A 40,682-nucleotide genomic window follows, 5' to 3' on the forward strand; every position below is an offset into this window, starting at 1 on the left:
GGGCGGTTTGCTTCGCATAAAACAGGAAACCGGCGGCCAGGCCAACAAGCACGTCGAGGGCATAACGCCGGCACGGCACCACCCTCAGCACATAGCGAGCGGACAGCCCGCCCACCGCAAGGAACACCAGTGCCGCTACCGCCGCCAGCCACACCGGCGACGCCGCCGTTGCCCGCACCTTGTCAACCCCAATCGCCAGGGCGAGACCCGTCGCGGCGATGAGGCTCCCGGTCGCCCACGGCCGCCTCGTTGTGCTTTCCATACCCATCATCCTACTTCCCCGCCTTGCCGTGACGACGGCGCCCCCGAAGCCAACCTCGGGGGCGCCGTCGTCACGGGGCCCGCTCACCCCGCGCGAAAGCTCGAGCCGGACAATCGGGCGAGTGTGCGGGCGAGACCCGGCCACACCTTTAAAGGAAGTGCGCCCGCAGCTCCTCGGCACTCAGGGGGGACAGCTCCCCAAGCGTCACGTCAAACGCGGTGATCGCCCCGGTTTGCCCGGCGCCGGCCTTGCGAGCCACGGCCCGCGCGAAAGCCGCCAGCACCGAACCCGTGAACTCGGGATTAGAGCCCAGCTCCAGACTAAACGTGACGGTTGCGGGGACGTTATCATCCGTGCGCCCCGAACGAATCACCTGACCGCCATGGGGCATGCCGGAATGCTCCGCGGCGAGTTCCTCGGCCGTCACAAAGGTCACGGTCGTGTCATAGTCGGCGAAGTAGTTCGGCATCTGAACAATGGCGCGCTCGATGGCGGCACGGTCGCTGCCCTCTTCGGCGACGACGTAGCACTCCCGCTTGTGCATCGTACGCGCGGTGAGCTCAACGGGACGATGCTCCTTGACCGCCGCCACCGTGGTCTCAATGGGAACGGTGTACTGCTTGGCGTCGACAACACCCGGAATCCGACGGATCGCATCCGAATGCCCCTGAGACACACCGGGACCCCAGAAAGTGGTGGTCGCGCCGGCGGGCAGAACAGCCTCACCGAGCACGCGCAGCATCGAAAACAGGCCGGGATCCCAGCCGGCGCTGATGAGGGCGAGGGTACCAGCGGCCTGAGCGGCATCGTCGAGGGCGGCGAAGTGGGCAGGAATATTGGCGTGCGTATCGAAAGAGTCGACCGTGTTAAACATGGCGGCGACGGCCGGGCCCTGCACGGCCAGGTCCGTTGCCGATCCGCCGCAGTTGACCACAACGTCGAGCCGACCCACGTACTCTTCCATCTGGTCCACATGCACAACCGGCAGTCCAAGCGTGGTCACAGTGGCCGGATCGCGGCGGGTGAAGACAACGACACCCTCCATATCCGGCTGGTGACCAAGCGCGAGTTCAAGGCCGCGACCCAAGTTGCCATACCCATTGATACCAATACGAATCATTCCAGCTCCCCTTTCGTCAGTTAGCTAGTGCCAAGTTTGACAAAAACACGAACGCGGGAAAAGGGAGGACCACGAAGCGAACAGGGAAGCAGGGGTTGCCAGGCCGGCGCGCCGTGAGTGCATTTCCTCATAGCCCTTGCGCGGGAGGGAAAAGTCATCTACCCTAAACCTACACCTCAGAGGTCTGAGCACAAAGGAGTGTTATGAAGAAGTACCACGAGCTAATCGAAGGCTACCCGCCCGGCGCCACCGTCACGGCGGCGGATGTGCGACGCGCCCGAGACGCCGCACACGAAACCACCATCTACGTCGTCCTCGACGACGACCCCACGGGAACCCAGTCCGTCGCCGACCTTCCCGTCCTGACGTCGTGGGAGGAAGAAGACTTCCTCTGGGCGTACGCAACCGGGAAACCCGCCGTGTACGTCATGACGAATTCCCGATCCCTGTCAGCCAACGACGCCGAACGAGTCAACCGCGAGGTCACCCGCGCGGCCCTCAAGGCGGCTACCACCGCCGGCGTCACCGTCGCGTTCGTCTCGCGCTCGGATTCCACACTCAGAGGCCACTTCCCGCTCGAACCGCAGACCATCGTCGACGAGTACGCAGCGGCAACGGGGAGGAAGGCCGACGGGATCGTCGTCGTTCCCGCATTCGGCGACGCCGGACGTATCACCGTCGGCGGTATCCACTACGCCGGCTCTGTCGAATCCGGTTTCGTTCCCGTCGGTGAGACCGAGTTCGCCAAGGACGCGACATTCGGATTCACCTCCTCGGCTCTGGCGGACTGGGTCGAGGAAAAGTCGCACGGACAGATCCCCGCATCCTCCGTCATCCACATCGACCTCACCGCCTTGCGAACCGAAGGCGAAGCGGTGCCCCTGCTACAGTCGGCGAAAAACGGCGCGATCGTCGTCGTCGATATCGTCACCGAGGAAGACCTTCGGCTCCTCTCACTTGCCCTCATTGAGGCAGAGGCGGCGGGTTCCACCTTCGTCTACCGGGTCGGTCCGCCGTTCGTTCGCGCCCGCATCGGCCAAGACGTCCGTGAACCACTCACCGTCCGCGAGGTGGAAGACTCTCGGAGAGGGACGGCGAGCGCTCGCGGCGGGTTGATCGTGGTCGGCTCGCACGTTGACCTCACCACCCGGCAGCTCAACGTGCTACGCGATAAGCAACACCCCGCCGAGTTCGAGATCGAGGTCGCCAAGGTGGTCGACGCCGACCATCGCGACCAGCACCTCGCCGCAATCGCCCAACAGGCGGCCGACGCGCTCAACGCCGGCAACGTCGTTGTCCGCACATCCCGCACGCTCGTCACCGGAAAGGACCGGGACGATTCCCTCGACATCTCGCGGCGCGTGTCCGCCGCCGTCGTGGAAGTCGTCCAACGCGTCCTCCACGCGAACCCGCCGCGCTTCGTCGTCGCAAAGGGCGGCATCACCTCCTCCGATGTCGCCTCGAAGGGACTCGGCATCCGACACGCCATGGTGATCGGCCCGATGCTACCCGGAATTGTCTCCCTCTGGTCCGGCCAAGACGGCCCCGCCGCAGGCATCCCCTACGTCGTCTTCGCTGGAAATGTGGGCAACGAGGAATCCCTCGCCGCCGTCGTCAACACGCTATCTCACTAACAACCACCCCATCATCATTCAAAGGAGAATCATGAAGATCGCAGTAATTGGCCTTGGCGCCATGGGAATCGAAATGGCCACCTGGCTGGCAACCACCTTCGACGTCGTCGGCTATGACGTGTCGGAAGAACGTATGGATCTGGCCCGCGAGCGCGGCGTGCGCTCAGCCGATTCGCCTAGTGGCGCCTGCACGGACGCGGACGTCACGCTCGTCGCGGTACGCAACCGGGCACAGCTCGACGACCTCCTGTATGGCGAGCGAGGAATTATTGACGTGTTGCGTGAAGGCTCGGCGCTCATTCTCACCTCGACGATCGGCATCGCCGCCGTCGAAGAGGTTGCCGCCCAACTCTCGCAGCACGGAATCAGGTTCGTCGACGCGCCGGTCTCGGGCGGGCCGGTGCGCGCCGGAAAGGGCGACCTGCTCGTGACCGTCGGCGCCTATGAGGCCGACTATGACTTCGCTCGCCCCGTGCTTGACGCGATGGCGTCAACCCTCGTCCTGGTTGGCAAGGCGCCCGGAAAGGGCCAGGCGATGAAGACCGTCAACCAGCTCTTGTGTGGCGTCCATATTGCCGCCGGAGCAGAGGCATTGGCCTTGGCGGGCAAGCTGGGCCTCGACCAGGAAATGGCGCTGAGCGCGCTGATGTCCGGAGCCGCCGAGTCGTTCATGCTTGGCGACCGCGGTCCACGTGCCATTCAGGCGTTCCGGGGCGAGGAGGCGGAGGTGAAGTCGCGCCTGGATATCTTCGTCAAGGACATGGGCATCGTCACCGACGCCGCGAAGGCCGCTGGCATCGCCGTGCCCGTCGCAGCGGCTGCCGAGCAGGAGTATCTGATGGGCCTCTCACGGGGGCAAGGCGCCATGGACGACTCCTCCGTCATTCGTGTCATCAGCCCCGATGCTCTGCCGTAATCGAGCGGCACGTAAGGAGTCTGTATGAGCACCGGAACGTTACTCGGCGTCGCCGTCGGCGCAATCATCCTTTTGCTGCTGCTCGTCATCAAGGTCAAGATGTCGGCCTTTGTTGCGATGCTACTCGTGGCATTCGGCACCGCACTCGCCACCAGGATCCCTTTCGAGGAGATCGTACCCGTCATGCAAACCGGCATGGGCAACACGCTCGGGTCGGTGATGATCGTGGTCGGGCTCGGAGCGATGCTGGGGCGGATCGTCGAGATCGCAGGCGGAGCGGACGCGTTGGCCCTGGCGTTCACACAACGCTTGGGTAAGGCGCGGGTCGTCGCCGCGGTGACAGCCGCGGCATTCATCCTCGGAATTCCGATCTTCTTCGACGTCGGATTCATCATCCTCGCGCCGATCGTTTTCGGCTTTGCCCGAGTGGCCAACATCAACCCCCTCCGCATCGGGCTGCCGGTTGCGGGAGCGCTGTTGACCGTGCATGTCGCACTGCCGCCGCACCCGGGGCCGGTCGCAGCGGCCGAGATCACCGGTGCAGACATTGGCGTCGTCTTGGGCATCGGGTTGCCTATCACGGCTCTAACCTGCGTCATAGGTTATTTCGCCGCGAAGGCCGTGCGAACCGAAGTCGTGACACTCCTTCATTCGCCCGCCATGCAGGCCGCCGAGGGCGAGACCTCTCAGGCCGCCGAGGGCGAGGGCACCGCCGATGCATCTCGGGGCGGCGTGACGACGACGTCCGCTCGGGTCCGTTCGATCGGAGCTGGAACGGTCATCGTGATCATTCTGCTTCCCATTCTTCAAATCATGTTGGGGACCGTCTCCAACACCGTTCTTGAGTCTGGAAGCACGGCGCAGCGGGTGCTGTCGATGGTTGGCTCGTCAGCTATCGCTTTGCTGACCGGCGTGATCGTGGCCTACCTCGTCATCGGACGAAAGATGCGGTGGAGCTTTGAGCGGCGGGGCTCGATCCTCGACTCCGCTTTGCCCGATGTGGCCGTGATCGTGTTCGTCACGGGGGCCGGCGGCGTCTTTGCCAACGTGCTCGTGCAGTCGGGCATCGGCGCCGCGCTCGCGGACGCGCTCATCGCGATGAACATGCCGATCATCCTTGCAGGTTTCCTCATCTCACTGGTGTTGCGCGCCTCCCAGGGCTCCGCGTCGGTCGCTATCTTGACCTCCGCCGGTCTCATGGCCGAGCCGATTGCCGCCGCTGGGTATAGCGGGCTACAGACCGCTCTGGTCACGCTCGCCATCGGATTCGGCGGACTTGGCCTTTCCCATATCAACGATTCGGGTTTCTGGATTGTGACGAAATACTTGGGATTGAGCGTCAAGGACGGCCTGCGAAACTGGACCGTGCTGAGCACGGTGTTCGGGCTCGTCGGCTTCGCCCTCACTGCGGCGGTGTTCGCGCTTGTGTAGCTCGCGAGCCTGCGGATAGGCCTCGGCCGTTCGGCCGTGGCGTGCCTGCCTCGCTCCGCGCGTTGAAGGTACACACATGCGATAGTGCCGTGCGATCGGTCCCCCTCCGGAGCTGGAGGGGGACCGATCGCACGCTATCCACAGCAGGCTCAAGCTGTCCGGCAATCTCTTGAGAATTCACCCGGAACTGTTATCAGACCGTTATACAAGAGATCTTGACGCCCACCGCTGGATTCCGGCAACATCGGTGTCTAACAGCTCCAATGGTGGGGCACAAAAGTGGGGAGTGCGTCTCATGAAACTAAAGCAGAGGGCATCATCCTTATCTGGCACCATAGCATTCACTCCTCCGCTTACGTTCAGGTTCGGCACGGAAGCGGCGCAGGGGCTTTCGCTGCGAGCACCCTGGATCGACAAATCGCAACTGTGTGAGGACATACGATACCGTGTCGACCCCTGCTCGTAACACGCGGCCGCCGGCCCTTTCAGCGCTACTAGGTTCTGAGGAACGCCCGATTGAGCGGGCTTACCCCGGGTTCCGTCTCGGCCCTCTTACCCTTGATCTGCCTTCGCATGGCATTGTCGCCGTGCTGGGAGATAACGGTGCAGGAAAGTCAACTCTGTTCGGGCAGATCCGCGCCCGCGTCGCAGACTCGAACCTGCGTTGCACCATGCTCCCCCAAGATTTCACCTTGCCACCCTTCGCCCGCGTGGAAGACCTCGTGCTCTTCGTGGCCCAGCAGCGGATCGACGACGCCGGCACCCGCAAGGCGGCCGCTAATTGGACGCTTGCCCTCACCAACCTTACCGACGTAGCCAGACGCTCAGTGCGCCAGCTTTCCGGCGGCATGCGACGACGGCTCGGGATTGCCCTCACCGTGCTGGGCGGTCCCGACCTTGTAATCCTCGATGAACCGAGCGCTGGCCTGGACATGACTCAACGGACGGAGTTACGTGAGCTCTTGCAAGCTCTGGGGCACGACCACCTGGTGCTCGTTTCTTCGCACATTATCGAGGACATCAAGCACACCGCCAACCACGTTGTCATGCTTGTGGCGGGAACCAAGGTTTTCGAGGGAACGAGCGAAGAATTCCTCTCCCACGGTGACCCCACCGCCCCCGATGCCTGGGAGCGCGCCTACGGCGTCCTCAACAGGTCTCCCGCCCGTGGAGGTGATTCATGAGGCGCCATTCCGCCGTCGTGCTCTTGACCTCTACGTGGGCGCCCGCCGTCGCCCTTGTAGCCATGTCGCTCTCTCAGGCAATCCTGTTCGGGCAACGAGGCATGCCTTGGCGCGGCGAATTCTTCTGGACCGCCCAGTGGATCGAGTCGAATTCCTTTCCCGCCCTTATTGCCGCCGCGGTAGCAGTTTCCTTCGACGCGGTAAGGGTCTTCACACCTGATCGGCTGAATCTCGTAGCTCTAGACGATCTTCGCCGTCCAACCCTTTCCGCGTACCTCGAGATGGTCACGCTGGGTCTTTCAGTCCCCTACTTCGCGGCGCTCGCGGTGGGTGCAACAAAGTGGCCCGATATCCTCGAAATTGCAGGCCTGTGGTCGCTGGCTCACGCCCTTGTCGCGTTCCTTTCTATCGTGGCGATTCTCGTCGTGGTCCTCGCTATCGGCGTCGCACTCGGCATGGCCGGTCTGGCTGTCGGGCCGATGGTGGGCATCGCACTGGGCTACGTGGCCATGAGCCAGGAGGGGCTGATGCTCCTCGGCGCTTCCACTGGATCTATGCTCGGCTTTGAGCCGGCGGCCCTCACGCTCGCTACGCAGTTCGTCACCGCGGTTGCCACGATCTGGGGTCTAAGCGTTCTGATCTTGAACTGGCCCGACCGGAGCGAAACAACCTCACGACGTCGTCACCTGTCGGTCGTCTTCGGCGTTGCGGCACTTCTTGGTCTCTCCGGAGGATTGAACCTGACCCCGTATATGCCGACGTTGCGAGGCGAACTGGAATGCTTGGGAACACCCGGCGGACCCGAGGTCACCGCGTGCGTCAGTTATGAACATGGGCGCTTACTTCCTGCCCTCCAGGAGCGCTTGAGGGAGGTTCGCGAGGCAGGGGAGCGTTACGGCGTCGGAAGTACCCTTCCTGACGTCGTCCTCGAGGATTTCACGCTCACCCGCGCCGGACTCGATAGCCTCATTGGTTTCCCGCAGGATCTCGGGACGGTAGCTTACTGGCGGCCCTCGGTCGAAGAGCTTGCCGCCCCCGATGCTGGCATCTCTCGCGAGTCGTTCGTAGGTGCACTAGCCACACCCCTCCTGTGTCCGCAACTGCGAGCGGAGAACCCGCCGTCTATGGGGTTCTGGGACGAGGTCGCGGCACGCTCTGATGCCCTGCTCACCATGGTCGATCAGTCCGCCACGGACGCCGACCGGCAGGCAGCGGCCAAAATATGGGCGCGCTCGGCGCAAGCATTTAGCGCCTGTGAGTTCCAGTGACCGGGTCCAGCTGGCTACTGTGCTGGCGTGTCATGGTCTCCCGTCCTACGTTGGCGGCCTTCGTTGCCGTGGCCACCACTCTCCTATTGCTCGGCGGACGTACCCTCCCCGTCGTCGGCGACGCCGGGGACGCCCGCATCCTGTGGTACGGGGGTAGCGCCCTAGGCACGCTGGCGGCTCAGGTGGTCACGCCTCGAGGACCGATATGGCAGCCGTGGCGACGGGACAACTCAGGGCTCAGGCTCCTGGTGTGGGGCGCGATGGTGCTCACCGTCTCGGTCGCCGCGTTTGCAGGGGTGCTGGCACTTCACGACGCGCCCTGGCCCAATGCTATGGGCGTGTTCCTGATCTGCTGGGGTGGTTCGGTCACCCTCTGGCGCCGGGGATTCGACCTCGCTGCGCCGACGGTACCGTTCGGGCTCGTCGTCGTTCTGCAGATCACGGCGGCATTCGTTCCAGCACTTGGCGGAATCTTCGATGAACGCGGGCGAACGCTCGTGCTCATCCTCGGAATCGCTGTGGCAAGCATAGCGCTGGCCACGCCGCCGAAACAGGCAGATCTGGGCGGACAATGAGCCGACGCCGCCGGCGTCCGCTACCGGGGCAACACCACGTTGACGTAGTCCTCCCCCGCGAGCGCCGCCTTGATCTGGCGTTCTACCAGGGCCTTCATACGCGGGTGCATGGCATCCGTGTTGCCGCCGTTGTGATGGGAGATGAAGAACGCGGCCTCCCACAATGGCGAGTCAGATGGGAGGGGTTCAGGGTCGGCGACGTCGAGCACGATACGCAGGCGGGCGGCTTCCGCCACCAGCGCCTCGTTGACTGCCAGCACGCCGCGGCCAGCGTTGACCAGCACCGCGCCGTCCTTGAGTTTGGCCAGGAAGTCGGCGTCGATCAGCCCCTTCGTATCCGGGGTTGCAGGGATAACGACGACGACGGCGTCGGCCCGCGCCCACACCTCTGCGGGCACGGTGTCAAGGGAGAAGACGTGGCCGAATTCTTCATCGCGTTCGCGGCTGGCGACGTAGGTGACCTTGGCGTTGAATGCTGCCAGCCGCTGGGCGATCTGTGAGCCGACGCCGCCCACACCCACGAGGACGATCCTCTTATCGGTAAGGCCGGGCGCATAGAAGGGCTCCCAGGTGCGGGCGGCGGTGTTGGCGACCATGCGCGGAACGTCCCGGAGCGCAATGAGGAGGTCGAGGAGCACGGTCTCCGCGGTGGCGGCCTCGTGGACGGTCTTGGCGTTGGCGACTTGCAATCCCGCGGGCAGATCGGGGTCAATCATGTCGAATCCGATGGAGCCGATCTGAAGCAGGGAAGCGCCGACCTCCTGCGCCTTTTCCACCCCATTGTGGGTGGCCCAGTGGCTCGTCACCACGATGTCGGCGTGCTCGACGGGTGGCTCGGATTCGAGGTCCCAGCGCACCACGGTGACGCCGGGGATGTCGATATCGAAGTTCCAGAACGGGTGAATGGATACGGTGACGTTGTTCATGGGATAAAGCCTACGCCGGATGGGCGCGGGCAGGGAGGGCGAGCAACGGAAAGATTAAACCAAAAACATTAGGTTCCCTCACTCGGGAGGATGGTTGCGTCCGGTAGTGTGGTGTAAACCCACGGCGAGTATTTAACGTCTGGCGGCTGAACTAGACCGAAAAACGCTCGCGACACTCATCAACAAAGGCGATTATTCCCAACGTTAGGGCCGAGTTCCAATGCCAAAAAGCCGACGCCGTCGCGACGCTCACCGCCCCAAGTTGTTTCGATGTTGTTTAAACAACTTCGAAACAACTTCCGGCCCGCGCGGCGCCCCGAAACACCCCTAAAACCGTGATATTCCGCAGAAAACAAAGTTGTTTCAGGTTGTTTTCAAGTTGTTTGAGTTGTTTGCCGGCCGCCGGAGCCGCGCCGGCCGCCTGCCAGCCGCAACCCTAGCGCAAACCGCCACTCGACGCCGTCGAATGCCCCTACCGAGCAACCCACCGAGTATTAGGGCCGCGTTGCGGGCCCTCCGGGTCAATCATGGCCACACCCTGGCTGCGCAGTCCGCGCAGAAGCTTGGTGACGTCGCGAACGTCCATTTTGAGCTGACTCGCTATCTCACGCGCCATAAGGGCCGACCCTTGCTCGAGATGTCCTCGCACCCACTTTTCAGCTTCGCCCAGCGTAGCCCCTACGTTGCTGACGTTGAACAACGCGCGGCACTGCTCCGTCAGGCGCCACTCTTCGACGTGATCTCCAATCTTGTCAATGACGCCGGCACCCGTTAGCCAATCCACGATCTCGTGAGTCTCAAGCTTGTTCGTCTGAAGCTCCTCGGTCAGGGTTTTCCACACGATCCCCGGATGATCCACAAGGTAGCGCACGACGATTAACGCATTGACCGATCCGCGCAGGTCCACACCCAGTTGGTACGCGACTGCTGCCAACCCTCGCACGAAAGCAACATCGGGCTCGCCGGAATCCAGTGTCACGGAAACGGAGAACTCAGACGGCTCCACGACCGGCGCCCTCCGGCCACTCGCCAGCATCGACACCCACATGCGGTCAAAGCCGCGCGAGGATTCCTCAGCTAACCCCAATCTCCGCGCCCCGTTCATGAGGGTCGGGTTGCGCGGCACGGAGCGTGTCGTCAGCAGGTTTTTCTCGCTCACCTCGGCTGGAAATCCGCCCGGGGAGATGACAGTCAACGTGCGCGGGGTTTGTTTGATCACGATAGGGTCAACCGCAACCCAGTCCCGGTGCAGAAGCGCGTTCGATACCACCTCGTCCACTGCTTGGCGCGGGAAGGACGGTATCGGGACTTCCTGGCCGCCCCCAAAATCCACACGCGCTACCTCCTGGCTGGCATGTGACTCGATAAGCGTCTGAATCTCGGCGAAGAGCCCGACCAGCGGGAGATCCCGTTCTTCCACCCGCGGCTCGCCACCCTGGACCGGGTAGTACAAGTGCCGAACTGCCATATTCCGGGCGGTCGAGCGCGCGAAGAAGATTTCGCCGGCCATCAGGAGCTTCCCATTCCGATCCACAAGCCCGAGCTCGCGCAGGAGTCCATGGTTTGTCTCCGGGATCACCGACGATCCCATCGCGGCCCTCTTCGTGCGCAACAACTGGCGCGCGTTCTCAAGCGCCGCCAGCTCAAGTTCCTCCTCACCAATCTCTGCCACTTTCGCGGTGACGTCGGGGTTTCGGCGCTCCCACTCGAGCCGCCGCAATCTCTCCCCCTTCAGCACCTGACACTCAGTACCCGACCTGTACCAGGCCTCGCCCTTCGATCGCGCATACACCTGCAACGGGTGGGGGATCCTGATGAGCAGAAGCCGCTTGCCTTGCACGTAGAATTCGTCGACGTCGACGGCCAGGTTCGGGTCCGTCCCGTTGAATACCTTCCGCCGTATCCAGTCCGCGTCACGGCTAGTGCCCGAGAGAGCCTCGGGGCCGCCCACGTCGTCTTTGATTCCGAGCACGACGTACGAATCCTCGTCATTTCCGTTAGCCATGCACACCGTCGCCTTAAGAATCATCGAGATCAGCTGGGCATCATCGTTCCCTCTCCCAGATCGGGCCGTCATTGGATCTTCTTTGAAATCGAGGGTCTGGCTCTCCTGCGAGTCGGCGGTCTTTCCACCTTCCATAATCGCGAGCAGGGCTGAACTGACCACATCCGGAAGGTTGAGGGAAGACAGCTGCGAGGACAGCGTTGACTCAGACATGTCACCAGCATACCCCAAGTTGTTTCGATGTTGTTTAAACAACTTCGAAACAACTTCCGGCCCGCACGACGCCCCGGAACACCCCTAAAACCGCGATATTCCGCGGAAAACAAAGTTGTTTCAGGTTGTTTTCAAGTTGTTTGAGTTGTTTGCCGGCCGCCGGCCCACGACAGCCCCGAACAGCGCGCCCCTACCTGCCAGTGCGCCGCAGCAGCACCACCGTTTCGAAGTGGTCCGTATGCGGGAACATGTCCACCACCTGCGCTTTCGCCACTTCGTAGCCGCCCATCGCCGCCACGTCCTTCGCCAGCGAACTCACGTTACACGACGAGTACAGCACCGTGCCCACCCCCGACCGCGCGATCCACGCCGCCAGCTCCGGCCCGATCCCGCGCCTTGGCGGATTCACGACGACGACGTCCGGGCGCTCGTCCTGCTCCTCCGCCCACGTCCTCGCGTCCGCGACGACGAAGCGCGCCTCGCCCAGCGCGCCGGCCGCGGCCATCTTCTTCGCCGACTCCCTTGCCGCCTCGACGGCCTGCTCCTGCGTCTCGACGCCGACCACGCTCATCCCCGCCCGCGAAAGCGCCAGCGCAAACCCGCCGACCCCGCAGTACAGGTCCCACGCCGTCGTCGGCCCGGCAGCTACCCGCCCGGGCGCATCCGCGCCAGCACCGGCCAGCTCGGTCACCCATTCCACGGCCCGCGAGTACAGCACCTGCGCGGCCTCAGTGTTGGTCTGGAAGAACGACTTTGGGCGCAGGTTCAGGCTCAGCTCCGCGCCTGCCACGTCGAGCCGCATCGGCAGTTCAGACTCCTCCGAGATGAGGATCTCCTCCTCGCCCTCGATCACGGCCTTGTGCTCGGGTTGGACGTTGAGCGAAACCACCCACGCCGCCGGCACCAACTCCCGCAGGCGCTCCAGCTTCTTGAACAGCATCCCTTGCACGCCACGACGCCGCGCGACGAAGCGGATCATCAGTTCCCCGCTCGGCGACTCGGTGACGATCACGAATTTCAAAACCCCGCGGTCGCTGGCCACATCGTAGGGCTGGAACCCGCACTCGCTCACGAACTGGGCCAGCGCTGGGGTGGCGAGTTGGATGCCGGGCGTGGGAAGGGGGCAGTCGCGCAGGTCCTGGCCGCCCTTCGGCCCCAGGATCCCGAGCCGCGGTCGCGCGGCCGTGCCCGTCACCACCAGTTTGACCTTGTTGCGGAAGGCCTCCCGCCCCGACGCCCACGGTTCCAGCCAGTCTCCGCCCATGTAGGGCGCCAGCGCTTCCTCGGCGCGTGCCTGCTTGGCCACCAGCTGCTGATCCTGCGGAACCTCGATCAGCGTGCAGGACCGACAAAGCCCCTGGTCGTGGTAGTGGCACTCGAGGGGTGTCTCGGTTACGGCGTCGCGGACGGGAAGGGGAAATCGCATGCCTCCCATCCTACCGCCCCGACCACCGGCCGCCGCCCTCAGCCAGCCTCCACAGCCGCGAGCCCGCGGCCCGACCACCGGGCGCCGCCCTCCTGACCGCCCGCCGCTGGCCTCACCGTTCGCCGCGCCGCTTGGCCCGCCGCGTCGGCGTCGCCGTCAGCGGATCCTCAGGCCACGGATGACGCGGATAGCGCCCGCGCATCTCGGCCCGCACCTGCAGGTAGGGCCCCTCCCAGAACGACGCCAGATCCTGGGTGATCGCCAGCGGCCGCTGGGCGGGGGAGAGTAGCTCGAGCGTCACCGGCACCCCGGCCAGCTTCGGCGTGGCCGTCCACCCGAAGCACTCCTGGAGCCGTAGCCGCACGGTCGGCCGGCCGCTCGAATAATCCACCTTCGCGCTCCCCGTAGGGGTGGCGATTCGTTCCGGGGCGAGCTCGTCCAGCCGTGCGGCCTGCGGCCACGGAAGCAGCGCCCGCAATCCGGCCAGCAGGTCCGGCTTCCCAGCGCCGAGCAGCGGGGTCAGCCAGTCGTCGACGCGCGCGGCCAGCGCCTCGTCGGACACGTCGGGCCAGGGTTCCCCCACGGCGTCGCGGACGAATGCCAGCCGTTCCCGAAGCGCGGTTGCCGCCGCCGGCCAGTCCAGCACCCCGACGCCGGCCCGCGCGACCTCCCGCGCCCGCGCGCTCGCCACCTGCTCTTTCGTGAGGCGAACCGGCTCGCGCCCCAGTTCGATGGCCCCCAGGCTCCGCACTCGCACGCCCTTGACGTTCATGGCGCGCACCTCGGTCTCCACCCGTTCGCTCACGCCCGGCCCGTACGTCAGGGCGTCCTCCGGCGTCACCGGCACGGCCGCCCTTATCACCGCATCCGCGCGCCCCTGCGCCTCACCCAGCTCCGCGACCGCCAGCCACTCCTGGCCCTCCAGCGGCGAGCCGTCCTCCAGCACCGCCCCCGCGCCGTTCGCCAGCACGTATCCGCGCCCGCGCCGACGCGCCACCCACTGCGGGTAGGCCAGCACGACGACGACGGCGAGCTCCTCGTCCACGCCCGCCCGGCTTGCACCCGACCCGGCTCCCGCAGGTGCGCCGCCCATCCGGCCGCCGGCCGAGCCCACGATCTCACCCGCCAGCGCGCGGAGCCGTTTTGCCTCCCGGGCCCACTCGCGGTCGCTGCCCGCTCGGCGCAGCTGCGCCGCCAGGTCCGCCCCGGGGATGCGTGGAGCCAGCGATAGCAGCGCGACCACCTCAGATGCTCGCCGGGCGCCCACGATCTCGGCGCCCTCCACCAGGGCGCGCCCGAGTTGCGGGGAGAGCGGCATGCCGGCCAGTAGCCGCCCGCGCGTCGTGATCGAACTGGAGCGGTCCACGGCGCCGATCGCCTCCAGCGTGCGGCGCGCCGCCTCGCCGGCCGCGGGCTTGGGGTAGTCGAGTAGCCGCAGGCCGGCCATCCCTGGGTTGCCCCACGCGGCGGCCTGCAGGCTCGCCCCCGTCACGTCGCCGACCAGGATCTCCGGCTGCGAAAACTCCACCGCCCGCGCGTAGCTCAGGCAGCGCCACGCCCTGCCCGGCCCCTCACGCCCGGCCCTGCCGGCGCGCTGATCTAGCCTCGCCCGCGACGCATGCACGGTCACCAGCCCCGAGATTCCCGTGCGCGGGTCGAAGCGCGGCTCGCGGGCCAGCCCGGCGTCGACGACGGCGCGCACACCCGGAACCGTGAGCGACGACTCCGCCAGGGACGTGGCCAAGATGATCCGATCCTCCCCGCCGGCAAGCACGCGGTCCTGTTCCTTGGCCGGCATCGACCCGTGCAGGGCCAGCACTGGTAGCGGCGCACCCGCGAGCAGCGCGCGCATCTTCTCGATCTCGCCCACGCCCGGCAAGAAGACCAGCACGGAGCCGGCCCGCCCCGTTCCCGCGTCGGCCCGTCCGGCGCCCGCAGCCCACTGCGCCGCCTCCCCGACCACGCGCGCCACGTGTGCGAGGAAGTCCCGGCTGACCACCACCCCGTGGCCCACGTCCGTCAGCGCTCGCGGCCCGAGTCGCTCCTCGATTTGCACCGGGTGGATCGCCCCGGGTATGTCCACGACCGTGCCACCCATCAGCTCCGCGAAGCGTCCGGCCTCCAGGGTCGCCGACATCGCCACCAGCCGAAGGTCGGGCCGCAGCGTGTCCTGCACGTCGAGGAGGAAGGCCGTGGCGAGGTCGGTATCGAGGTCACGCTCATGGATCTCGTCCACAATCACCGCGCCCACACCGGCCAGCTCCGGATCGTTCTGCAGCATTCTCAGCATGACGCCCGGCGTCACCATCTCCACCCGGCTGCCCGGCGTCGTCTGCCCGCGCACCCGGAACCCCACCTGCCGCCCCACCGGCTCGCCCAGGAGGTAGGCGATGCGTCGGGCCGCTGCCCGCGCCGCCACCCGCCTCGGCTGCACGACGACGACCTTACCCGCCGCGCCCCGACGCGCGGTGCCGGCCCCGCCCAGCTCTACCGGCACGGTCCCGGCCACGACGCTTGCCATCAGCACCGGCACCAGCATCGTCTTACCCGAACCGGGAGGGGCCGTGATCACGATGTTGCCGCGCTGGCGCGCGATGTCGGCCAGCCCGCGCGCGACGGGCAGGTCCGGCAGGTTCGCAAGCAGCCGCTCCACGCGCTCTGGCGCCCCGCCCACTAGCGCCCGGCGAGCGTGTCCAGCAGCGCCAGCGTCGTCGCCTTCACCTCGTCAGCCGAATGGCCCTGGTCGAGCAGCTTGAGGCCCGCGTCAAGGATCGAGCGGGTCATCTGGGCGTTGACAACCGCATCATCCGGCGTCACCTTGCGCCACAGCCCCACGATGCTCCGCCCGAGTTCGCGGTGGAAGTTGAGCACGGCGTCGGAGCGGGCCTGAATCTCCGTCCCCGACGGCGCCGCGTCCTTCTTTCCGCGCCCAAGCCCAGCCTTGACCACGTCAATCAGCCACTGGTGGCCGGCCTCCGCGCCGATGTCGAGGGTGATCTCCACGAGCGTGCGCAGCTGTTCGTATGGTTCCGCGTCCACCTCGAGCGCCGCGTCCAACCGGTGCTGCCAGCCAGGGATATAGCGTTCGAGCACGAGCAGGCGCAGGTCGTCGATCGACTCCACGTAGCGGTACACCGAGTTGCGCGCGATCCCCGCCCGCGAGGCCACGGCCCCCGCCGTCAGCGCCGCCGGCCCGTCCCCGCGCAGAATCTCTTCGGCACAATCCACCAGCTTGGTAAACATCATCGAGTGATGTTCCTTCACGGAGGGAGCTAGAATCTTCGGACTCATGTTCTTTCTTTCACGACGACGGTTCCCTCTAGTTTAACCCACCCGCGCCCGGCGCCGGCAGGGACCATCGCGCAGTTGGCTCACCCGCCTGGCACGCCAACTGCCGCGGCGGGCTATTCGACCTTCGCCCGCCTACGCTCTGCCACTCCCTCGACCAGCCGATACAGGATCGGCAAGAGGATCAGGGTCAGCAACGTTGACGTGATAAGCCCGCCGATCACCGTGATTGCCAGCGGCGTTGAGATGAACCCGGTCGAGGAGGACAGCCCCAGCGCCATCGGGATCATCGCCACGATCGTCGCCAGCGACGTCATCGCCACCGGCCGAACGCGCCGCATCGCGCCGTCGTGAACCGCGCTTGCCAGGTCCATGCCCTGCTCGCGGTACTGGTTGATGAGGTCCACCATCACCACCGCGTTCGTCACCACGATGCCGGCCAGCATGAGCAGGCCGATCATCGCCGACATATCCAGCGCCGTGCCCGTCATCAGGAGCGCGAGGACAGAGCCGATTGCCGCGAACGGTATCGCAACCAGCAACAACGCGGGCTGGAGCAGCGAGCGGAAGATCCACACCAGGACCACGTAGATCAGTAGCACCGCGGCCGCGAGCGCCAGGGCGAGCTGGCTGAATGATTCCGCCAGCTGCTGGGAGGCCCCGCCCATCGACGTCGTCGTCCCGTCCGGCAGGTCCAGCCCGTCCACCGTCTCCCGTACCGCGTCGGTCGCGTGCCCGAGGTTATCGGTGTCGACGGGCGTGGCCGACACCGTCGTCGTTGTTTGTCCATTCATCGTCACGATCGTCGGCAGGGAGTCCACTTCATCGACCGTCGCGAATGCCTCGAGCGGCTGGCCGAGGATCGTCATTGCGCGCAACTCGTCGATGGTGGTGACCGGGTCGTCGATCGAGATGTAGATCGAGGTGTCGACGTTATCGATGGTGATCTGCCCGATCTTCGGCTCCACCATCTGGGCCGCTATCATGCCGACCACGTCGTTCTCCGTCAGCCCCACGGCCGCGGCGGCGTCACGGTTGACGTTCACTTGCACCGCCGGGGTGATCGCGCTGGCGTTGTGCTCGGCACGTTTGATCTCGGATAGCTGGGATAGGGCGTCGTTGATCCGCTCGGTCGCCTCGGACAGCGCCTGGGGCGTGGGGGCCGTGACGTTGACGTCGATCGTGCCCGATCCCAACATCGACTGAGCCGAGCTGGAGGTGGTGCCCTCGCCGGTCACGGAGTCGCCGGCCGCCACGATCGCGTCGGTCAGGCTCGTGATGTCGGCCTCCTCGTCCACCGCGATCATGTACATGATCGAGTCGCCCGAGCGGCCCGAGCCGCCCATCGCCATCGGGCTCGAGCCGATCGTCGCCGCAGTCGACTCCACGCCCTTAACCGCCGAGATCTTTTCCTCGGTGGCATCCGCCTGTGCCACCTTCGCCTCCATCGACGCCCCCGGCGTCGTGGTCTGCGCGATTGTCACGGTGCCCTCATTTGTGCCGCCCAGCAGGTTGATCTTCAAGAGCGGGAACAGCGCCGCCGCGACGGCCAGGATCGCCACCGCCGCCACCAGCGTGATCGCCGGATGCTTCTGGGTGGTGCGCAGCGCCGGCTCGTAGGCGCGGTGCAGCCAGTAGCGCCTCTCCTTGTCCTGCGCACGACGCCGGAACTCCTCCGCCTCGCCTGCGGCCGCCGCTGCCACCGCCTCCTTCGACGGGCGCAGGAACCAGTACGCCAGCACCGGAACGATCGTCAGCGCGACCAGCAGCGACGCCGCCAACGCGATGACCACCGTGAAGGCGAAGGGCCGGAACAGTTCGCCCACCATGCCCGGCACCAGGCCCACCGGCACGAACACGATGAAGGACACCACGGTCGATGCCGTGATCGCAGAGGCCACTTCGCGCACCGCATCAAGGATCGCCTCACGCTTGGGCTTGCCGTACTCGAGGTGCCGTTTGATGTTTTCGATGACGACGATCGAATCGTCTACCACGCGCCCGATCGACAGGGTCAGCGCGGCGAGGGTGAGCATGTTGAGCGAGTAGCCGCCCACGAGCATCCCGATGAATCCGACCAGCAGCGAGAGCGGGATCGACAGCGCCGTCACCAGCGTGGAGCGGATCGAGGTCAGGAAGATGAGGATCACGACCACCGCGAACACCAGGCCAAGCAGGCCCTCCTGCGCGAGGGACTCGATCGAGCCGGTGATGAAGGGCGCCTGCGTGAAGAGGGTGGTGAAGTGGGTGTTGCTGCCGACGGAGGGCGCAAGCTCGTCGAAGACGTCGGTGACCCGGTCGGTGACCTGGACGATGTTGGCGTTCGCCGTGGGGAAGACGACGATGCCGAGCGCGGATTCGCCGTCGATCCGGCCGACCATCTGGGCGGGGGCCTGGGCGAGGCGCACCTCGGCGATGTCCGAGAGCGGGTAGACGGTTGCCGGCTGACCCGGCTGGGCCTCGCCCGCCACCACGGGGATCTGGCGCAGGGCCTCGACCGAGTCGATCTCCTGGCCCACCGTCACGTCGCGGGACTCATCTCCCTGCACGAGCGACCCCACCGGCACGGACAGCCCGTTGTCCTCGAGGGCCTGCTGGACGGCGTCGGCGGATATGCCGAGCTCGGCGATGCGGGCCTGGTCAAGCGTGATGGAAACCCGCTGCTCCGGGGCGCCAAGCAGCTGAACCGACGCAACGCCCTCCTCCTGTTCGATCGCGGGGACGACGGTGGAGCGCAGGCGCTGAGCCACCTCGAGCGGGTCACCGTCCGAGGTCACCGCCACGTAGGCGAGCGGAATGTCGGACGTTCCCCCGGAGACGACGTCGTAGGTGAGGTTGTCGGGGAAGTTCATCTTCGCTCGCGAGATCGACTGCTCCACACGGTTGGCTGCGCGGGCGATGTCCGTGCCGTAGTCGAGCTCGATAGTGACGATCGAGACGGAAGAGCGGGAGGTGGTGGAGGTGTCCGAGACCTCGGCGATCGTGGAAACCTGCTGCTCGATGGGGACGGAAACGCGGTCACGCATCTGCTCGGACGTCGCGCCCGGGGAGGTGGCCACGACGTTGATGACCGGCAGCTCCACGCGCGGGATGAGCTCCTGGCGCAGGGTGGCGAGAGCGAAGATCCCCAGCACAAAAATCACGGTCGAGACAAGGGCGACGAAAGGGCGGTTCTTCAGGGAACCTTCTGCGAGTCTAAACATTTTCCCCGGATCAGTAGGCCAACGCTACGAGCCTAGGGAAGGGTGGCGGGCGGTGCCAGCGTGTCCTCTCACAGAGAAGCGCCGCAGAGTTGCCGAGGGCGCGTTTTCGGCGGGGGACGCCGCGGCTAGGGGCTAGGGGCGCTCCGTCTCCCGCTCGAGCCGGGAGGTGGGGCCGGCGAGGATGATAAGGTCGCCCGACTCGAGGGTGTCCGCATCGCGGGCGGTGCGGAAGTTGCCCTCCCCGCGCTGGACGGCGATGATCTCCAGGCCAGTCTTCTTGGCGTTGACCTCGCCCACGGTCTTGCCCAGCAGGCGGGCGGGCGGGGTTGCCGCGGCCACGGAAAAGCCGTGGGTGAACTCGAGGTAGTCCTCCACCTCGTTGCGGATGAGGTGGGCGACCCGCTTGCCCATGTCGATCTCGGGGCGCACGATGTGGTTGACCCCGATCTGGGCGAGCAGGGTGGCGTGCGACTCCTTCGACGCCTTCGCCCACACGTCCGGCACCCCCATGGTCACCACGGCAGACGCGGCGAGCACCGAGGCCTCCACGTGTGAGCCGATGGCGATAATGACGCGGGATGCCTCGTCCACCCCGAGCTGGCGAAGCGCCTCGGGGTTGGTGGCGTCCGCGTGAACGATGTGGTCGAACTGGGTGGACAGCTCCTGGACGACATCCCTGTCGGAGTCCACGCACAGCACCTCCACGCCGCTGTTCTCCAATTCCGTGGCAAGCGCCCGGCCAAAACGGCCGAGGCCGAGGACGACGACGGCGCCATCGTCGTTGTTGCGATGAGCAAAGATGTTAGCCAATGGCAGGCCTTTCTTCGGGATACTCGTAGAGCCGGTTGGTCACCTTCCCGGCGAGGGTGGTGGCGAGGCCGAGGGGGCCCACGCGGCCGGCGAACATGAGAAAGATGAGGACGAGTTGGGCATAACGCGGCAGACTCGGCGTGATGCCCGTCGATAGGCCCACCGTACCGAAAGCGGAGGTAGTTTCAAAAAGCACCTGGTCAAGCGTGAAACCGGGCGAGAGCGCGAGGATGAGGAACGTTGCGCCCACCACGAGGCCGACGGCCGCGAACGTCACCGAAAGCGCCTGGCCGATCACGCGCCGGGAGAGGGTGCGCCCGCGCGCGGTGACGACCCGGCGTCCCCGCGCCTCCGCCCCGATCGTGGCGACGAGGACGCCAAGAGTGGTGATCTTGATGCCGCCCGCGGTGCCGCCACTGCCCGCGCCGATGAACATGAGGACGTCGGTGCCGAGCAGCGTCTGGGGGCGGGCCTGGGCGTAGTCGATCGCGTTGAAGCCGGCAGTGCGCGGGCTGACGGCGGCGAAGAAGGCGTTGAGGAGGCGACCGGGAGTGTCGAAGCCCGCCAGCACGCCGTTCCACTCGGTGAGCATGAGCGCCACGCCGCCGACGATCAGCACCACCGTGCCCATCCAGGTGAACACAGCGGTCAGCGACCAGCGCCGGCGCCGGTACTTCGGCGTGCGCAGGCGCCGGTAGGTCTCGAGCAGGACGGGAAAGCCCAGGCCGCCGACGATCAGCCCGAAGCTGAGGGGCAGGAGCACGAGGCCGTCGGCGGCGAAGCCCATGACGTTGTCCGAGTACAGGGCGAAGCCGGCGTTGTTGAAGGATGTGATCGAGTGGAAGAGGCCCTCCCACGCGGCACGCGCCCAGCTGTAGCCGTAGCCGAGGCGGAAGCGCAGGGTGAGGAAAACGAAGATGATGGCCTCGATGGCGAGCGTGAAGACGACCGTGGCGTTGACGATCCAGCGCACGTCGCCCAGGTTGCCGCGGCCCTCCGCGCCGGCACTCAGCCGCCGGCGCAACCCGAGGCGGGCGCCTAGCAGTATCGACAGCAGGCAGGCCACCGTCATGATCCCCAGGCCACCGAACTGGACGAGCATCATGATGACACCCTGGCCGAAGGGGGTCCACGCCGTCGCCGTGTCGAGGGTGATGAGGCCGGTCAGGCACACCGAGGAGGTGGCCGTGAAAAGGGCGTCAAGAATCGCCACGGGTGGCCCGGCGGAGGCCCACGGCGTGGCAAGCAGGATCGTGCCGATCACGATCAGGCTCAAGAAACTCAGTGCTACTGCGCTTGCCGGGCGCAGACGACGCAAGTGATGCACGAGGACAGCGTAAGCCCCCGCACGTCGTGACGACTAGTTCCGTGATCGGATCCTCCTTCGGCTCCCCGCGTGACCGGCCACGTCGTGCCCGGCGCAACATTTCGTTCCGCGCGGGGAGTTGATAATAATGAGGTATGGATTTCATGGAGTGGGCCCTACAGCAGACCTCCCAGCACCCCCGGCTGGCCAATTCCCTGGTCACGGCGAATGGGGACTGGCTGGATGTGCTCCTCGACGACGGGCGCACCTTCCGCTTCCGCCCCGGCGCCCTCATCCGGCGCGACGCCCCGCTTGAGCAGCGCACCGAGCTTCTCGACCGCCTCATCGGCATCGGCATCGACGGCGCCGAGGCCGCCACCGTCAGCGAGCCCGGCCGCGCCGGCGAGGACGGCGACCCCAGCCCGGACCTCTTCTCTTCCGACGATGCGGACGGCTCCTACGAGCCCTCCGGCGCCAGCCACCCGGACTACCCGACGGACTACACGGACGGCGAGGGCCCGATCGTCCCGATCGTGCGCTCTGCGGACTACTTTCTCCCAGCCACCCCGGGCGCCGACTCGATCGTCTACATCCCGCTCACGGCGTTCCTCGCCGTCGGGATCGCCCGCGACTACCCGGACACGATCCAGCCTATCTACTACGAGCAGCTAGAGGACTCCCGCGAGATCGGGGAGATCATGAGCGACGCCGTCATGGCGCTGCGTTTCATGACGAACGATACCCAGCAGTCGGTGGAGATCGGGATCACGGAAATCGCGGGCGCCGAGGTGATGACGTTCCTGCAGCCGCCGAACTACGAACTGTCCTGGTTCGCGGACCTCGACATGATCCAGCAGGTCGCCGAACGCATCAGCGAGCGCCGCCCCGACGACATCCCGCTGTTCATCCCCGCCTCGCGCACGAAGCTCTTCATCGTCTTCGCAGACGACCCGCACCTGGCCGACTTCTTCAAGCTGCTCCTCGCCCAGCGCAACTCCGAGGACGCGATCTACCCCCTGCCCCACACCGTCGCCGCGGACGGTTGGCTCGAATGGCAACCCTTCCCCGGCTCCGAGCTGGCGGAGGTGCTCGGCGCGCTGCGCAACTACTTCCGGCAGAAGATCTACACCGCCCAGGAGGACATGATGCGCCAGTGGCCGGCGTTCGGGAAGGTCAAGGCCTTCCTGCCGCGGCGGCTGGCCAGCGGCGAGCGGGTCTCCGCCGCCACGTGGGACGCCATCGACACCCACGGCTCCATCCCCCACACCGACTTCATCACTTTCACCCGCTCGCCCCACCCGTGGGAGGCGGTGCCGGCCGTCAACATCACGGTTCGCACGCACGTCGCCCGCGAGATCTGGCCCGCCGGCATCGTCGAGGACGACACGGTCTGGCCCCCACGCTACGGCGTCACGGGTTTCCCCGATGAGGAGACCCTGCGCAAGCTTCGGGATGCCGCCGACCGGCGCTTCTAGCGCCGGTCGGCGCCCCGGGATCTGATCCTTGAGGCGATGACCGCGAGCGCGGCTACTTGGCGAGCGGGCCGGCGCCGCCATAGAACCGCCCGAGCGTGTCCGCCTTGAACTCCCAGTAGGTTCCCTCCACGATCGAGGCACGAATCTGGTCGACCAGGTGTACGGTGAAGTGCTCGTTGTGGATCGTACACAGCGTGGCCGAGAGCATCTCCTTCGCCTTGAACAGGTGGTGGATGTAGGCCCGCGTGTAGTTCTGGCACGTGTAGCACGTACACCCCTCCACGAGGGGGCCGAAGTCTCGCTTGAACTCGGCGCGGGTGACGTTGAAGCGGCCAGTGGGGGCGTAGATCGCCGCGTTGCGGGCCACGCGTGAGGGGTTGACGCAGTCGAAGGTGTCCGCCCCCGACTCGATGCACGCGAAAAAGTCGTCCGGCTCGGAGATGCCGAGCATGTGGCGCGCCCGGTCCTCCGGCAGCTCCTCGCTCACCCAGGCCGTGATCGTGGACAGGTTCTCCTTCTCCAGGGCGCCCCCGATCCCAAAGCCGTCAAAGCGCTGGCCATCGACCTCCATCGACCCCAGGTCGCGGGCCGCCTTCCTGCGCAGGTCCTCGTACTGGGCGCCCTGAATCACCCCGAAGAGCTGCTGGTAGGGCTTACCCGCCCGCGCCTCGGTCAGCCGCTTGTGCTCGGCCAGACACCGCTGCGCCCACAGCCTCGTCCGCTCGAGGGCCTCCTCCTGGTACGGCCGGGTGTTCATCAGCGTCGTCAGCTCGTCGAACGCGAAGATGATGTCCGCCCCCAGCTCGTGCTGGATCCGCATCGAGATCTCCGGGGTGAAGCGGTGCTTGTCGCCGTTGAGGTGGGAGCGGAACCAGACGCCGTCGTCGTCGACGTTGGCGAGGCGCTCCTTGCCCGGCGCCACCGCGTCGTCGGCAACGGTCTTGCCCGAGAACTCGTCCGAGAGCACCTTCTTGAAACCCGACCCCAGGCTCATCACCTGGAAGCCGCCCGAGTCCGTGTAGGTGGGGCCGTCCCAGTTCATAAACGCGCCCAGGCCGCCCGCCTCGTCGACGACGTCCGAACCCGGCTGCAGGTAGAGGTGATAGGCGTTCGACAGCACCGCCTGCGCACCCAGCTCCTTCACCGACTCGGGCAGGGTTGACTTGACCGTCGCCTTCGTGCCCACGGGGATGAAGGCGGGGGTGTGGATGGTGCCGTGCGGGGTGTGGATGGTGCCCGTGCGCGCGAGCGTGCCATCCAGGCGGGATTCGAGGCTAAACATGGCTTACTTTCGGTAATTCGGTTCGTACTTCTTGATGAGGTTAATGACGACGTAGGTGATGGGCAGGAAGACGACCTCCACCGACACCTTGTACAGGAAGCCGACGACGGCGAGGTTCGCGATGGTCGCCCAGCCGGCGACGCCGGCCCACGCCACCACACAGAAGATGGCCGTGTCCGCCGCCTCGCCCACCAGGGTGGAGCCGATCAGGCGCGCCCACATATGCTCTTCGCCCCAGCGGTCCTTGATCGCGGTGAGGACCTTGGCGTTCAGCAGCTGGCCGGCCAGATAGCCGGCGAGTGAGGCGAAGACGAAGCGCCACACCACGCCCAGGACCTCCTCGAAGGCGGCTTGGCTCGTGTAGTCGGGGTGGGCGGGCAACTGGATCACGGCCCAGAACGTGAGCGAGGCGAGGAAGGAGACCACGAACCCCATGAAGATCGTGCGCCGGGCGGCCTTAAAGCCGTAGACCTCCGACAGGACGTCGCCGATGATGTAGGTCAGCGGGAAGAGGATCGCTCCGCCGTCGAAGGTGAGCGGGCCGATCTCCACCAGCTTCGTGGCGCCGATGTTCGACAGCAGCAGGAAGGCAACGAAGAAGACCGCGAAGTAGTCGTAGAAGCCGCGGCGGACGCCGGCGTATGCGCTCGCAGAGCTCGAATGGGCGGTCGCGGTGGGGTCGGGGGCAGTCATGGTGTCCTTTCGTAGGCGCGGTATCGCGCGTCGATGCCGGGCACTGCCACTACCCGAGCGCACCACGGCTCGCGGAGGCGGCCGGGTGGGACGCCGATCGCTCGTGCGTCCGCATACATGGTAGCACCCGCTGCCGGCTTCCCCGGCCGGCGCCCGGCTAGAAGTCGAGCCGGATCACCGTGGCGCCGTCCGCCTGCGACACCTCCTGCGAGATCGCGATCTGCTCCCCGTCCGAATACCCCAAGGTCTGGCTGGGCAGCAGGAAGGTGTCGCCCGTGACCACGTAGTTCGCCACGTTCATCAGCAGGTTGTAGACGTCCTCCTCCGATCGCGTCGATTCGCGCACCTGCACGTCCAGGTGCCCGAAGTCCGTCAGGCCAAGCGTGCGCCCAAAGGTGAGATCGTGGCTGTGTACCCGCGTGTTGATCCACAGCGGTAGCGGCGCCTGCCCCTTCGTCAGCATCTCGGCCAGGCTCGTCACCATCGACGGCGGCATCAGCACCCCCAGCTCGTCGCGATAGACCCCGATCGCCGCCGGCTCGCGCATCAGCCCGTCCATCACCTCGGTGAACACGACGTGCGCCTTGACCATCTTGTGACGACGCCGGAGCTCCCTTTCCAGCGCCGCCTCCGGATCCGGCTCTGCGACCGGAGCGCCGCCGGGTTCGCCGGGGGCGTCGTCGGGAACGAAGAACGAGGCCGCCACGTGGAAGCGGTGCAGGGGAAGCTGCCCGCGTTCGAGCACGAGGCCGTGGGGCACGGGGGTGAGCAGCACGTGGACGCCGTCGAGCTCGAAGTGAAGCACGCGGCCCGCGTCGCCGGCCTGCTCGTCCACGACCTCCCAGGCGGGAGTGATGGTCTCGCCCCACAGTGCGGCGAAGCGTTCGGTGGCGGCCTCGAGGTCGACGGGCGCGCGCATGATCGCCGCGGCCGAGAACATCGCGGGGGCGGTGGGGTGGATGGAGGTGATTCCGAGCTCGTGCATGGCACGAGTCTACCGGGTGGTCCCTAACTATCCGCGACCAGGGTACCCGCCTCCAGCGGGATCAGCCCGCGCACGCCCTGCCACGCCTCCGCGGTGTCTAGCAGGTCGGAGAGCGGGGTGCCGAAGCGCGCCTCGATCGCGGGGCGCTCCACGTAGTAGCTCCTGCCCGGCGTCACGTACGTCACCGAGCGGGCGTTATCGATGGCGGCCATGAACGCGATCGCCGAATACAGGACATTCTCCCGCTCGTTGGTGGTCTCCCCGTCGACGATCATGACCACCACGTCCGTGTCGTGGATCTCCACTCGGTCGATGCGCGCCCCCAGCGGGAGCGCGTACAGCGCCTGGATCGTGTTCGAGTTGTCGCCAACGTAGGGCTCACGGTGGTGGTCGATCACGCTGATGTCGTGCGTCAGGAACGACGACTGCTGTTCCAAGGATTGTGCCTGCGCCGCGGTGGCGTCGGATTGCGTCAGGCGGATCCACGTAAAGCCAATGATGACGATCATGGCCAGCCCGATGGAGATGAGCACCTGCACCATCAGGCTCTTACGCGAGGAGGAACTGTTCATGCTCCCATTATTGTTGACCTGCCCGTATGGACCAATAGCCCTCCGGGTTGAAAGGGGGGCCGGCACCACCCGGCTAGGGGATGAGGGCGGGCGGAATCACGCCGGCCTGCCTCCGCTAGCTGGGAAGGCCGCGCTGGTGACACGGGTTAGCCGCGAAGGTCGAGGAAGAAGGGGCCGCGCTGGTCGAGCTCATTCATGTAGAGGGCATCCCAGTGCTGCCAGGGTTCCTTGGACAGGGAGTCGTTGGTGAAGCGCGGGTCGGTGGTGACTTCGGTGACGCAGAAGTCGGGGATGACCAGGTCCACCACCGGGCTGAGGCGCTCGATCTCCGCCACCACCAGTCCGGCGTTCTGGCCGGCGAAGACGTCGAACTCCCAGCCGTCCTCGCCCACCCACAGCGAGTGGCGGGTCTTCGCCACGATCCGGCCCGAACGCTGGATGATCTGCACGGCGACGTCGGGGTCGAGCTCGGTCTCCATCTCGTAGCGCTCGCCCGCCACCGACGGAGACTTCACCGCGATCGTCGCCACCGGCGCGGTGGGCGCCGGGCGCGCTCGGTCCGAGGCTGACGCCGACGCCGCGGCGGGAATTGAGCTGGCGCCTGCGGCGCTGCCGGCCACGAGCTTGGCCAAGAGGCGGCGCTCGTAGGCGCCGAGTTCGTCGACGCCGGGGTCGAACGCGGGAGCGTCCAAGTCGGCCTGGATGTCCACTCCCCGGAAAGCGAGGCGGACGCGGATGGCGTAGCCGGCTTCGGCGAAGACGTAGGCCTGAATGATCACCTTCGGCGCGCCATGCTCGACCACGCCCTCGGGTAGCTCGCGCACCAGGAACTTGCGTTCGAATTCGAAGGGAAAGTCTTCCATGGCGAAAGCATACCCCGGCCCGGGGTCGGGCCGGGGGCTAGCCGGGGTCTGGCCGCAGGCTAGCTGGGGCTATCAGCCGAGCGGGCGCAGGTAGTGCAGGGCCGACCCGTCCCATTCGAAGAACATGTCGGCGCTTCGGCCCTCGCCGGCGAGCCCATCATCCGTGAGCGCCTCGCCCGTGGCCAGGTTGACGATCCTCTTCCCGACCAGCGCGAACGGGGCGTCGCGCTCCAAGAGCTCGGCGCCGGCGGGGATGTCGGTCAGCCAGCGCCCAGCCGCGAGTACGGCCGTCGCGTGATCCCCTTCGCCGGTCTCGGCGAGGGCGGAGGCCAGCTCGCCGGCGGTCACGTCGGGGTCCATGCCCTGCACGTGGTACAGGGATCCGGCGCTGCGCGCGCTCAGCGCGGTTGCGCGCCGTAGATTCCCACGCTCGTCGTATTCGACCACCTGGCCCGCATCGACGCAGACGATCCCGTCCGTCACCGACCAGCACTCATCCCCGCTAACCTCGCTGAGCTGAGGAAAGGTGATGAAGGTCGTGCCCGAGCGGGCTGGGATGCCGGTGTCGATGATGTCAGCCCCGATCGTCACCTCGCCGTCCGCCGTGAAGAGTCGCTTGTCCTTCACCGCGTCCCCGCCGGCATCGATCACCGCCGCCAGCACCGAATCGCGCCCCAGCCGCGCAATGCCCGCACCCGAGTCATATGCGCCAACCAGCCGCGGAACCTCCGTGTCGAGCACGTGCGCCCGCGACCAGCGCAGCTCCTCCGCACCCGACCTTGCGCTCAGCACGATCAGGTCGCTCGGCTCCGTGCCGGGCGCGGCACTGCTTCCCGGCGCGGCACTGCTTCCCGGCGCAGCGCCGACTGTGGGCTCTTCCCGGCTCGCGCCCGACCCGGCCCCCGCCGCGCCCGACCCGGCCCCATCCGTGCCCGACCCGACGGAGACGAACACCGACCCGCTCGAGGCGTCCATCGCGATGAGCTCCGCGCCGTCTGGGATCTCGTACGTCCAGGTGGGCAGGGTGCGCCCGGAGCTCGCCACGCTAAACGCGTGCAGCTGCGTGCCGCGCGCCGCCGCGAGCGCGGCCACCAACGTCCCCGACTGCCGGTCGTAGACCACCGACGACGGCCGGTCCGCCAGCTCCACCGACCACGCCCGCTCGGCGCCGCCCTGGTAGGGGTTGCGCACCGGCTCAGGGAGGGGCGCCGGCCTCGCCTCGGGGGTGGGCTGAGCGCTCGGCGAGGAGGAACTCGGGGTCGGCGTCGGGGAGGCCGGCTTGGTGACGTCGCTACATCCGGCAAGCATCCAGGTGCATCCGGTGAGCACCAAAGCGATCGCCGCCGCGCGCTTCGTCATGCCGATCCTCCTCCTTCTCCTCGGGCCCGAGCCACACGGCCAGCCGCCCGAGCCACCCCGTCTCTCTTCACGATACCGGCACTGCTAGACCGGCCGCGAATAGTGGTGAGGATTTGGTTTCGAGTTCTTGACGCGGAAAGATGGGCATATGACGAAAGTGACCGGTACCGACGTGGTGGTTGCGGCGCAGACCCTTGGCTCGACCGTGCGCACCACCCCGCTTGAGGAATCAGTGCGACTCTCGGCCAAGGTGGGCCACCAGGTGCTCCTTAAGCGCGAGGACATCCAGGTGGGGCGCTCCTACAAGGTGCGCGGCGCGTACAACTTCCTCGCCTCACTCACCCCGGACGAGACACCCAACGGCGTGGTGTGCGCATCGGCGGGCAACCACGCACAGGGCGTGGCCTTCGCCTGCAACAAGAAGCGCATCCACGGCACGATCTTCATCCCGTCCACCACACCGCGCCAAAAGCGCAACCGCATCGCGGCGATCGGCGGGGACTGGGTCACGCTGTGCACGGTCGGCACCTCCTTCGACGAGTGCTCCGAGGCCGCGATCGCGTTCGCGAAGGCCAACGACGCCGTCTACGTCCACCCCTTCGACGACCCCCGCACCATCGCCGGCCAAGGCACGGTGGTCAAGGAGATTTTCGAGCAGGCCTCCACCCCGCCCGCCACGGTCGTCGTGCCGGTCGGCGGCGGCGGGCTACTGTCCGGCACGCTGGCCTGGGTCAAGCAGTTCCACCCGGAGGTCAAGGTGATCGGCGTCGAGCCGGCGGGGGCGGCGTCGATGGTGGCGGCGCTCAAGGCGGGAGCCCCGCAGACCCTGGAAACCGTGGACAACTTCGCCGACGGTACCGCCGTGGCCCGCGTCGGCAACCTCACCTACCAGATCGTCTCGGAGCTGTGCGACGACGTCGTCATCGTCCCCGAGGGCGCAATATGCACCGAGATGCTCGAGCTGTACCAGGTGGAGGGCATCATCGCCGAACCCTCGGGCGCGCTGGCACCGGCAGCGCTCAACGGCTACCTCGCCGACCTGCCCGACGGCCCGGTCGCCTGCATCATCTCGGGCGGCAACAACGACGTCATGCGCTACGACGACATCGTCGAGCGCTCCATGATCCACGAGGGCCTGCGCCACTACTTCCTCGTCACCTTCCCCCAGCGCCCCGGCGCGCTGCGCACCTTCCTCGACGACGTGCTCTCCGAGGGGGAGGACATCATCCTGTTCGAGTACACCAAGAAGAACAACCGCGAGACGGGCCCGGCACTGGTTGGCATCGAGATCGAGGACCGCGCCAAGATCGACGATCTGCGCGCCCGCATGGATGCCTCCGACCTCGAGATCGAAGAGCTCGAACCCAACTCCCCGCTCTTCGGCTACGTCCTCTAACCGCACATGACCGCCAACCGCAGGAGAATCGCATGAATAAGAACGCCCGTAACCTCGTCATCGCCGCCGTCGTGGCGGCCACGCTGGTCCTCGCGGTCGTCGTCGCCCTGTTGCTCAACCGCACCTCAGACTCGACGCCGTCCGCGTCGGACTCGGCGACGAACTCGGCTACCGCCACCCCCAGCCCCGAGGCCGGCGGCGACCCCACCGCGTCGGGTACCCCCAACCCGGAGCCATCCGCCCCCAGCCAGCAGCTCAAGGAGCTGGTGCAGGGCCTGTGGCGCCTCGACCCGGACGATCCGATGGCGGTCGGAGACGTCGACGCCGACGTCGTCGTGCAGATCTACTACGACTTCCGCTGCGGCTACTGCGCGCAGGCCGCAACCCAGACCGAGCCTCAGATGCAGCACTACGTCGACGACGGGACCGTTCGCATCGAATACCACAACCTCGCCATCCTGGGCGACGAGTCCGTGCTCCTCGCGCAGGGCTCGGTGGCGGCCGCGAACCAGGGCAAGTTCCTCGAGTACCACTCCTACATCTACGACCACCAGGTGGCCGGCAACCCGGTCGAGGCCACTGAGGACGCGCTCGTCGCGGTCGCGAAGGAGATCGGGGTGGCGGACCTGGACCAGTTCCGCACCGACATGACCTCGGAGGCCGCCGTTGCTGCCGTCGCGGACGGCCGCACCACCGCCCAGAACCTCGGCATCACCGGCACGCCGGCGTTCATCGTCGGCTACAGCTACCTGCCCGGCTTCGTCCCCATTGAGACGATGGACCAAGTCATCGCCGCGGAGCTTGCCCGCCCCGCGGCCTAGCTCCGCAAGCCGACCCGCACCACGGCGTCGTCAGCTTCCGCCCGGACGCTGGCACCGAGCGCCAACGCAAGGAGAATCATGGGTGTCAAACGACTCTTTTCCAAGACCTACCAGCGCCTATCGAAGTGGACCTTCACGGAGGAGGCGCCGCTGCCCGAAAAATCAATCGTGATCGGCGCCTACCACACGTCGAACTGGGATTTCTGGTTCATGCTCATGGCGCTGTGGGACAAGGGCGTGCCCTTCAAGTTCCTGGTCAAGGACTCGCTTACGCGCGGCCCGCTCGCCCCGCTCATTCGGGCGGTGGGTGGCATCGGCGTCGACCGCACGCACCCGCACGGGATGGTCGCCGGCATCGTCGAGCAGCTGGAGGGCGTGGACCGCTTCTCGCTCATCATCGCGCCGGAGGGCACGCGGAAGAAGGGCAGGTACTGGAAGTCCGGCTTCTACCACATCGCCCGCGGCGCCGGGCTGCCCGTCACACTCGGCTTCATCGACTCCAGCCGGCGCGTCTACGGCTGGGGCAAGACGATCGAGCTGACCGGCGACGTCTCGGCGGACATGGACGTCATCCGCGACTTCTACGCGGGCGCCGTCGGCTTCAAGCCCGACCAGGGCACCGCGCCCCGGCTACGAGCCGAGGACGAGCAGTGACACACCAGGTCAGCTACGAGATCCCGTGGGTCCGCCCCACCACCATGATCGAGCACCGGCTCGAGGTGCCGCTGTGCCACCCGGGTCTGGGCTACCGCTCCCCGCGCCCCGGGGCCACGATCCAGATCTTCGCCCGCGAATACGTGCGCGCGCGGCGGTGAGGACAAGCCACGCCTCGTCTTCTTCCAGGGCGGGCCGGGATTCGCCGGCACCCGCCAAACCACCGACTCCGGCTGGGTTGCCCGCGTTTTGGAGGACTACCGGCTCGTCATGCTTGACGAGCGCGGCACCGGCCAGTCCTGCGCGATCGACGCCGGCGTGCTCAGCGGCGTCGGTAGCCCGGAGCAGCAGGCCGACTACCTCGCCTGCTTCCGGCAGGATTCGATCGTCGCCGACGCCGAGGCGCTACGCCGCGCGCTCCAGGGCGATGAGCCGTGGGCCGCTCTCGGCCAGTCCTTCGGCGGCTTCTGCGTGACCACCTACCTCTCTCAGGCGCCCGGCGGGCTGAGTCGGGCCTTCATCACCGCCGGCCTTCCCTCCACGTGGCGCCACCCCGACGACGTCTACCGCCTCACCTACGCCCGCACCGAGGCGCGCAACGCCGAGTTCTTCGCGCGCTACCCCGAGGACGAGGAGACCTGCTGGCGCATCGTCGCCCACCTCGCAGACGCCGCCGCTGCCGGGCTGCCGGAGCGCCTGCCCACCGGCGAGCCGCTGACCGCCCGGCGCTTCCGGATGCTCGGCATCGGACTGGGGCATAGCTACGGCCTGGAGGCGCTGCACTACCTGTTGGAAGACCCGTTCGTGAAGGTCGCGGCGCCCGGCGGCGGTGGCGTGCGGCTGAGCTCTCGCTTCCTCGCCGCGGTCGGGGCCGAACTGAGTTACGGGCCGAACCCGCTGTACTGGGCGCTACACGAGTCGATCTATCAGCAGCGCGGGCTCGCCCCGAATTGGTCCGCTCACCGGGTGCGCGGGGAGTTCCCGCAGTTCCGCCAGCCCGCACCCACCGCGAGCGCGGAGGCTGAGCTACGGGCCGAGGGCCACGGGTTCCGCTTCACCGGCGAACACGTCTTCCCCTGGCAGGGCGAGGAGGATCCCGCGTTGGCGCCCATGGCCGAGGCGGTGGGGATCCTCGCCGCCCGCGACGACCTGCCGGCCCTTCACGACCGCGCGGTTCTGGCCCGCAACACCGTGCCGGCCGCAGCATGGATCTACCGGCCGGACATGTTCGTCCCCGTGCAGATCTGCCTGGAGACCGCCGCCGACATCGCCGGAATGAAGACCCTCATCTCCGAGGATTGGCATCACGACGCCCTGCGCACCCACGGCGCGGAGGTCATCGGCCCGCTCTTCGAGGCGCTGGCCTAGGCGCCCGCCGCCTTCTCCCGCGCCGTCCTAGGCGCCCGCGTCCGGCATTTTCTTGCATGTGCCCCGGATTCACGACCTCTGTTGGCCGGAGGGGGTTCACGGTAGACTGGGGCAATGGACATCCCTCAGCTTGGTTTTGGCACATACAAGATCGACAACGACGCGGCACCCAAGGCCGTTGCCTCCGCGCTCGAGGTGGGCTATCGGCACATCGACACCGCGCAGATGTATGGAAACGAGGCCGGTGTGGGCCGGGCGCTCGCCGCCACCGACATCCCGCGCGAGGACATCTTCGTCACCACGAAGCTCAACACCCCCAACCACCGTCCCGACGACGTGCGGCGCACCTTCGCCCAGTCTCTCGTGGATTTGCAGACCGACTACGTGGACCTCTTCCTCATTCATTGGCCGATGCCCATGTTCTACGGCGGGGACTTCATCACCACCTACCGCGTCATGGAGGAGTTCGTCGCCTCCGGGCAGGCGCGCGCGATCGGCGTGTCCAACTTCGAGGCCCACCACCTCGAAAAGCTGCTGTCCGGCACCTCGATTCTGCCGGCCGTCAACCAGATCGAGCTGCACCCCTACTTCAGCAACTCAGAGCTGGCGGCTTTCTGCTCCGAGCGGGAGATCGCCGTGGAGGCCTGGTCGCCGCTCGGCCGCGGCGGCGTGCTGGCCGACCCGGTGATCGGGGAGGTCGCCGCGGAGGCGGGCGCCACGCCGGCGCAGGTGGTGCTCGCCTGGCACCTTGCCAAGGGCCACATCGCGATCCCGAAATCCGTACACGTGGAGCGCCAAAAGGAGAACTTCGCCGCCCAGGGTCTCACGCTGTCCGCGGAACAGATCGAGCGCATCGATGCGCTCAATAAGGGCGAACCCGGCCGCACGGGCAAGCACCCGGACGTCTTCGACCGCATGTAGGTATTCCTCTTTGGGGCCGGCGGGGACTAAAATCGTCTGGGCCGGCCGCGCAGATCGCGGCCACAGTTGAAAGGTTATCCATGGTCACGTACGCGTACACGATTGCAGGTTCGGAAGCCACCGGCGGGGCGGGCTTCCAGGTGGATCTCAAGACGTTCCACGAGCTCGGTTGCTACGGCCTCGGCACGCTCACCTGCATCGTCTCCTTCGACCCGGAGGACAACTGGAACCACAAATTCGTCCCCATCGAGCCGGGCGTGATCCGCGATCAGATGCACGCCGCGATGGCTCATGCCGACCTCGACACGGTCAAGATCGGAATGCTCGGCACGATCCCCACGATCGACGCCGTCGCCGAGGGCCTCAAGAGCCAGGAGTGGAAGAACATCGTGCTTGACCCGGTCCTCATCTGCAAGGGCCAGGAGCCGGGCATGGCGCTGGACACGGACAACGCGTTGCGCGAGAAGATCCTCCCCCTCGCCACCGTCGCTACCCCGAACTACTTCGAGGCCTGCACGCTGGCGGGCATGGACAAGCTCGAAACCCTCGAGGACCTGGCCGAGGCCGCCATGCGGATCTCGAAGCTGGGCCCGAAGTACGTGGTGGTCAAAGGCGGCATGGACTTCCCGGGCCCGGACGCCGTCGACGTCCTGTGGGACGGCGAGGCCGCCCTCGCCTTCTCTGTCCCCAAGATCGGCAACTCCCGCGTCTCGGGCGCGGGCTGCACCTTCGCCGCGGCGATCACCGCGGAGCTGGCGAAGGGCGCGGACATTCACAAGGCCGTGCGAGTGGCGAAGGACCTGGTCACCCAGGGTATCGACGCCCAGGTGAAGGCCAACACCCCGTTCTCCACGGTGTGGCAGGGCGCCTTCGAACCCAAGCAGGACGCCGACTACACCTACGCCGCCCAGATGGACTACTCGGACGCCACCCCTGACGAGGGCGAGGGGTGCGGCGGCGACGGCAATTGCGACAGCTGCGGGGACGGCGGCTGCTGCAAGGAGGCCAAGTAGCATGTTTCCGGACCTGTCGGCCGCCAGGGCGTTCCTGCGTGAGCACCTGGCCGCCGCACCCGCGTCCGAGGCCTCGCGCCGCTACCGCTACGAGCACTGCCTAAGGGTGGCCCGCATCGGCCGCCGGGTCGCGCTTGAGTCCGGCCTCGACGCCGACGCACTCGAGCTGGGTTGCCTGCTCCACGACGTCGGGAAGTACGACGCCGCCGTGCCGGTCGACCACGGCCGGGCGGGCGCGCTCGTCGTGAAGGAATTCTTCGACGGCCTGGGCTTTCGTGGCGAGGCGGCCGAGGAGGTCGTGCAGGGCATCGCGATGCACGTGGACGGTAGCTTCAACCCGCGCGAGGACGGGGACGGCACCGGCGCCGACGCGCGCGGCCGAGCCTACCTCGCCTTCACGCGCGAGCCGGGCCTGGTGGCGAGGTCGATCGGGGACTGCGACAACGTGGACCGCTTCAGCACCTACCGCATCGCGGACACCTTGAGGTACGTGGACTTCATGGGCAAGTCGACGGGCGAGCAGGTTGCGTTCATCGAGGCCTACCTCGAGGGTCTGCGCGCCCAGTACAACTACGAGTGCGCCACCAAGACCGCCCATGAGCTGTGGATCACGAATCTGGACTACCAATGGAACTTCTTTACTAGACTATCGACGGAAATCACCGAAAGGTGACGTTGTCTTGACGAAAGGTGCTTTGTGAGCACAGACCTGGTCCATCGCGCGATCGACGACATTCTGCGCCGCATATCGAGCGGGCAGTTCCCGGCCGGCTCCGCCCTGCCCCCGGAGGACGAGCTGGCCAACCTCCTGAAGGTTTCGCGCCTGACGATGCGCGAGGCGGTGAAGGTCTTGAAGGATCGCCGCGTGCTCGACGTCATCCACGGGCGGGGCACGTTCGTGTTGCCGCTAGAGGAGTGGACGGATCTGTCCAGCATCGCCACGTTGCTCACCGATCGTGTCAGCCCCAAGGAGCTCGGCCTGCAGCTGACCCAGGTGCGTAGGATGCTCGAGGTCGGGGCGGCGGGCCTCGCGGCGGGCAACCGCAGCGAGGAGGACCTCGCCCGCCTCGAGCAGGACCTTCGCGCCTACGAGGAGGCGCACGACGCCGACGACGTCGAGGCTGCACTCAATTCGGACCTCGCCTTTCACCGGCATATTTTGGCGGCCTCGGGCAACCCCTTCGTCGGGGCGATCATGCAGCCCTTGCAGGCCACGCTCTCCCTGTCGCGGCGTCACACCTCGGCGCTGCCAGACGTACGTGAGCGGGCTCAGGCCCATCATCGCAAGATCTTCGAGGCTATTGCCGCGGGCAGGGCGGACGAGGCGAAGAACGCGATGCGCGCCCACATGACGCAGACGGCGAACGACATCGCCAGCCTTCCGGACTCGACGGACTGACGTCGGGCACTCGCGCCCTGTTGGGGCACCCGACGAACGCGGGCGGCTGGAGATCCCAGCCGCCCGCGCGATGTCGTGCCGCCAAACCGGCGTGATCGCCTCGTCTGCGATCGCCTAGTCCTCGACCCACGCCATGACGTTGACCGGCGCCGAGTCCACCTCCGCCACGCGCAGCGGGCCGAGGGTGACGCACCTAATCTTCTTGTCTCCCAACGCCTGGAGGGCCATGTCCTCGATCGCGCAGATGACGTGGTCGGTGTAGTTGCCCAGGAGCCAGTGGTGCGCCTCGGGGCCGTAGTCGTTCGTCGGGGACGCGACCGACAGCCAGTCCATCCCCAGGCAGTCGAGCTTCGGGAACTCCTCGTTGAGCCACTTGCACAGGTCGGGGTGCAGCGAGACGCCACGGTTCGTGTACGTGTCGGGGTCCGTGTGCTTGAGCTCCTCGAAACCGGTGCGGATGAGGAGAAGACGCTTGTCCGCGAGCTCGTCCGCGTAAGGTTCGAGGTCCTCCTTCATCACGACCTCCGCTGGGCCGTTTCGGTGCGGCAGGTCGACCACGAGCACCTCGTGGCCCTCGTAGGCGAACTTTTCGATGGGTAGGTCCGCGAAGTTCGTACCCGTCGAGTTGAAGTGGTGTGGGCCGTCCATGTGGGTGGCAAAGTGGTTGGGCAGGTGCATCATGTAGGAGTTGAAGGGCTTTCCCTCCTCGCTGCGAACCGAGTCCGGCTCGACGGTGAGGACGGGTTCGCCGGGGAACGCTCCGTCGTTGGGATTCAGCACGTGTGACAAATGAATGAACATCGTTGTTCTCCGCTTTCGTCGATTCGGTGAATACGGCGAGTCTATAATTCTCAGACCTCAGAGGTCAAGGGTTTTTCTGCGCCTTGACAGCTCTTCCCGGGCGGGGCGCATTGTGTGGTGGCGTGGGCAGACGAGGCTACATCCCCACCATCTTCTCGTTGGCCTGCACGGTCCACTCGGCGTGGATGCCGGGCAGGTATTTGGAGAAGTGGAGGCGCAACCTCATGCCCTTCGTGGTGAAGTAAGCCAGGATCCCCAGCACCGTGATGAGGTTGAGACCGCCGCCCACCAACAGCGTGGAGCGCGGCCCGAAGGCGTCGCCGAGCCAGCCGACGATCGGCGCGCCCAGCGGCGTTCCCCCCAGGAAGATCGCCATGTAGATCGCCATCACTCGCCCCCGGAACAGCGGGTCGGAGCTCATTTGGACGGCAGCATTCGCGCTGGTCATCACGGTCAGCGCGAAGAAACCGGCGGGCACCAGCAAGATCGAGTACGCCAGGTAGCTCGGCGTGAATGCCAGCCCGATCGTCGCCACAGAAAACGCCATGAGCGAGATGAGGATCGTGCGCAGGCGCGGGTGCTGCCGCCGCGCCGCCATCAGCGCCCCCGCGAGCGTGCCGATCGCCATGATCGTGCCCAACAGCCCATACTCGCCCGAGCCCTTACCGAAAACCTCGGTGGCCATCGTCGCGTTGTAAATCTGGAAGTTCATACCAAACGTGCCCAGCATAAACACGATGACCAGCAGCACGATGATGTCCGGCTTCGACTTCACGTAGCGGAAACCGCCCCGGATGGCGCCCTTCTTCTCCGCACGCGGGGAAGGGTGCAACTCGGAGGTCTTCATCGCGATCAGCGCCCAGAACATGCCCACGAACGACAGGGCGTTGATGAGGAGCGCCGGGGCGACGTCGTCGTTGAAGGCGGCGATCAAGAAACCCGCCAGTCCCGGGCCGATGAGGCGAGCGGCGTTAAACGACGTCGAGTTGAGCCCAACCGCGTTCGCGAGCCGATCCTGCGAGACGATCTCCGGGACGAAAGCCTGGCGGGCGGGGTTGTCGAAGGCCACCACAAGGCCCTGCATGAACGCGAGCGCATAGATGTGCCAGAGCTGCACGACGCCCGTGTACACCACCAGCCACATCGCCACCGCGTTCAGCATGAGCAGAAGCTGGGTGACCATGAGGACCTTGCGCTTGTCCAACCGATCCACGATGCCGCCCGCGTAGGGGGCGAGGAACGGAATCGCGAGGAACTGCAACGCCGTGACGAAGCCGAGGGCGGAGGAAGAGCCGGCCGTCAGTTCCGTCAGTACCAGCCAATCCTGGGCGACTCGGAAGATCCACGTGCCGACATTCGACACCAGCGCCCCGGCAAAAAAGTACCTGTAATTCCTGACCTCAAACGACTCAAACGTGCGCGACATGCACCATCTCCTTAAAGGACAAGGTTAATGAACCCCTGCGGGGATGTCTATCGCACGCGTCACCCGCACTTCGCCGCCCTGACACCGAGCCCGCCGAGCCGGGCTGCCCGCGCCGTCTCGGCCCGGACCCCTCCCCGGCCCGGGCTACTCCCCGCCGAAGTTCGCGAAGCGCGTGTAGTTGCCCTGGAAGGCGAGCTCGACCTTCGCGGTCGGGCCGGAGCGGTTCTTACCCACGATCACCTCGGCGGGCGGGGTGTTAAGCGAACCGTCCTCGGCCTGGGGGCGGTTGATGAGCAGGACGACGTCGGCGTCCTGCTCGAGCGATCCGGACTCGCGCAGGTCGGAGACTTGCGGGGTCTTGTCGTTGCGCTGCTCGGGATTTCGGTTGAGCTGGGCGATGGCGATGATGGGGACGTCGAGCTCCTTGGCGAGCAGCTTGATGGAGCGGGAGAACTCGGAGACCTCCTGCTGGCGGGACTCGGGAGTGCGCCCGCCGGACGTCAGTAGCTGGAGGTAATCGATGACGACGAGCTCCACCCCGTGCTGCTGGCGCATCCGGCGCGCCTTGGCGCGGATCTCCATCATGGTGAGGTTGGGCGAGTCGTCCACGTAGAGCGGGCCCTCCGCGATCCGGGCGAGCGTGGTGGAGATGCGCTCCCACTGGTTCTGCCGAATGTCGCCGGAGATGAGCGCGGATAGCGGGATCTCACCCTCGGCGGCGAGCACACGCATGGCAAGCTCGGTTCGCCCCATCTCGAGGGAGAAGAAGGCAACCGGCTTGTTCTCACGGAAGGCGATGTGCCGGCAAAAATCCATGGCGATGGTGGTCTTGCCCATGCCCGGTCGGGCGGCCACGATGATCATCTGGCCCGGTCGCAGGCCGTTGAGGACGCCGTCAAGCTCGTGGAATCCGGTGGCTAGCCCGGACACCTTCCCGTCGCGGCTCGCGTTGGTCTCCAACTCTTCGATGAGCCCGGGCACGATCTCGCGGAACGCGGTGTAGTCGGACTTCGTGCGCGACTCCGTCATCTGGAAGACCTCGGACTGGGCCATGTTGACCAGCTCGACGACGTCGGCGCCGTCCGTCGTATAGCCCAGCTGGGTGATGCGCGTGCCAACCTCGATCAGGGCGCGGAGCTGGGCCTGCTCGTGGACGATGCGGGCGTAGTAGGAGGTGTTCGCGGCGGTGGGCACGCCGTTGACGAGGTCGAAGATGTAGGTGCGCCCGCCGACACGCTCGAGTTCGCCGCGCCGGGAGATCTCCGCGGCCACCGTGATGGCGTCGGCCGGCTCGCCCTTGCTGAACAGGTCGAGGATGGCGTCATAGATGGCGGTGTGCGCGGGGCGATAGAAGTCGCCTCCCTGCAGGATTTCGAGGACGTCCGCGATCGCGTCCTTGTTAATCATCATTCCACCCAGCACCGATCGCTCCGCCTCGATGTCCTGCGGCGGCACGCGGTCAAACCCAGCCTCGCCCACGGTCCCTCCTTCACTCTCTGTTAGACCTTACCTGCCGCGGGCGGCTCGCGCGTAACCCTTGCACGTGCGCTCGGTTGCGGGGCGCACGTGTTCTCGCTCGCACGCCGACGCCGGCCACGCGCGCACGTCCAAATCGGGCTGCGCGATCGCGCCTCATCGGGCTGGTTCGCCGCCGCGCCTCCGGTTGCGTTGTCAAATCGCGGCCGAGCACCGAGCCGCACGTTGTCCACAGGTTTCGAGAAATCCTGTGGCTTGTTGAAGAAATTCGGTGGATACTCGCGGGGTGTCTGTGGAGGGAGCGGGGAGAACCACCCCATGTTATCCACACCGTTACACACATTCGCTGAGAACTGTGGACAGCCGGGCGGTTTTCGGCGAGATTTCCTCAACAGATCTGTCCACAGCCGTGGATAAGCGCTCTGAGTGTCGACAGGTTTTTCCGTTGCCCTTGTCGCGATACTTGAAGGACACACCGGGGGCGTGGGCCGAGCGCGTCTCGCGAGCGCACCCCGGGCTAAGCTCCCCAGACCTGCGGTATTCTTGAAAGACAAGTAGGGAGGAATCATGGTCAGCTTCTATTCCGACAACACGACCGGCTCGGCGTGGGT

34 protein-coding genes and 1 pseudogene (1 of these 35 only partly in view) are annotated in these 40,682 nt (G+C 66.6%); 16 read left to right on the plus strand and 19 right to left on the minus strand.

The features are described 5' to 3' along the window. On the minus strand, positions 1-262 hold the 5' portion of the coding sequence (locus tag J2S45_RS10885; RefSeq protein WP_296931232.1) for a hypothetical protein. 131 nt of this gene lie to the left of the window's left edge; the window shows 262 of its 393 coding nt (coding positions 1-262); the start codon lies at positions 260-262; its stop codon lies beyond the left edge, outside the window. Positions 263-410: 148 nt separating this feature from the next. Further along, complete coding sequence (locus J2S45_RS10890) at positions 411-1,382, minus strand: diaminopimelate dehydrogenase (protein WP_307635414.1); 972 nt, start codon at positions 1,380-1,382, stop codon at positions 411-413. 203 nt (positions 1,383-1,585) lie between these two features. On the opposite strand from J2S45_RS10890, the gene J2S45_RS10895 reads away from it, so the two are divergent. The 6 genes from J2S45_RS10895 (at position 1,586) to J2S45_RS10920 (ending at position 8,390) form a co-directional block, all read left to right on the plus strand. Further along, the gene (locus J2S45_RS10895; protein ID WP_307635415.1) at positions 1,586-3,016 is read left to right on the plus strand and encodes a four-carbon acid sugar kinase family protein; all 1,431 of its coding nucleotides are present in this window, start codon (positions 1,586-1,588) and stop codon (positions 3,014-3,016) included. A 31-nt stretch (positions 3,017-3,047) separates the two neighbouring features. Then, positions 3,048-3,932, plus strand: a complete 885-nt coding sequence (locus J2S45_RS10900) for an NAD(P)-dependent oxidoreductase (RefSeq protein WP_296931237.1) — start codon at positions 3,048-3,050, stop codon at positions 3,930-3,932. Between the two features lie 24 nt (positions 3,933-3,956). Then, positions 3,957-5,363 (plus strand): GntP family transporter, encoded by a 1,407-nt coding sequence (locus tag J2S45_RS10905; RefSeq protein WP_307635416.1) that lies wholly within the window; start codon positions 3,957-3,959, stop codon positions 5,361-5,363. A 446-nt stretch (positions 5,364-5,809) separates the two neighbouring features. Further along, positions 5,810-6,547 (plus strand): ATP-binding cassette domain-containing protein, encoded by a 738-nt coding sequence (locus J2S45_RS10910; protein ID WP_307635417.1) that lies wholly within the window; start codon positions 5,810-5,812, stop codon positions 6,545-6,547. Beyond that, complete coding sequence (locus J2S45_RS10915) at positions 6,544-7,815, plus strand: hypothetical protein (RefSeq protein WP_307635418.1); 1,272 nt, start codon at positions 6,544-6,546, stop codon at positions 7,813-7,815. The genes J2S45_RS10910 and J2S45_RS10915 overlap by 4 nt, the downstream gene beginning before the upstream one ends. Positions 7,816-7,847: 32 nt before the next feature. After that, positions 7,848-8,390, plus strand: a complete 543-nt coding sequence (locus J2S45_RS10920; protein WP_307635419.1) for a hypothetical protein — start codon at positions 7,848-7,850, stop codon at positions 8,388-8,390. 20 nt (positions 8,391-8,410) lie between these two features. On the opposite strand, the gene J2S45_RS10925 is transcribed toward J2S45_RS10920, so the two are convergent. From J2S45_RS10925 to J2S45_RS10960, 8 genes are all read right to left on the minus strand, one after another. Further along, positions 8,411-9,316 (minus strand): NAD(P)-dependent oxidoreductase, encoded by a 906-nt coding sequence (locus J2S45_RS10925; RefSeq protein ID WP_307635420.1) that lies wholly within the window; start codon positions 9,314-9,316, stop codon positions 8,411-8,413. 472 nt (positions 9,317-9,788) lie between these two features. Further along, positions 9,789-11,534 carry an RNA-binding domain-containing protein gene (locus J2S45_RS10930; RefSeq protein ID WP_307634107.1) on the minus strand — a complete coding sequence of 582 codons (1,746 nt, stop codon included), beginning with the start codon at positions 11,532-11,534 and terminating at the stop codon, positions 9,789-9,791. 190 nt (positions 11,535-11,724) lie between these two features. Beyond that, the gene (locus J2S45_RS10935) at positions 11,725-12,960 is read right to left on the minus strand and encodes a methyltransferase domain-containing protein (RefSeq protein WP_307634108.1); all 1,236 of its coding nucleotides are present in this window, start codon (positions 12,958-12,960) and stop codon (positions 11,725-11,727) included. A 112-nt stretch (positions 12,961-13,072) separates the two neighbouring features. Continuing rightward, positions 13,073-15,613, minus strand: a complete 2,541-nt coding sequence (gene hrpB / locus J2S45_RS10940; RefSeq protein ID WP_307634109.1) for an ATP-dependent helicase HrpB — start codon at positions 15,611-15,613, stop codon at positions 13,073-13,075. A 20-nt stretch (positions 15,614-15,633) separates the two neighbouring features. Continuing rightward, positions 15,634-16,251, minus strand: coding sequence for a TetR/AcrR family transcriptional regulator (locus J2S45_RS10945; RefSeq protein ID WP_307635421.1), 618 nt, complete (start codon positions 16,249-16,251; stop codon positions 15,634-15,636). A gap of 113 nt (positions 16,252-16,364) precedes the next feature. Continuing rightward, entirely contained in the window at positions 16,365-19,451 is a 3,087-nt protein-coding gene (locus J2S45_RS10950; RefSeq protein ID WP_307634111.1) for an efflux RND transporter permease subunit, read from the minus strand. 132 nt (positions 19,452-19,583) lie between these two features. Then, entirely contained in the window at positions 19,584-20,261 is a 678-nt protein-coding gene (locus tag J2S45_RS10955) for a potassium channel family protein (RefSeq protein WP_270973725.1), read from the minus strand. Next, on the minus strand, positions 20,254-21,588 hold the full coding sequence (locus J2S45_RS10960; protein WP_407702438.1) for a TrkH family potassium uptake protein: 1,335 nt from the start codon (positions 21,586-21,588) through the stop codon (positions 20,254-20,256). Before J2S45_RS10960 ends, J2S45_RS10955 begins: the two co-directional genes overlap by 8 nt. A 134-nt stretch (positions 21,589-21,722) precedes the next feature. Between J2S45_RS10960 and J2S45_RS10965 the strand changes: the two genes are divergently transcribed. Then, entirely contained in the window at positions 21,723-23,042 is a 1,320-nt protein-coding gene (locus J2S45_RS10965; RefSeq protein WP_307634114.1) for a hypothetical protein, read from the plus strand. Positions 23,043-23,094: 52 nt separating this feature from the next. Here J2S45_RS10965 and tgt read toward each other — a convergent pair whose 3' ends face one another. The 6 genes from tgt to J2S45_RS10995 form a co-directional block, all read right to left on the minus strand. Continuing rightward, positions 23,095-24,324, minus strand: coding sequence for a tRNA guanosine(34) transglycosylase Tgt (tgt, locus tag J2S45_RS10970; protein WP_296931523.1), 1,230 nt, complete (start codon positions 24,322-24,324; stop codon positions 23,095-23,097). A gap of 3 nt (positions 24,325-24,327) precedes the next feature. After that, a complete protein-coding gene (locus J2S45_RS10975; protein WP_307634115.1) occupies positions 24,328-25,017 on the minus strand; it encodes a queuosine precursor transporter in 690 nt (229 codons plus the stop codon). Between the two features lie 157 nt (positions 25,018-25,174). Beyond that, a complete protein-coding gene (locus J2S45_RS10980) occupies positions 25,175-26,002 on the minus strand; it encodes a DUF4261 domain-containing protein (RefSeq protein ID WP_307634116.1) in 828 nt (275 codons plus the stop codon). Between the two features lie 23 nt (positions 26,003-26,025). Next, positions 26,026-26,574, minus strand: a complete 549-nt coding sequence (locus J2S45_RS10985) for a DUF4825 domain-containing protein (protein ID WP_307634117.1) — start codon at positions 26,572-26,574, stop codon at positions 26,026-26,028. A gap of 146 nt (positions 26,575-26,720) precedes the next feature. After that, positions 26,721-27,437, minus strand: coding sequence for a CYTH domain-containing protein (locus J2S45_RS10990; protein ID WP_270973713.1), 717 nt, complete (start codon positions 27,435-27,437; stop codon positions 26,721-26,723). A gap of 72 nt (positions 27,438-27,509) precedes the next feature. Further along, entirely contained in the window at positions 27,510-28,796 is a 1,287-nt protein-coding gene (locus J2S45_RS10995) for a hypothetical protein (protein ID WP_307634118.1), read from the minus strand. 148 nt (positions 28,797-28,944) lie between these two features. Between J2S45_RS10995 and ilvA the strand changes: the two genes are divergently transcribed. The 9 genes and pseudogenes from ilvA (at position 28,945) to J2S45_RS11040 (ending at position 36,368) form a co-directional block, all read left to right on the plus strand. Further along, a complete protein-coding gene (gene ilvA / locus J2S45_RS11000) occupies positions 28,945-30,192 on the plus strand; it encodes a threonine ammonia-lyase IlvA (RefSeq protein ID WP_270973710.1) in 1,248 nt (415 codons plus the stop codon). Between the two features lie 32 nt (positions 30,193-30,224). After that, positions 30,225-31,013, plus strand: coding sequence for a DsbA family protein (locus tag J2S45_RS11005; RefSeq protein ID WP_307634119.1), 789 nt, complete (start codon positions 30,225-30,227; stop codon positions 31,011-31,013). Between the two features lie 78 nt (positions 31,014-31,091). Then, positions 31,092-31,667, plus strand: a complete 576-nt coding sequence (locus J2S45_RS11010) for a 1-acyl-sn-glycerol-3-phosphate acyltransferase (protein ID WP_270973705.1) — start codon at positions 31,092-31,094, stop codon at positions 31,665-31,667. After that, the gene (locus J2S45_RS11015; protein ID WP_307635422.1) at positions 31,664-31,828 is read left to right on the plus strand and encodes a hypothetical protein; all 165 of its coding nucleotides are present in this window, start codon (positions 31,664-31,666) and stop codon (positions 31,826-31,828) included. Before J2S45_RS11010 ends, J2S45_RS11015 begins: the two co-directional genes overlap by 4 nt. A 67-nt stretch (positions 31,829-31,895) precedes the next feature. Then, positions 31,896-33,035: pseudogene (locus J2S45_RS11020) on the plus strand (alpha/beta fold hydrolase); the annotation flags it as partial. A gap of 114 nt (positions 33,036-33,149) precedes the next feature. Beyond that, positions 33,150-33,956 carry an aldo/keto reductase gene (locus J2S45_RS11025; protein WP_307634121.1) on the plus strand — a complete coding sequence of 269 codons (807 nt, stop codon included), beginning with the start codon at positions 33,150-33,152 and terminating at the stop codon, positions 33,954-33,956. Between the two features lie 80 nt (positions 33,957-34,036). Then, complete coding sequence (locus J2S45_RS11030) at positions 34,037-34,969, plus strand: hydroxymethylpyrimidine/phosphomethylpyrimidine kinase (RefSeq protein WP_307634122.1); 933 nt, start codon at positions 34,037-34,039, stop codon at positions 34,967-34,969. A 1-nt stretch (position 34,970) separates the two neighbouring features. Further along, complete coding sequence (locus J2S45_RS11035) at positions 34,971-35,642, plus strand: HD domain-containing protein (RefSeq protein ID WP_270973694.1); 672 nt, start codon at positions 34,971-34,973, stop codon at positions 35,640-35,642. Between the two features lie 24 nt (positions 35,643-35,666). Further along, the gene (locus tag J2S45_RS11040) at positions 35,667-36,368 is read left to right on the plus strand and encodes a FadR/GntR family transcriptional regulator (RefSeq protein ID WP_307634123.1); all 702 of its coding nucleotides are present in this window, start codon (positions 35,667-35,669) and stop codon (positions 36,366-36,368) included. Positions 36,369-36,482: 114 nt separating this feature from the next. Here J2S45_RS11040 and J2S45_RS11045 read toward each other — a convergent pair whose 3' ends face one another. The 3 genes from J2S45_RS11045 to dnaB all read right to left on the minus strand — a co-directional run bounded on the left by J2S45_RS11045 (position 36,483) and on the right by dnaB (position 40,074). After that, entirely contained in the window at positions 36,483-37,169 is a 687-nt protein-coding gene (locus tag J2S45_RS11045) for a cyclase family protein (protein ID WP_307634124.1), read from the minus strand. Between the two features lie 136 nt (positions 37,170-37,305). Continuing rightward, positions 37,306-38,595, minus strand: coding sequence for an MFS transporter (locus J2S45_RS11050; protein ID WP_296931543.1), 1,290 nt, complete (start codon positions 38,593-38,595; stop codon positions 37,306-37,308). A gap of 144 nt (positions 38,596-38,739) precedes the next feature. After that, on the minus strand, positions 38,740-40,074 hold the full coding sequence (gene dnaB, locus J2S45_RS11055; RefSeq protein WP_296931545.1) for a replicative DNA helicase: 1,335 nt from the start codon (positions 40,072-40,074) through the stop codon (positions 38,740-38,742). Between the last annotated feature and the right edge of the window lie 608 nt (positions 40,075-40,682).

The sequence above is a fragment of the Trueperella abortisuis genome, assembly GCF_030811095.1.
Taxonomy (GTDB): Bacteria; Actinomycetota; Actinomycetes; order Actinomycetales; family Actinomycetaceae; genus Trueperella; species Trueperella abortisuis.

Coding starts and splice junctions, on each gene's coding strand:
- J2S45_RS10890 (WP_307635414.1), bottom strand. CDS start 1,382: ATGATTCGTATTGGTATCAATGGGTATGGCAACTTGGGTCGCGGCCTT.
- J2S45_RS10895 (WP_307635415.1), top strand. CDS start 1,586: ATGAAGAAGTACCACGAGCTAATCGAAGGCTACCCGCCCGGCGCCACC.
- J2S45_RS10900 (WP_296931237.1), top strand. CDS start 3,048: ATGAAGATCGCAGTAATTGGCCTTGGCGCCATGGGAATCGAAATGGCC.
- J2S45_RS10905 (WP_307635416.1), top strand. CDS start 3,957: ATGAGCACCGGAACGTTACTCGGCGTCGCCGTCGGCGCAATCATCCTT.
- J2S45_RS10915 (WP_307635418.1), top strand. CDS start 6,544: ATGAGGCGCCATTCCGCCGTCGTGCTCTTGACCTCTACGTGGGCGCCC.
- J2S45_RS10920 (WP_307635419.1), top strand. CDS start 7,848: ATGGTCTCCCGTCCTACGTTGGCGGCCTTCGTTGCCGTGGCCACCACT.
- J2S45_RS10925 (WP_307635420.1), bottom strand. CDS start 9,316: ATGAACAACGTCACCGTATCCATTCACCCGTTCTGGAACTTCGATATC.
- J2S45_RS10930 (WP_307634107.1), bottom strand. CDS start 11,534: ATGTCTGAGTCAACGCTGTCCTCGCAGCTGTCTTCCCTCAACCTTCCG.
- J2S45_RS10935 (WP_307634108.1), bottom strand. CDS start 12,960: ATGCGATTTCCCCTTCCCGTCCGCGACGCCGTAACCGAGACACCCCTC.
- J2S45_RS10945 (WP_307635421.1), bottom strand. CDS start 16,251: ATGAGTCCGAAGATTCTAGCTCCCTCCGTGAAGGAACATCACTCGATG.
- J2S45_RS10950 (WP_307634111.1), bottom strand. CDS start 19,451: ATGTTTAGACTCGCAGAAGGTTCCCTGAAGAACCGCCCTTTCGTCGCC.
- J2S45_RS10965 (WP_307634114.1), top strand. CDS start 21,723: ATGGATTTCATGGAGTGGGCCCTACAGCAGACCTCCCAGCACCCCCGG.
- tgt (WP_296931523.1), bottom strand. CDS start 24,324: ATGTTTAGCCTCGAATCCCGCCTGGATGGCACGCTCGCGCGCACGGGC.
- J2S45_RS10975 (WP_307634115.1), bottom strand. CDS start 25,017: ATGACTGCCCCCGACCCCACCGCGACCGCCCATTCGAGCTCTGCGAGC.
- J2S45_RS10980 (WP_307634116.1), bottom strand. CDS start 26,002: ATGCACGAGCTCGGAATCACCTCCATCCACCCCACCGCCCCCGCGATG.
- J2S45_RS10985 (WP_307634117.1), bottom strand. CDS start 26,574: ATGAACAGTTCCTCCTCGCGTAAGAGCCTGATGGTGCAGGTGCTCATC.
- J2S45_RS10990 (WP_270973713.1), bottom strand. CDS start 27,437: ATGGAAGACTTTCCCTTCGAATTCGAACGCAAGTTCCTGGTGCGCGAG.
- J2S45_RS10995 (WP_307634118.1), bottom strand. CDS start 28,796: ATGACGAAGCGCGCGGCGGCGATCGCTTTGGTGCTCACCGGATGCACC.
- ilvA (WP_270973710.1), top strand. CDS start 28,945: ATGACGAAAGTGACCGGTACCGACGTGGTGGTTGCGGCGCAGACCCTT.
- J2S45_RS11005 (WP_307634119.1), top strand. CDS start 30,225: ATGAATAAGAACGCCCGTAACCTCGTCATCGCCGCCGTCGTGGCGGCC.
- J2S45_RS11010 (WP_270973705.1), top strand. CDS start 31,092: ATGGGTGTCAAACGACTCTTTTCCAAGACCTACCAGCGCCTATCGAAG.
- J2S45_RS11025 (WP_307634121.1), top strand. CDS start 33,150: ATGGACATCCCTCAGCTTGGTTTTGGCACATACAAGATCGACAACGAC.
- J2S45_RS11030 (WP_307634122.1), top strand. CDS start 34,037: ATGGTCACGTACGCGTACACGATTGCAGGTTCGGAAGCCACCGGCGGG.
- J2S45_RS11035 (WP_270973694.1), top strand. CDS start 34,971: ATGTTTCCGGACCTGTCGGCCGCCAGGGCGTTCCTGCGTGAGCACCTG.
- J2S45_RS11045 (WP_307634124.1), bottom strand. CDS start 37,169: ATGTTCATTCATTTGTCACACGTGCTGAATCCCAACGACGGAGCGTTC.
- J2S45_RS11050 (WP_296931543.1), bottom strand. CDS start 38,595: ATGTCGCGCACGTTTGAGTCGTTTGAGGTCAGGAATTACAGGTACTTT.